The sequence below is a fragment of the Oceanobacillus polygoni genome (genome assembly GCF_008304605.1).
Lineage (GTDB): Bacteria > Bacillota > Bacilli > Bacillales > Amphibacillaceae > Oceanobacillus > Oceanobacillus polygoni.
In genome coordinates this window covers 1-51,775 of record NZ_PIJY01000045.1, presented here as the reverse complement: position 1 = coordinate 51,775, position 51,775 = coordinate 1, and the positions used below count along the sequence as shown (strand labels likewise).

Below are 51,775 nucleotides of genomic sequence, written 5' to 3'. Positions count from 1 at the left end.
TCAAAATGAATTGGAGTCGTCTTTTAAAATAAGTTAATTATCGTGCGGTAATTTATCTACTAGTGTAATCACCGCAATTCGTTTATATCTTTTGCAGCATAAAACACCAAATTTATACTACCTGTGGATTTAATTTCACCTCGATATTTCCCCTTGTCGCCTTCGAGTATGGACATACTTGATGGGCTTTCTCCGCTAAATCTTCCGCTTCCTCCGGATTTACTCCTTCAATTTCAATAGTCAGCGTGACGCCAATTTTAAAACCACCATCGGATTCATCCTTCATAAAGCTTACTTCAGCTATTGTTTCAGAATCAATTTTTAGATCTTGCTTGGATGCAACTAAATTTAATGCTCCATCATAACAAGCTGCATAGCCTGCCGCAAATAATTGCTCTGGATTTGAACCTTTCTTATCGTTATTATTCGATGCAGGGTTAACAAGTTCCAAATCGATTAAACCATCATCCGACTTCACATGACCCTCTCGCCCATTTGTAGCAGTTGCTTTTGCAGTGAAAATTACATCGCTCATTAAAAGTTCACTCCTATTTCCTGTATTTAATAAGACAATTCCTTTTCCAATCACTTGTTAAACATGAATAGGAAATAAACTTTATTTATTAACATTAATCTTCCATTATTACGCAAGAAATGTTGTTTGCGTAAGTGCTGTAATAAATTTATCAACCTGCGGCAACTTACGAATTCCTTCTTGATAGCAAAGCCAAGTATAACGCGCTACATTTTCGCCTTCCAGCACAAGCGGGATATGCGGATATGTATCCATTAATGAAGAGGATACACTTTTTGGTAATACTGCCATACCAAGTCCTTGCTTCATAAATTGCTTACAAGTTTCAATTTGGTCTACGGTCATTGTTTTCAATGGTTTGATTTGATCTTGATGGTGATAAAGCCAGTTATCGACTAGTTCATGCATACTGTCATCACTTTTAAAGGATATAAGTGGCCTTTCTTTTACTTGATTATTGGGGAATGGCTCTGTGTCAAACATATACAGCGGATCATCAAATAAACGAATCGATGTTGTCTCCTTTAACTTTTCCCCTCTAATGATACAAACATGATATTTTTTATGATCTCTTTTTATATCTTCACTAATTCCTGTTACGAGATCAATAGCCACCTTCGGATAAGCAGCAGTGAATTCCCCAAGGATTGCGGGGAGAAATCGTTGACTAATCAACGAGGAACAAGCAATCGACAATGTTCCTTGAATATCTTTACCTGCTTCTGATAGTTTATTTTTTAACGCTCTTTCTCGTTCTATTACTTGTTTCGCATGCTCTAAAATGATTTCACCGCTCGGGGTTGGCATAAGACGCTTTGATGTTCGTATGAAGATCATCTCACCAAAGTACTCCTCGATATATTTTAAACGTTGTGTTACAGCCGGCTGTGAAATAAGAATAACCTTAGCTGTCCCCCTAATTGTTCCAACTTCATTTAATTTTAAAAGTAACTCATAATCATCGATTTTCATCGGAATCCCCCTGATAACTTTTTGTAATTACTATTGATTATATATCAGTATTTTACTTATCGCATCTAGAAGCTTAAAATAAAAGTAAGAATAATCAAAACTATTTAGAGAGTAGGGAAATGATATGGAAGAAAAAAATAAGGTGAAGGAAGTATTCAGCAAAAATAAGGAAGCCTATGTAACGAGCAGTACACATGCTGGTGGTACTGATTTAGAGCTATTAAAGGAATGGTTAGAGCTAAAGCCAAATATGGTAGCATTAGATATTGCAACAGGCGGAGGGCATGTTACAAAGACTATATCACCATACGTAAAAACAGTAATTTCCACAGACATTACAAAGGAAATGCTGGAAAATACAGCTGATTATCTAAGCGATTTAACAAATACGCATTACGTCATTGCTGATGCTGAAAATCTGCCATTTATCGATAATTACTTTGATATCGTTACCTGTCGTATTGCTGCACATCATTTTCCAGATGCGGGTAGATTCATTGATGAGGTACAACGTGTTTTAAAACCTTCCGGGAAATTTCTGTTCATCGATAATATTGCAGCCGAAAATAAGCACTATGATGAATTCGTTAATGCACTTGAAAAGATGCGTGATGATAGCCATGTTCGTTCTCGAAAAATATCCGAATGGAAAACGTTGCTTGAAAAAAATAAGTTAAAGCTGTTAAAAGAAACGGAGCGAAAAAAGCCCCTTCCATATGCTGAATGGGTTCACCGTACACTTGATTCTATCGACGATATTAAGAAAGTATCCCACTACCTTAATAACGCGCCTGAAACGATTCAAAAATATTACCAATTTAAATTTGATGCACAAGGTGATATACAATCCTTTGCAATTGATGAATGGATGGCTTTGTATGAAAAGTAATACGTGAATTAGACTTGTAAAAAATATTTCTTTATTTATATTTTATATAAACTTCGCACTAACCTAATTGCTTAGTATGAGCAACTGTCGCCGTCCGGGATCGCTTCAGGCGGATGCGCACCTTAGGACACGGCTTCAGCCTCTCCGGAAGAAGAGCACTTCCGGAGAGGCTTCAGACACGTGCTGTTCCCGCAGGACAAGGAATGCTTCGTCAGCTGTTACATCGCACGAAGAAAATTGGTTTTTATTTTCGAGGTGTCACCGCCCTACGCTCACCCGGACTGGTTTGAGCAACGTTTTTTATTTTTGATAACGATGTTAATAATAGGTAACGCGCCAATTCTAGCGAAGGAAACACACGAAGACTTCTGCTGGATACGTGTCCAGAGTGAGCCTCTGAAGAACGGAGTTCGAAGAGGCTCAGGGGTCACCCGCGAAAAGCGTATTGTGTTTCCGTAGCGGGGTATACGCACGCTTAATCCATAATTGCAGTAGTCCACAGTTTCTTTCGATCAAGCACTATAAGCTATTACGCCACTCTAATAATTCAGCTTTATTGGTTGTAGTCAGCTTGCCGTCTTCTACAAGTGCTTCTATTAATTCATCAAAGTTTGTTATCGTATCAAAGGTAATTGCTTCAGCTCCAAATTGCTCTGTTGCTTTTTTTAATCCATATGTAAAGATTGCAAAAACAGCTAGTACGTCGGCTCCTTCTGCTTGGAGTGCTTTTGCCGATTCGATGGAGGATCCACCAGTAGAAATTAAATCTTCAATTACAAGTACTTTTTGTCCCTTAGAGATTTTCCCTTCAATTTGGTTCCCCTTGCCATGTCCTTTTGGCTTTGAACGCACATAAACCATTGGAAGGTCTAATTTTTCAGCTAGCCATGCTGCATGAGGGATACCTGCAGTTGCACAGCCTGCAATGACATCTGGTTTTTCATCCATTGCAGCGATTTTTTCGACAAATGCAGTTATGATTTTTTTACGAACAACTGGATAAGACATCGTTAAACGATTGTCGCAGTAAATTGGCGACTTGATGCCTGATGTCCATGTAAAGTAATCATCTGCATTAATTTGTACTGCCTTTATCTCTAATAAATCCCTTGTTAATTCATTCTTTAATACCATGATTCCACTCCTTTACTACCTGCTGATATGCTTTATACGGATTCGTTGCTTGTGTAACACTTCTACCAATGACAATGAAGTCTGAACCATTGTCTTTTGCGAAGCTTGGAGTCGCAATCCGTTTCTGATCATTTTTATCGGATTCAGCCAAACGAATGCCTGGGGTTACGGTTAGAAAAGCATCTCCACAACATGATTTAACTGATTTTGCCTCATGAACAGAGCAAACGACACCATCTGCACCATTGTCTTGAGCAACACTTGCGAAATACGCAGCATTATCTACCACATTGCCAGATATTCGTAATTGTTCATTAAGCGTTTGTTGCTCCATTGAGGTTAAAATGGTAACAGCAATTAGTTTTGGCACTTCTCCTATGCTACCACTTACAAGCCCTTCTTTGGCATAATGAATCATTTCACCACCACCAAGGGCGTGCACATTAATCATATCTATTCCTAAGCTTGCGATATTCTTCATTGCACGCATGACCGTTGTTGGAATATCATGCAATTTTAAATCTAGAAAAATAGCATGATTCTGTTGCTTTAGTTTCTCAATTATCATCGGTCCTTCACGATAGAAAAGCTCCATTCCAACTTTAACAGGCACACCATGCAAGTGATTGGTATCTAGAAATTGCTTTGTTTCTTGCCAGCTTGGGAAATCTAATGCTAAGTAAATTTTCTCATTCATACAGACATAATCCCCTTTCCAATGGCCTCTTCCACCGAATTAAACCCATAGCGTTCTAATGTTTCTGGAAGTGCGTCAATAATTTCTGGACATACATACGGATTGGAAAAATTCGCAGTACCGACAGCAACAGCACTTGCCCCTGCTAACAAAAACTCGAGCACATCTTCTGCATTCGACACGCCACCCATCCCGATAATTGGTATGTCAACATGCTGCTTGACTTCATATATCATACGAATTGCTACTGGTTTTATAGCTGGACCAGATAAGCCACCTGTTTTATTCGCAATCAATGGTTTTCTTGATGGCAAATGGATTTGCATTCCTGTCAACGTATTTATCATCGATAGTCCATCTGCACCTGCTGCTTCTACTGCTTTTGCCATTTCGACTATATTGGTTACATTAGGCGAGAGCTTCACATAAACCGGAAGTTTACTAGCCTTTTTTACAATTTCAGTGACCGCCTGCGCCAAGCTGGGATCTGTTCCAAACTGGATGCCACCTTCTTTTACGTTCGGACATGAGATGTTTAATTCTAGCGCATGTACGAGATTCGTTTCATTAAATGTGCTGGCAACTTTTTCATATTCTTCTAGAGTGCTTCCAGCGATATTGGCTATGATACATGTATCGTAGGCCCCAAGAAATGGAACTTCATTTTCAATGATTTTTTCCACTCCAGGATTTTGCAAACCAATAGCGTTTAACATGCCAGATGCAGTTTCTGCAACACGTGGTGTTGGGTTGCCTAAGCGCCCAGTGCCTGTTGCAGCCTTCATTATAACTGCACCAAGCTTGCCTAAGTCATAAAACGAACTATATTCTCTACCGAAGCCAAAGCATCCAGATGCAGGCATGATTGGATTTTTCAACTCAAGACCGGGTAGGCGTACAGCTAAATTTGTCATAAGGATACCTCCTGTGCATGAAAAACTGGTCCATCACTACAGATTTTCTGATAGCCTTTGCCATCCGCCGAAGGGATAACACATGCCATACATGCTCCAACACCACAACCCATCCGCTCTTCCAAAGAAATTAACCCGGGTTTAGTAGGTAGCTTTGAAGTAATTGCTTTAAGCATCGGAACTGGCCCACAAGAAAAGTAAGAATCAAAATGTCCTGCCTTTTCGATAATATCCGTGACAAATCCTGTTTCTCCATATGAACCATCATTTGTCACAATAAATGTCTTTCCAAGTGCTTGAAATCTCTCTTCATAAAACACATTTTCTTCTGTCTGGAACCCGAGAATAGAAACGATATTACATTTCTTTTCTGCAAGTGTTTTCCCGAGATAATACAATGGAGGGACGCCAATCCCACCACCGATTAAGAGATATGTTGCTCGTGTATTATCAACCTGAAAGCCATTTCCACTTGGACCAAGCGCATCAAAGGTCATCCCAGGTTGGTACGTTGCAAGCTTTTCCGTACCTTTACCTAAAATTTTAAATAAAATTGTAATCGTTTCTTTTTCTTGATCGATATCTGCAATCGATATGGGTCTACGTAACGTGTGTCCCTCAATCGCTGCATGGAGGAACTGCCCTGGAATGGCAGTTTTACTAATATACGTATTTTCAAGAACCATTTCGATTGTATCCAGTGCAATATTCGTTACAGATCTAATTATCATATTTTCCTTTTGTATCATCATCTAATAGCCTCTTTTTCTCCTATTGGTTTTGCGCTAAATGTTGTTGAATCAATCACATTTAAAATGGCATTCGCAGTATCCATATTTGTTAAACAAGCGATACCATGTTCGACTGCCTGCCTACGAATCAAGAAACCATCTGACCTTGGTTTTTTACCTGAATTGAGTGTATTGATTACAAATTGAACCTGCTCATTTTCAATAATCGAAAGTACATTTGGTTCTGCCCGACCAATTTTTTCTACTTCTATAACTGGTAAATTGCCTACCTCTTTGACGTATGCAGCTGTTCCTTTAGTTGCGTATAGCACGAACCCAAGCTGATATAAACGTTCCGCAACTTCTAGCATTTCCGCTTTATCTTTATCTGCCACTGTTAACAGGACACCACCCTCTTGTGGGACGGTAAATCCTGCAGCGATGAGTCCTTTATATAATGCCTTTTCCAGTGTCTTATCATAACCGATTGCTTCTCCTGTCGATTTCATCTCCGGCCCTAAGATTGTATCAACGCTCCTTAGTTTCTCAAAAGAAAACACAGGCAGCTTTACAGATACATTGCTATCCTCCGGTAGAATTCCAGTTTCATAGCCTAGATCCTTCAACTTTATTCCTAATATACATTTCGTTGCAATAGCTGCCATCGTTACACCGGTTATTTTACTTAAGAAAGGAATCGTCCTACTTGCACGTGGGTTCACTTCGAGAATGTAAACATCTTCTCCCCGAATAATAAACTGAATATTTATCAATCCTTTTACCTTAAGAGCTTTTGCAATTTGATCAGCAGCATCCATACATTTTTGTTTAACCGTTTCACTGAGTCGCTGGGGTGGATAAACTGCCATGGAATCCCCAGAATGCACACCAGCCCGTTCAATATGTTCCATAATTCCTGGCACAATCGTTGTTTCTCCGTCGCTAATGGCATCTACCTCCGCTTCAATTCCGGTAAGGTATTTATCGATTAAAATTGGATGCTCTGGATTGATATTATCAGCCTTACTTAGATAGACCATTAATTCATCCTCATCATAAACGATTTCCATTCTACTTCCACCGATAACATAAGAAGGTCTTACAAGTACTGGATAACCGATTCCGCCTGCAACCTTCAGTCCCTGTTCAAGTTTCTGAACAGCTTTACCTGTTGGTCTAAGTAGATTCAATTCATCTAGTAACGTTTCGAATTTATCGCGATCCTCCGCACGGTCAATTGCTTCTAAACTTGTTCCTAAAATGGCAACGCCTCTTCGCTCTAACCCAGCCGCTAAATTAATTGCTGTTTGACCACCAAATTGAACAATAACTCCTTCTGGCTGCTCCAAGTCCACTACATGCATGACATCTTCAAGTGTTAATGGTTCAAAGTAAAGCTTGTCAGAGATACTAAAATCGGTTGAAACCGTTTCTGGGTTATTATTCATAATGATTGCTTCATAGCCCATTTCTTTAATGGCAAGTACGGCATGAACGGTAGCATAATCGAACTCGATTCCTTGACCGATACGAATGGGGCCAGAGCCAAGAACTAGAATTTTTTTCCGATTCGATGCAATCGATTCATTTTCATCCTCATAGGTGCTGTAAAAATATGGCGTCTCTGATTCAAATTCAGCTGCACATGTATCTACCATTTTATATACTGGCTTCACCTTTTCGGTCATTCGATATGTAAAAACCTCATCGACGGACGTATTCCATAGTCTTGCAATTTGTGCGTCAGCTACACCAAGTCGTTTTGCCTTTGCTAAGATTTCTTTAGAAAAACGCCGTGCTTGCAATTCTTGTTCAAATTTTACTAACCTTTCTAGTTTCACAAGAAAGAAACGATCAATCTTAGTTAACTGAAATATTCGTTCTACTGTAATTCCCCTGCGGAATGCTTCAGCGATAACAAAAATACGTTCATCATCTGCTTTTTCCATACGCTGCACGAGGTCTGTTTCGGAGACATCGGTGAGTGATTCCAACCAAAGCTCCTCTGTTCCAAGCTCTAAGGAGCGAATGCCTTTTAATAAGGACTCTTCAAAATTACGACCAATTGCCATCACTTCTCCGGTTGCCTTCATCTGCGTTCCTAACCTGCGATCACCTGATGTAAATTTATCAAATGGGAATCTCGGAAATTTTGTCACTACGTAGTCTAGCGCAGGTTCAAATAGCGCATACGTCGTTCCAGTTATCGGATTGATAATTTCATCCAGTGTATATCCAACAGCAATTTTGGCAGCAACTTTTGCAATGGGATAACCCGTTGCTTTTGAAGCTAATGCTGATGATCTACTAACCCTTGGATTTACCTCAATAATATAGTAATTAAAGCTATCCGGATCAAGCGCCAGCTGCACATTACAACCACCTTCAATGGACAGTGCACGGATAATTTTTAACGAAGCATTTCGGAGCATTTGATACTCACGGTCACTTAGTGTTTGTGATGGTGCAACAACAATCGAGTCACCAGTATGAATACCGACAGGGTCTACATTCTCCATATTACAAACGACGATTGCCTGGTCATTTTTATCTCGCATTACTTCATATTCAATTTCTTTATACCCAGCGATATTTCGTTCGATTAGACATTGATCGGCAGGCGATAATGCTAACCCATTCTTTGTTATCTCTTTTAATTCCAGCTCGTTATAGCACATTCCACCACCAGTACCACCTAGTGTGTATGCAGGGCGAACAATTAATGGATAACCAATTTCTGCGGCAAAATCAAGCGCTTGTTCCACTGTATTGACGATACTACTTTCTGGTACAGGCTCCTTTAATGCGTGCATTAAATCTCTAAACTTCTCACGGTCTTCTGCCTTTTGAATTGCCTCTAGAGTTGTTCCTAATAGTTCAACATTGTACTGAGAGAGAGCACCACTTTGTTCTAATGCCATTGCTAGATTCAGTCCAGTCTGACCGCCAAGTGTTGGTAGTAATGCATCAGGCTGCTCTTTGCGAATGATTTTTGTCAAAAATTCAACAGTTAGTGGCTCCATATAAACTTTGTCAGCTACCGTATGGTCTGTCATGATCGTTGCCGGATTTGAGTTTGCAAGAATAACGCTATATCCTTCCTCCTTCAATGCTTGGCAAGCCTGTGTACCAGAATAATCAAATTCCGCTGCCTGGCCAATCACAATTGGTCCAGAACCAATAACTAGTATTTTTTGGATTGCTGTATTTTTAGGCATATACTTCTTCCCCCCGTTTCACTTGAGCCTGTTCAACCATCTGCAAAAATACATCAAAAAGCTCGTTTGTATCCTCAGGTCCTGGTGACGCTTCTGGGTGATATTGTACGGAAAAAGCAGGATAATTCCTGTGTTGAATACCTTCAACGGAATTGTCATTCAAAGCTACTTGCGTTAGCTCAAGTGCTGTATGTTTCAACGATTCTGCCTTAACTGCATAACTATGATTCTGTGAAGTAAGGTACGTTCTTTTATTCTTTAAATCTTTCACGGGATGATTCGATCCACGATGGCCAAATGTCATCTTCTCTGTATCGGCACCACATGCTAGTGCTAGTAACTGATGACCGAGACAAATACCGAATATCGGAACCTTGCCTAAAATGTCTTTAATCATTTCAATTGCTTCTGGAACATACTTTGGATTTCCTGGACCATTTGTCAGCATCAACCCATCCGGCTTTAACCGTAAAATTTCTTCCGCACTATAATTATATGGGACTACTGTTATATGGCAGTCACGCTTCGTTAATTCTCGTAAGATTCCATGTTTTGCACCGAAATCAATCATGATAATCCGCTTTCCACGTCCAGGAACAACATACGGCTTAACTGTTGATGTCTTTTTCACTTGATCAGTGGGTAGAAGTAGATTTTTCGCTTGGTCAATAAGCGCTTCTGATGAAACATCTACATTTGAAATAATAGCTTTCATGGTTCCATGCTTCCGAATTATTTTGGTCAGCTTTCTTGTGTCCACCCCGGCGATTCCCGGAATACCATGCGCTTTAAGAAATTGGTCTAAGTTCTCCTCCTGCCTAAAGTTAGACGGTGTATCACACACTTCTCTCACAATTAATCCGTTAATAAAAGGAGTTACTGTTTCAAAATCATCCCTGTTAATTCCGTAGTTTCCGACAATTGGATAGGTCATTGTTACGATTTGACCACAATAAGATGGATCCGTTATTACTTCTTGGTAGCCAGTCATTCCTGTGTTGAATACAACTTCTCCGTTTGATTCACAATCACTTCCAAATGCTTCACCAATAAATATCGTTCCGTCTTCAAGAACCAATTGTCTTTTACGCATGAACTGCCTCCTTGTACACTACTTTTCCTTCTACAATGGTTACGACTGGTATACCTTTAACACGCCGGCCATCGAATGGTGTATTCTTTCCCTTTGAATAGAACGTGTCTTTATCGATAACATTTTCTTTTTCAAGGTCAACTACAGTAATATCTGCAACCTTTCCTGTCTCAAGCGTTCCATATGGAAGGTTAAAAACGTCTGCTGGCTTTGCCGTCATCCATTCAACTAGTTGTTGAAGTGAAATCTTCCCTGTTTCTACTAAATGCGTATATAGAAGCGGGAATGCCGTTTCAAGTCCTACGATTCCAAATGGAGCTTTGATAAACCCTTTTGCTTTTTCTTCGGCTGCATGTGGTGCATGATCTGTTGCGATAAAGTCAATCGTCCCATCAAGCAATCCATCGATTAATGCTTGATGATCTTCTTTCGCACGTAGTGGTGGATTCATTTTGAAATTTGTATCTACTTCGCGAATGTCTTCTTCATTTAATAATAAGTGATGTGGTGTTACTTCCGCAGTAACGTTGATACCTGCTCGTTTCGCATCACGGATGACACGAACGGATTCCTTTGTACTTACATGACAGACGTGATAATGACAATTTGCAGCTTCTGCAAGGAGTACGTCTCTAGCAATTTGTACCGATTCACTTAAAGATGGAATTCCTGGAAGGTTTAATCGTTCACTAACCTCTCCATCATGAGCGACACCACCATACACAATTGAATTATCCTCACAGTGAGCGACAATTGCCGCCCCACATGCTGCTGCTTCCTTCATGGCGGAAAGCATTTGGTCAGCAGTTTGAATGCCAACTCCATCATCGGTAAAAGCAAATGCGCCTAATTCCTGTAATTCCTTAATATTCGTCCGTTCTTCTCCCTTTAATCCCTTTGTTATCGCTGCATAAGGGAGAACACGTACTTTCGCATCTGTATTAATTTTTTCCCAAAGTGCTAATAATGCTCCTTGACTATCTGGCACAGGATTTGTATTTGGCATAGCACATACTGTCGTATAACCTCCTCGCGCTGCTGCTTCTGTCCCTGTCAGAATCGTTTCCTTATGTTCCCCACCTGGTTCACGTAAATGAATATGGACATCAATAAATCCTGGCAAAACAAGCTTTCCTTGTAAATCAATTATCTCATCTGCTTCTTCAGAAATAGTAGGTGCAATTTCTTTTATTTGTTTTCCTTCGATTAAAATTTCACATACTTCCAACTCATTAGTAGCTGCTAACTTTTTGGCGTTTTTCAATAAAGTTTTCATTCATAATCCCCCATTCATTTAATACGTGTGACATAATTGCCATTCTTACATAGACACCATTTTCCATTTGTTTAAAAATTCGTGAGCGCCTGCATTCCACTAAATCGGTATCAATCTCTACCCCACGATTAATCGGCGCTGGATGAAGAATAATTGCCTTCTCCTTCATCTTCTTTTCTCTTTCTTTTGTTAATCCATAAAGATCCAAGTAATTGTTTGTTTCATTTTTTTGCACATGTCGCTCATGCTGAATTCGGAGAAGCATCACAACATCGCATATCTCTACTGCCTCATCAATTGATATATATGGAAATTCAAGCTCTGGATCCTCAAAACCAGGAGCAGCGCATAAGTATACTTCTACACCTAGTCTAGCAAGTGCTTTTGCATTGGAGTGAGCAACCCGACTATGCTTGATGTCACCAACGATAACAATCTTCAGTCCTTCGATCCGTCCATATTCCTGATAAATCGTCAATAAGTCGAGCATGCATTGTGTTGGATGCTCTGCCTTCCCTGCCCCTGCATTGATCATTGGTATGGAAATCTTTCCTTCTAGCGCCTCATACCAATTATCATCTGGATGGCGCACAACTAAGAGGTTAGCTCCGATTGCTTCAAATGTCTTTGCTGTATCATAAAGCGACTCGCCTTTTCGTACACTTGATGTATCTTCATGAAAATCAAGCGCTTCAAATCCCATTTTTCTTTGTGCTACAATAAAACTCATTTTTGTTCTCGTACTGGGTTCAAAAAAGAGATTGGCTGTAAACAGTTTGCTAGTCATATCCTTCACTTTCTGGCTACGGTAGCTCTCTGCTTTTTGTAGCATGGAATAAATATCCTTTTCTGTTAGCTGATCAACTGATATAAAATGTCTCATCATATCCTCTCCTTATAGGTGGAAGTTTTTAGGATTTCGGATTGAACTAGAATGCTTTAATGTGGGTTCACGTTTTTACAGTTATCCACAGTGGTTTCATTTAAATTGATTTAATTGCAATAAAAAAACCTCTTTGCAAAAGGCTGCAAAGAGGTACACGTGTAGTGGTGAATACACGCATTTCTTAACACAACCTTTCAAATCTCTCTGGATTTGCTTAAAAGTTGTAGCTATTTATTTTTCATAGATCGAAACATGTTCTGCTTCATCTGTTTCATCAAGTTGAACGACTATAATCTCTTTATCAGAGGTTGGAATATTCTTTCCAACATAATCTGCGCGAATCGGCAATTCTCGGTGACCTCGATCGACAAGTACACCAAGTTGAATTCTTGACGGTCTGCCAATATCCATTACGGCATCCATTGCTGCGCGTACTGTGCGTCCTGTATAGAGGACATCATCAATCAAAATAACATTTTTTCCTGTTAACTCTACATCAATCGTGGCAGATTTAATTTCTGGTTCATTATCTGTTGTCGCTTTTTCCAAATCATCACGGTAAAGTGTAATATCAAGTTCACCAAGTGGAACGTCGATTGCTTCTATTTGCTTAATCTTATCGTGAACTCGTTTAGCAAGTGGAACTCCCCTTGTTTTTATACCTACAAGTACGATATCTTCGCCGCCTTTATTCTTCTCCAATATTTCATGTGACATTCTGGTCAATGCTCTATTGATGGCAGCTGTATCTAATATCTCTGTTTTTTTATTCAATCACCTGCACCCCGTTCCTTTGAAAACTTGACATTCGCAAAGTATTTAGGCGAATGTCTTAGTTGCACTTATGCAGGTAGGAAAGTTTTATACTTTCTTATCTGCCATAAAAAACTAAAAACCCTCTTCTCCTGTAGGAAAAAAGGGTTTTGGACATACGTTACCTAACGAACAAACCGTTCCTTTTCAGCCTCACAGGACTACTATTTAAAGGTCTCAATTATTAATCTTCATTCATTATTACAAACTAATTACCATCTGTCAATACATATTCTTTATCTTTTCCAAGACTTCTTGAAAGACTTTTGGAGCTTCCACTTCAAACTCCATCCATTCATTTGTCCGTGGATGCGTAAAGCCTAATGCCTTCGCATGAAGGGCTTGGCCATCTGCATCTAATGTTTTACGTTGGCCATATTTCGGATCTCCGACAAGCGGAAAGCCGATGTACCTCATATGCACCCTAATTTGATGTGTGCGTCCTGTTTCCAACTGACATTCTACATGTGTATAATCAGGGAAATGCTTGATGACTTTAAAATGCGTCACTGCGGGCTTACCACTATCAACAATTCCCATTTTTTGTCGGTCCTTTGGATCTCTTCCTATTGGTGCATCAATGATACCAGATTCGTGACCGATCTCTCCATGGACAATCGCTTCATATTTACGTTTTACTTCCTTCGTTGCTAGCTGTTCTGATAACTTCACATGTGTATGGTCATTTTTCGCTACGACAAGCAGGCCACTCGTATCCTTATCAATACGATGTACAATGCCTGGTCTTTCTACACTATTAATTCCAGATAAATCCTTACAATGGTGCAAGAGTGCATTTACTAATGTACCAGTCTGATGCCCTGCAGAAGGATGAACAACCATCCCTTTTGGTTTATTAATTACTAATAAATCAGGATCCTCATAAATAATCTCTAATGGAATATCCTCGGCTTGAATATCTAGCTCTTCAACTTCTGGAATAGACCATGTTAACACTTCTCCTGCTTGACATTTATAATTTGCCTTTACTACCGCTTCATTTACGTGCACATGCCCTTTACTAATCCAGCCTTGAATTTGCGAGCGAGACCGTTCTGGGTTAATGGCAGCCAACAGCTTATCAACTCTTGTTTTATTCTGTTCCTCTGTTACTTCATGTTGAAATTGTGTCATTTTTTTGCCTTCCCTTTCTTTCGTTCATCCATAATCGTTGCAATAATGACGATAATCACACCTATAGATAAAGCCGAATCGGCAACATTAAAGATGGGGAAATTATAATTAAAAATATAGAAATCGGCAAAATCAACTACTTCCTGATGGAATAAACGATCAATAAAGTTTCCGATTGCCCCACCAAGAACGAAGCTTAGACCTATTGCAAGTAATGTATCGTTTTTCGCAAACTTTTGCATGTAATATATAATACCGATAACAACAACCGCTGTTACAATATAGAAGAACAGCATTTGTCCTTGTAAAATTCCCCAGGCTGCACCCGAATTTCGATGTGATGTTATATAAAAAAAGTTTTCAATAATCGTTATCCGTTCACCAATTTCCATCGTGCTTACAATTATCCATTTTGTTAGTTGGTCAATCCCAATAATAAAGAGCGCGATGACGTAATACCAAATCATCCTATTTCCCCCGCTTCATCCATATTCGTACGACATGGTAAGTCTTTTTTATAGTATACTTTATTCTTCACTTTTTCAATAATAATAGCCCTCTTATTTCAAGAGGGCTATTATGGATTACACGCTTTTCGGTTATGCGGTATAATGCTCTTTTACTACTGTTGCACAACGCGAGCATAGTTCCGGATGGTCATGGTCCTCGCCAACTGTTTCTGAAGCAACCCAACAACGTTCACATTTTTCACCTGGATGCTTTTCAACAGCCACATCAACAAATTTATATTCTTTTGCAGATGCATTGCTTTCGCTTAAAACAGCTTCCGATACGATTAAGAATTGATGTAAATGTTCCATATTTGTTAAGACTTCATTTGTTTCCTCATCTTTTGGAACAATTGTAATTTTCGCTTCTAACGATTTACCGATAACTTTGTCATTTCGTGCTTCTTCTAATGCTTTCAGTACATCATCACGAACATTCATAAAATGATCCCATCTCGGAGCTAATGCGTCCATTCCAGCAATTTCTCTTGGTTCTGGAATATCTGTCAATTGTACACTCTCTGCTTCTGCCCCTGGAATATATTCCCACACTTCATCTGTTGTATGTGGAATGATTGGTGTCAATAGCTTAACCAATGTTGTCAATACTTCATAGTAGCCAGTTTGAATACTACGACGACGTTTATTATCAGCTGCCTCGATATAGAGAACGTCTTTTGCAAAGTCTAAATAGAACGAGCTTAGATCAACTGCACAGAAATTATGAATCTGATGGAAAATTGGTGCGTACTCATACTTCTCATAGCTTTCACGCACATCAGATAGCAATTGCTGCAAGCGATGTAGCATGTAACGATCCACTTCTTCTAATTCATGTTCCGCTACTGCATCTGTTGCTGGATTAAAATCAGCAAGGTTAGCTAGTAAGAAACGGAACGTGTTACGGATTTTACGATACGCCTCTGATGTTTGCTTCAAAATATCGTTCGAGATACGTACATCTGATTGATAATCTACAGAAGCAACCCATAGACGTAAAATATCAGAACCAAGTTGTTTTTGTACTTTAGAAGGTACAATGACATTTCCTAGTGATTTACTCATTTTTCTTCCATTACCATCAAGTACAAATCCGTGACTAATAATTGTTTTATATGGTGCTTTACCTGTTACTGCCACTGCAGTGGATAGGGATGAGTTGAACCAACCGCGGTATTGGTCACTTCCTTCTAGATAAATATCTGCTGGTCTACGATGATCTTCACGATTCATTAGTACTCCTTCGTGTGATGATCCGGAATCAAACCAAACATCCATGATATCTGTTTCCTTCGTGAATTTACCATTCGGGCTATGCTCAGATGTAAATCCTTCTGGCAGTAAGTCCTCCGCTTCACGCTCAAACCACACGTTTGAGCCGTGTTCTTTAAACAATTCAGAAACATGGTTAACCGTTTCGTCTGTAATAATTGGTGTACCGTCTTCACCATAAAATACAGGAATCGGAACACCCCATGCTCGTTGCCTTGAAATACACCAGTCTTCACGGTCACGTACCATGTTGTAAAGTCTTGTTTCTCCCCAGTTCGGATACCAGTTTACTTCCTTAATTTCAGAAAGAATATCTTGACGGAAGTCTTTGATCGATGCAAACCATTGTGCTGTTGCACGGAAAATTGTCGGCTTTTTCGTACGCCAATCATGTGGATAGGAATGCGTAATAAAGCTCATTTTCAATAGGGAACCTACTTCTTCAAGCTTCTCCGTAACTACTTTATTCGCTGCATCATAGAAGAGACCTTCAAACCCTGGAGCTTCTTCTGTAAATACACCTTTATCATCAACAGGACAAAATGCTTCAATGCCGTATTTTTTCGACACATAGAAGTCATCTTCCCCATGACCAGGTGCTGTATGAACACAACCAGTACCTGCATCAGTTGTTACATGTTCACCAAGCATAACAAGAGAATCGCGATCATAGAATGGATGCCTTGCAACAACACGTTCTGCTTCTTGTCCTTTAAATGATTTTACGACCTTTACGTTTTCCCAGCCTAGTTCTTCAGCAACATCTTCCAGTAAAGCATGTGCAAGTACATACTTTTCACCGTTTGCTTCTACAACGTTGTACTCTAAATCGGGATGCAAACTAATTCCAAGGTTGGCTGGAATGGTCCATGGTGTTGTCGTCCAAATGATGAATTTCTCTCCACCATCGAATAAGTCCTTCCCATCCCGAACTTCAAACGCCACATATATAGAAGCTGAACGCTTATCTTGATACTCAATTTCTGCTTCTGCTAATGCCGATTCAGAAGAAGGAGACCAATAAACCGGTTTTAAGCCTTTGTAGATATAGCCTTTTTTCGCCATTTCTCCAAATACTTTAATTTGTGCTGCTTCATAGTCTTTCGTTAATGTAATATATGGATTATCCCAGTCGCCACGTACACCAAGCTGTTTAAATTGTGTGCGTTGACTGTCCACTTGTCCAAGTGCATATTCTGCACATAGCTGTCTAAATTCAGCTACACTCATTTCTTTTCGTTTTACTTTCTTATTTTTCGTTAAAGCTGTTTCAATTGGCAGTCCATGTGTATCCCAGCCTGGAATATATGGGGCATGGTAACCCGTCATGGATTTATAACGGGTAATAAAGTCTTTCAAAATTTTATTCAATGCATGCCCGATATGAAGATCTCCGTTTGCATAAGGTGGTCCGTCATGTAAAACAAATAACGGTCTTCCTTTTGTACGCTCAAGACTCTTTTCATAGAGATTTGCTTCTTCCCATTGTTCTTGACGTTTTGGTTCTTTATTTGGTAAATTTCCTCGCATTGGAAATTCTGTTTTTGGCATTAATAATGTTTCTTTATAATCCATTATGCTTCCTCCTTATGTTATATAATAACGCTTATGCTTTTGAATCGGCTAGCTCCAGCGCCCAGCGAGACTTCCTTCACCTCCGTACGATAAAGAAGACTTGCCGACTGGCTGTGCCAGAGGCTTAGTCACACTTATACTCCTGCGGTGAAAGTCAACATCTACTCTAGGTAAAAGGATGGCCGATTAAAATCAGGCTACGCCTAACATCGGCATACCCCTAAAGGGGCATGTTTCCTTTATCTCCTGCGTAAGAATGTTCGACAAGTCGAACCACCCCAAAGTACGGGGCGCAGTCCGTACGTCGCTAACCGGGCGCTTGCGCTTTTGAATACAAAAAAGCCTTCTTCATCCCAAAAGGGACGAGAAGACTCGCGGTACCACCCTTATAAATTTAAAATTGATATTTTAAATTCACTCGACATCCGTAACGGGGATAAGCCGTCCATCATTACTAAAGTTCACAATGGATACTCAAGAGTGATTTTCTAAAAGAGTGCTGTACCAGGCTCACACCATCTCCTAGCTCGCTTATCAGCAACGTACTTTTATACTTTCTCTTTCAACGTATTATAATTATAATTGACATATCTTGTATGAATTATATGTAATATTCGTAAGAACGTCAAGAACTATGATTCATTTTCAATCAATTCGAGTTCTTCGCCTAACTCTGTTTTAAATAATTCTTCCCAATCATCCGTACCAAGCATATCCAATTGAGCCTGTACAAGCATACGTAATCTCGTACGGAAAACTTTAGCCTGTTTCTTCAATTCTTCGACATCCATTGATATACGACGTGATTTACTCAACGCTTCATTAATAATACGGTCCGCATTCTTTTCTGCCTCTTTAATAATAAGCTTGGATTCCTTGGTTGCATTTCCTTTCACTTCTTCTGCTGTTTCTTGTGCAACAAGAATAGACTTATTCAGGGTTTCTTCAATATTTGTAAAATGACCAAGTCTTTCATTCAGCTGGTTCACTTTCTCATCCAGCTCTTTCTTTTCTCGAATGACCATTTCATAATCCTTAATCACTTGATCCAAGAACTCGTTTACTTCATCTTCATCATAACCACGGATTTTTCTCGTAAATTCTTTATTATGAATATCTAATGGTGTTAATGGCACAATGGCCACCTCCTCAAGGTATAAATATATTAATCTAAAATCGAAATGTTCCAAAGTTGTATTTAAATCAATTCGACAAAAAAACAGTAAATCCTGCAAGAACTATAAATTATTTTAAAGATGCAATACTAATTTTCCATTTATCCTTTTTTGTCATCCCATTTATAGCAGTTAATTTGCTTCGACCTTTTCCACGTAACGAAATCATGTCGCCCTCTTGCAGTTGAAATTTAGTATCATCAACAACCTTATGATTCACTTTCACCTGCAATTTTTCAATAAAGCTGGAAGCATCTTTTCTAGAAATATGATAGATTTCCTTGATAACAGCATCAAGTCTTAAAGACGAAACTGTTTTGTCTGCTTCTACCCATCTTTCTTGCTTCTCTTTCAATAAAGTAAGCGGCTTTTCTTCAAATGTAACCGTCGCTTTTTTTATTGCAGTCAGATTTGTAGTAACATATGGACTTACTTCGTTTGCCAGTACAATTTGAATGAGGCCGTCTGCCGCATAAATATCTCCTAGCTTCGTACGCTTTATTCCCATTGATAAAAATGCGCCCATCACATCCCTGTGTTCAATGGTTATAAATTTATCTGGGTAAGTTGTCTGCAATAAGGTCAGCTGAAAAGATTCTTCTGTTATTTCTTCATAAAAAGGAGCAATTACCATACGTTTTCGTTCCGTATTTAATCCTCCGCCGTGCTTATCAAGTTTTAATTCAGGATTATTCAAACCGACAAGCATTTCGACTAGCTGTTGTTCACGTGGATCGAGAAAATCTGTCAGCTTTGGCTGAAATGTCTGCTCAACGCGTTCCTTCCATGATAATACTTGATCAATAAAAGGCTGTTCTTCTTTTCTAAAATGCTGGTAAATATCCATCTTGTTACTTCCTTTAACATATTGTTCGTCAAAATCTTCTTAGTATTTTGCCGCTATACGTTCTAAAATAAAAACATTTGGAAAAACTGAAGCAGACCAGCTCGAGCTAAATGAAGAACAAGGATACCAACGATTGGTGAGATATCGATCATACCAATTGGTGGGATAAATTTACGAAATTGCTCTAAGTAAGGCTCACAAATTTTGGTCAACATCTGACCAAAGGATGATTCCCTCGCTCCTGGGAACCATGACATGAAAATATACACAATGAGTGCATATCCATAGAATACAAATGCATAATGTAATATTGTATATAATTCAACCATCCACTACTACCATCCTTTTTCAAATTCATCTTGTTGGGCAAATGCTTCGGATATTGTTCCTGAAACCTCTACATTATCCGGGGTGCATAAAAATGTTTCAGAGCCTAGCTTCTGAATATCACCATTAACAGCGTATACCGTGCCACTTAGAAAATCAACAATACGTTTTGCTTGTTGATGATCAACACGTTGTAAATTAATGACAACAGCTCGTCTGTTCACAATGTTATCTGCAATTTCCTGAGCTTCGTTATATGTTCTTGGCTCACATAATACCACTTTTGATGTAGATTGCTGCATGCTCGTTAAGCTCACAACTTTTTGTGTCTGTTGCTTCGATATTTCTTTGCTTTCCGGGGTGATTTCTTCCTGTTCATATTCGTACTCATACTCGTCATCCATGGTGAAATAATTTTTAATCTTATTCTTAATACTCATTCTCTCACCTCTTCACTAGGTTTGCGATCATTCTCCAACTAATTGGGAGCCGATGCGGATATGCGTTGCACCCTCTTCAATCGCAATTTCATAATCATTGCTCATCCCCATCGAAAGAAATTCACATGGTGCATGATGCAATTGTTTTGCTTTGATACGGTCTCTCAAATAAGCTAAATCCCGAAATACTCTCCGAATCTCCTCTTTGTCTTCAATATGGGGTGCCATTGTCATTAATCCAATCACATGAACTTTTTCATATTTCTCCATTTCCTCAATAAAAGGAATTACTTCTTCAATGCTTAAACCATGCTTGGACGCTTCTCCACTGACATTTACTTGTATAAAGCAATCGACAGGAGCTGATGCCCGTTTATTAATTTCTTTTGCAAGTGAAGACCGGTCTAAAGCGTGAAGCATATCAATTTTGTCAATAATGTCCTTTACTTTTCGTGACTGCAAGGTTCCAATAAAATGCCATGTTACTTTATCACCAATGTGATGATACTTTTCTAAGAACCCCTCATTACGATTTTCGCCAAGATTTTTAACACCTGCTTCAACTGCTTCCTCAGTTCGTTCTATTGTAGCATATTTCGTAACCCCAATAACATTTATTTCGGAAGGCTTGCGGCCACTTTTTTCACATGCTTGTCCTATTTTCTCTTGAATGACTGCCAAATTTGCTGCGACTTCCATAATACGTATAACTCCTCCATCATGTAATCACTCTTGAAATCCAATAAACCCTAACATTCTTCCAGTCTTACCATGGTCTCTTCGATGAGAGAAAAATAATTCATCATCACGATAAGTGCAATAATTTGTTACCTCTATATTATGACGTAATACCCCAGATTGTAAAAGGATATCTACATTTAATTGCTTTAAATCTAATAAAAATCGATTTTTGCCGAGTGAACGTACCGTATTTGCCCTGTCCTCTGTTCGAATCGATTGAATCACCCGCTCATCTACTTCATAATTTTGCTGTGAAATACAAGGGCCAATCGCTACTAATAAGTTGTCCGCTTTCACATCAACCTTTGCAAAAGCTTCAACCATCTTCTCTGCAATTCGGTTAACAGATCCCTTCCAGCCAGCGTGGGCAATTCCAATATATTCCGTAACTGGATCAAAGAAAAATAAGGGTACACAATCTGCAAAGAAAGCTGTACATAATACTCCCTTTTGATTGGTTAAGAGCCCATCAGTACCTTTAATAGAGCTTGTATAAGAGGTTGAGCCTTTCCCCTTATCTTGATCCGTAATATGTGCAATCTCCGTTTGATGTATTTGTTCTCCTGACACCCAGTTTTGCAGCGAAAAGTTCAGCTTATCCGCTAATCGTTCTCGGTTACTTATGACATGCTTCTGCTCATCAGCAACATGGAACCCAAAATTCAATGTAAGATAGGGATACTCGCTTACACCACCGTTTCTAGTAGTAAAGCCTGCGACAAGTCCAGGGTGTTCATTTTGCCACTTTTCTATATTGAGATAAGAGTTTTCTTTCCCTCTAAAGACTTCATTCATTGTAATCCTCCTGAATAAATAGACTTGTCTTATTTTATCATATTTTAGCATACCTTTTTAGTTCAACTTCTAATTATACCGTACCATATAAATTTGGTCCTTGGACATCATTGACGAGAATCACATCGGAACCGATTCGAACAATTTGATCCCAGGAAATCAATAATTCGTCTGCCTTTGCAAACATACCGTTTTTCTTGTCTTTCGCTTCCACGACAATAGCAATAATCTTTCCCGTATTACCGTCAATCTCTAAGTCTGTAATATGCCCGAACCTTCTACCATCATCGATAATTATGATTTCTTTCAACTGTAACTCTGATAATTTAATCATTGTCCTCACCTACCTTATTAAACTATATGCGAACGCATCATTTTCTTTCATCTTTCCACAAAAAAAATCAGGAAAGACAGGTGAGTAACCCGTCTTTCCTGATTTTATATACTTGATTTTAATAAAATTTATTCAAACATTTGCTTATTCATTTGGCTTATTGCCGCTTTTTCTAAACGAGATACTTGAGCTTGAGAAATGCCAATTTCATCGGCAACTTCCATTTGCGTTTTCCCTTGAAAGAATCGTTTATTCAATATCATTTTTTCGCGTTCATTTAATTGATGCATCCCTTCTTTCAATGAAATCTTATCAACCCAAGTTGAATCCTTATCTTTATCATCGCTAATCTGATCGACAACAAATATTGGATCGCCACCATCATTGTAGATTGGTTCGAATAATGATACTGGATCTTGAATTGCGTCAAGAGCAAACACAATATCGGAATGTGGAATTCCCATTTCAGCTGCAATTTCTGCAGGAGTTGGCTCTTTTGATGTCTTACTAATTAACTTTTCTCTCACTTGCAGTGCTTTGTATGCAATATCACGTAAGGATCTAGATACTCGGATTGGATTATTATCTCTAAGGTATCGCCTGATTTCTCCTATAATCATCGGAACAGCATACGTAGAGAACCTTACGTTATGTGATAAATCAAAATTATCGATTGATTTCATTAGTCCAATACAGCCAACCTGAAACAAATCATCTACGTATTCTCCACGATTATTAAATCGTTGTATCACACTTAATACAAGCCTTAAATTTCCATTTACAAGTTCTTCTCTCGCAGAAATATCTCCTTCCTGCTGCATTCTTACAAAGAGCTTTTTCATTTCTTCATTTTTAAGTACAGGTAGTTTTGATGTATCAACACCACATATCTCAACTTTATGTCTAGTCATTCTGTCAACCCTCCCAGTCGGTGATGCTGTTCAAGGACAGTATCTCCCCTGTGGAGGGTTTTTATGCACGTACAGATTTTAGAAAGATTGTAAAATGTTGGTGAAAACCTTATAAAATATGGCTACACCATTTTATTAAATTCTTTTTTCAATCTGCGAATAATCTTTTTTTCTAAACGTGAAATATAGGACTGAGAAATTCCAAGCATATCTGCAACATCCTTCTGTGTCTTTTCCTCTTCACCAATCAATCCAAAGCGCAATTCCATAATTTGCTTTTCACGTGCATTTAATTTAGATAATGCACTTTTTAATAATGTTTTATCCACATTTGATTCGAGATTTTTTGTAATGATATCATCATCCGTACCAAGAACATCGGATAAAAGAAGTTCATTTCCATCCCAATCAATATTTAACGGTTCATCAAACGAAACTTCAGATTTAAGCTTATTATTTCGCCGCAAGTACATTAAAATCTCATTTTCAATACATCGTGACGCATAGGTTGCTAACTTAATTTTCTTTTCTGGGTTGAATGTATTCACAGCTTTTATCAAGCCAATCGTACCAATACTAATTAAGTCCTCAATATTGATTCCTGTATTTTCAAATTTACGCGCAATATAGACGACAAGACGTAGATTTCGTTCAATCAACATAGCTCTTGCTGCCTTATCACCTTTGGGTAGTAAAATTAACAATTCCTGTTCTTCTTGTTTAGAAAGTGGAGGGGGTAATGCTTCACTTCCACCAATATAGTATACTTCAGAAGACTTTAACCCTAATTTTATTAATAATTTATACCAGCGTAATTTCAGCTTGATTTTCCATAGAGCCATACTTCTCCACTCCCTTATGCTGTTTGTATAGTAGCTAATTTAATGATTTGCGGATGCAATAAACAATGATAGCTTTGATCCCTTACTAATACGCCAAACTGAATACCTATTAGTAAATTGCTTGTTATAAGCTTTTGGTTCTCATAATGGATTTCAATATGATCTGGTCGAATTGCTAAGAGAAAACCGCTTTTTCCTTCAACCCCTTGATATGGAATCATTTGAATTTTGTTCTGCCATTTCTCTGGGGTTTGATCGAGTGCTAAATGATGATGCACTTCCTCTAGCTGTTTCCATTCTTCATCAGAAAACCACTGTTTGAGAAACATTTCATCACAGATAACAACCGCTCGTTTCGTCAGTGGATCAATTAGTTGATTACCACTGTCAATAAAACCCTTCGTTATAAATGAATGATTATTCATTTGAATGGTCACTTCGCATAATTGGTCATAACGAATTTTCTCACTCGCATGCTCGTCCATACGATGCTTTGTAAAATACCATACGATTGGGAATCCGACTAAGATAAATATCCAGCTGACTGGATCACCATATCCTTTGTTAAATGTTAAAATTCCATTTCCTGTAATTGCAACAGGATTAGCAAGTAGAAAATATATAGCTGTCAATCCACCTCCAATTGCAAATGAAGTAAAGTAAAATAGTAATAATAATTTCATCATTCGATAAATACCTGTATATCCGAAAGCACATAGGATAATAAAGAGCGAATACAATAATTTTCCCAGTACCCCATTCATGAAGGAGTCTGGAAAAAATAACGTAATTGGTACAATTAGTGAAGCGATAAATGCCCCAAAAATGATTCGTATTTTTCCCGAGGCATCCCTTGCTAAAGCTTTTGTAAGCATTAACAGCATTAAATCGAGAAAAAAATTCAATGCCCAGACGGCATCAAGATAAATGGTCAATTTCTCTCTTCCTTCCTGGCAAATCATTTCGGAATATATATTTTCAAAGGTATTTTCATAGATAATGAAACAGCCTTAAGTTTGAGGAATTACTAACGAGTATAGTAGAGTATCGAAGCAAAGTCTGTCGCTTCTTGTGTGCGTATAAAAGCTAATTTTCACTATTTGTCAATAAGTTTGTCGTGGAGTATTTGACTGTTTTGAGGTCAACGCATGTTCAAACGGATTATAGCTATAGCGATTTTTGCGTTATATGTCAGAGACTTCTAGAATCAATATGCATAAATTAAAAATTATCCTATATAGGAATAACCTAACTCTTTCAGCGGAAATTAACGAAACTCCCTAGATCGAATTCGAAATCAATGTCTAAAATGATTTCGAATTAACATTTTTTTAATCTCTGGGAGTCTGTAAGCAGACTCAAATTTTATTTAGGTGCTTTCATTGTATTTGAAGGACACTGTGATATAATGTGCAATTCTAGTTAGAGCGTATACCCGCTCCGGAAATACACTTCGCTTTCCGTGGCCAGAGGAGTCTGCGTGTATTTCCTTCGCTAGTACTGGCTTGCTGCCTATTGCTAATATAGTTAAACGAAACACTATTGTTGCTCTAACCAGTCTGAGTGAGTGAAGGGCAGTCGACTCCTGCGGGAACAGCACGTGTCCGAAGACCCCGCAGAGTGGTTTTCTCGAGGTGGCTGAGGCCGTGCCCGCGGAAAGCGACTACCCGGAACGATCCCGGACGGTGGGATCTGCTCAAACTTAACAATCAAAAGTTTGTTCGCAGTTTATATTAAGTGTGCAATACTAATATTCAAATATAGTTTATGAAGGTAATGATAAGAATCATTTTACGTAGAAGTTAGCTAGCTAGTTGAGTTAATTAGATTGGAAGTGAAATACTGTAATTAAGGTGAATAGAGCGTTTGAAACATGAAAAGAGCAGATAATCATAGATCATCTGCTCTTTTCCATCTAATTCTTAATTCATATTTATCGATTACGGTTTCGATTTCTTAAAAACGTAGGGATATCCAGCTCGTCATCCTCTTGTCTTACACGAGGTTGTTGTTGCTGGTGCTGCTGTGGCTCGCGCTGCTCTCTTTGAACAGGCTCTTCTCTCGTTGCAGCATGCTGGTTTTGTCCAACCATCGGACGATGCTGTTTTTGCTTCATTTCAGCTTTTGGCTGTACGGTCTCGTCAAACCCTGTTGCAATTACTGTAACAACAATTTCATCATTTAAGTTTTCGTTAATAACGGAACCAAAGATGACATTTACTTCTTTATCTGCTGCTGATGTAACTAAATCTGCAGCTTCTTGAACTTCATAAAGGCTTAAGTTCGTACCGCCAGTAATATTCATTAGAATACCATGTGCACCATCAATGGAAGTCTCCAGTAACGGAGATGAGATTGCTTTTTTCGCAGCTTCTGTTGCACGCGTTTCACCAGTTGCAATACCGATCCCCATAAGTGCAGAACCTTTATCAAACATAATTGTTTTAACGTCAGCAAAGTCAACGTTAATTAGACCTGGCTTCGCAATTAAATCCGAGATACCTTGTACACCTTGTCGTAATACATTATCAGCTTCACGGAATGCTTCAAGCATTGGTGTGTTTTTGTCTACAATTTCAAGTAAGCGATCATTTGGAATAACGATTAATGTATCAACACTTCCTTTAAGTGTATCAATTCCAGAAATTGCTTGGGTAGAGCGTCTTCTTCCTTCAAAAGAGAATGGACGTGTTACAACACCTACAGTTAGTGCTCCAAGATCTTTGGCAACTTGTGCAATTACAGGAGCAGCACCAGTTCCGGTACCACCACCCATTCCAGCAGTTACAAATACCATATCAGCACCTTGCAATACTTCTTCTAGCTGTTCTTTGCTCTCTTCGGCAGCTTTCTTTCCAACTTCCGGATTTGCACCTGCTCCAAGACCACGTGTCAGTTTACCACCTATTTGTATTGTTGTTTCTGCTTTAGACAAATTCAAAGCCTGAGCATCGGTATTTACCGCTATAAATTCTACACCTTCAACTCCATGCTCGATCATTCGGTTTACAGCATTATTCCCACCGCCACCTACACCGATGACTTTAATTGTTGCTAATTCCTCCATATTTGTATCAAACTCTAACATATTTCTTTCCTCCTAATGTGCAAAATTACAAGAATTCCAGAAGCTAATTTCAATGTGATCTCTTTAGAAAACTTGGCGTTCGTCAGGCTTTTAGTCGAATGCCATAGTTGCGCTTATGCAGATATTAAAGTTTTATACTTTCTTACCTGCCAAAAAGTTTCATTACCTTTTTCAATTCACATCAGTTATTCTTAATCAAAGAAATACTTAAATAAATTAGCAAAACTAGAGTCTTTTTTCTTATTTTCTTTCGTTTCTTTTTTGACCTTTGGCTGTTTTTGCGGTCGTTTTGGTTTTGGCTCTGTTGTATCCTCAACTACAGATGGATATAGATCTTTCCCTTGTATTTTCGCATTATGATAAGCGAACTGCAATATTCCAATTCCTGCTGTATATTGCGCTTCTCTAACACCTATGTAATCTGGGATGGCTACGCGAACATTTGAACGGAATAGGTCTTGCGCAAGCTCAAGACTTCCAGGCATTGAACTTGTTCCACCAGTCAGTACATAGCCTCCAGGAAGCTCTTGGTATCCCATTTTTCTAATTTCTCTTTCAACATAAGCATAAATTTCTTCAAGTCTTGCCTCAATCATATCAGAAATTTGTAGCTGATTATAGGTTTCTCTCGTATTGCTTCCGATAATTGAAACTTCAAACGTTTCTTCTTCAGATGCATCATCATAAAAAGCATGTCCATAATTCAGCTTAATGTCTTCGGCCTCTTCAGTAGATGTTCTTAGCCCGATCGACAAATCTTTCGTAATATTGTCTCCACCTAAGCTAATGATACTTGTGGAAACTAGATGATCATTTCCAAAAACAGAAACGGTCGTGCACCCACCACCAACATCAATTAGCGCAACACCCATATTCTTTTCATCTTTTGAAAGTGCAATAGTTCCGGCTGCAAGTGGTTGAAGGCAAATATCGGATACTTGCAAATTAGCACGCTCAACACATTTTAAAATGTTATGCAGGACCGTCTTGGAACATGTAATAATTGTACCTTCCATTTCCAGGCGAACACCAATCATACCGCGTGGATCCGTAATTTCATCCAAACCGTCAACAATAAACTGTTTTGGAATGACATCAATAATTTCGCGTTCTGGTGGTATCGAAATCACTTGTGCTCCATCGATGACTCTTGTTACATCTTCATCACCAATTTCACGGTTTTCACTTTGAACTGCTACTACACCATGACAAGGTTGTAATTGAACGTGGTTTCCGTTTATCCCAACGACGACACTTTCAATCTGCATCCCTACCATACGTTCAGCTTGTTCTACCGCGTTTCGAATCGAATGAACCGTTTGATCAATATCAACAATTGCACCTTTTTTCATACCATTTGATTTAGCGGTCCCAACCCCGATTATATTCAATGAATCGTTTAAAACTTCTCCAATAATGACTTTAATCGCTGTTGTACCTATATCAAGACTTACTAATATTTCACTATTATTCAACAAAAGGCACCTCCAGAATCAGAAACATCCAGTATTACTGTCGTTTCTATGAACTTACTTTTTTATCTAGTGTATAATCTACTATTTTATAGGAAATCAGTAAAAAAATAAAACATATATAGGTTATTCCACAAAAGATGGCAATATCCCTTCTTAACGCTTTAAAAAATCTAAATTTTTCCTACAATATGTGTTCAAAAGGAGGATGAAAAGACCTAAGGCCGGCTAATGTCACAACGCCGACACCAACACGTCTTTTACGTCGAACTACGATGAGTCATTTTCATCGGACATTTCGAACATCCCCCTATGAATATCTTATATATCTTTCGTAGACAGAGCCATTTATATGACTTTCTTACCACAACATTTATTTATTCGACTTCCATAGATTCCTCATCATCAGGAATTCCTTCTATTTCTGTCATATCTTCTTCATCTTCTTGATTAAAAGACTCGAAATAGATGCCTATACCAATATGAATAATCCCTTTTTCCTCAGGATCAAGCTGCGCAACGATTGATGGATAAACTTCCATTTTTTCAGCGAAGTCACGAATCGTTCCTTTTACAATATAACCATCATTCATATAAAGAAGCACGTTATTCTTATTCTCTTCAGAAGGGACCCAATGGACTTCCGAAATAATTTTCATGATGCTACTAGGCAGTTCCTTTAGCTCCTCAGCCATTCTATGCAGATATGTATCATCATCAAACCCATAAATTAGCGGAGCATCACCGTTTAACGTATCATTCGTAACATTTAGAATTTCGCCATTCCCTAATACAGGATTATACGCTGTCTCGTTGCGAATATATCCAACAATCTGTTGTTCTGTCACCTGAATCTCAATTGTCCATGGTAGCTTTCTACTAACAGTAGCAGATTCTAAGATAGGGTTTTTATTTATTAATTGCACAATTTCCGATCGATTAATTGTCCATATATTTGTATCTGTCGTTAAATTACTACTCTCAATAATCTCTTCATCACTCACATACGTATTTCCATTCACGTCAATCGTTTTAATATGGCTCAATGGTGATTGCAAATAGACGATAATTGATATTAAGAAAAAAAAGATAGAAAGATAAAATATAAGACGTCGGTTCGCTTTTTTCTTACGTGCTTGTTTCAATTTCGGAATTCGATCCTCAATCGAAACAATATTCTTTTTACTCATCCCCATTTCTTCCTTTATACATGTATTTACGATAGCAAAAGAATAAACGGCAAGTTTCGAAGCCGTTTCTATCTGTTTACATGAATTATATCATAAAACGTAGTGGAAGATGTAGTGTACTTACCATACTTTATCAAGTTTTTCCAGTTACAGGGCTGTGAATTTTTGCCAATCACGGAAATAGCACGATGTTCACCTCAAATCTTTGAATAAATACTAATATTTAACAATATTCCAACCGAACATAAGGTTAATGTTAATGATGATCCTCCATAGCTGAGAAATGGTAACGTAATTCCTGTAACTGGAATTAGTCCGATTACCACACTTATATTAATCATCGCTTGTACTGCAAGCATTCCTGCAATTCCCAGTGCTAAAAATCGTCCAAAAAGGTCTGGGGCTTCAAGTGAGATTTTAATTCCTCGCCATAAAAGCAGGAAAAATAAAATAATGATTATAGTTCCACCAATAAATCCAAGCTCTTCACCTAATATAGCAAAAATAAAATCCGTTTGCGGCTCCGGTAAATAAAAATACTTCTGCAAGCTATTCCCTAATCCTAGCCCCATTAATCCTCCTGGTCCAATCGCATATAAAGACTGGATAATTTGGAAGCCATCGCCTAGTGGGTCTTCCCAAGGATTAAGAAAAGCAGTAATTCGGCTGATCCGATATGGTGCAGATGCAATCAAGCCTACAAAACCGAGTAGTCCTATTGCAGCAAGGCCAAAAAAATGCGTCAATCTTGCTCCAGCAGCAAAAATCATAATCATACATGTAAGTACAAGAACCATCCCTGTTCCAAGATCTGGCTGCAGCATAATTAATCCAAAAGCAGTAAAAACAAGTAAAATACATGGAAGAAATCCTTTTTTGAAAGAAGTTATATACTTTTGATTTGCAGATAGAATGGCGGCGAGAAAAATGATTAGTCCAAGTTTCATAAATTCGGATGGTTGAATACTAAATGCACCGACACCAATCCAGCTTTGTGCTCCCCCGCGTACCATACCGATTCCTGGTATTAATACAAGCAATAATAATGTAAAGCATAGCAGGAGTATGATATTAGCGTATTTTTTCCATGTATAATACGGAATAACCATGAAAAAAAACATTGCAACTACTCCTGCTCCTGCAAAAAGCAGCTGCCTTTTTAAATAGTAAAAGGAGTCATTAAATTTGTAATCAGACCAAATATAAGAAGAACTATACACCATGACAATCCCAACAACTAATAAAGTAACGATAATAAAAAGCAAAGGAAGATCCGGTTTTCTTTGCTCTTTTAAAAGTTTATTCAACAACAAAACACCCCTTTTCCAATTTTGGACCAGGGGCATTTGCAGTATGCTATATATCGTTTTTCTGATTAAGAAACTATAGGTATAGATGACTTACTTCCGTTCAGCAACCGAACCATCTTTGTATTTGCCCCTATACTAGCTTATGCACGGCTTGTACAAACATGTCTCCTCTTTCTTCAAACGTTCGATATTGATCCCAGCTCGCACACGCTGGTGACAAAAGAATAATTTCATTTTCCTCTGAAATCGAATAAGCTGCTTTCACGGCATCTTCGACATTCTCAGATTCAACCACTTTTTTAATACCAACCTCAGCCGCTAGCTGCTTTAGCTTGCTCGCAGTCTGCCCGAATACAACCATTGCCCGAACATGTTTCAAGTGTGGCTGCAACTCGGTAAATGCATTCCCGCGATCAAGTCCACCTGCTAAAAGAATCGTTGGCTGCTTAAATGAATCTAAGGCTTTTTGGGTCGCCAGTATATTTGTTGCTTTTGAATCATTGTAAAATAGTCGTCCATTGACATTTTCAACAAATTGTAAACGATGCTCTACACCTGAAAATGTCGTTAATACCTGACAAATACCTTCATTCGTAGCACCATTTAACTTTGCAGCAGCTATTGCAGCTAAGATATTCTGTAAATTATGCTCTCCGACTAATACAATTTTGCTCAATTCAATAATTTTTTCATTCTTGAAATAGGCATACTTGTCATCAATCCAAGCACCTGTTTCAAGTTTTTGCTGAACTGAAAAAGGAACAAGCTTTGCACGTGCATCCTTTACTTCTTCTGCAATAGCTTTATCCTCCGCATTATAAATAAGGTAATCATCTTCCGTCTGGTTTCTAAAAATATTAAACTTTGCCTGTTTATAATTGCCCAACGTCTTATGATAATCCAAATGTGCTTCAAATATATTTAATAAGATGGCAGTTGTTGGTCTAAATTTTTCAGTTCCTTGTAATTGAAAAGATGATAACTCAAGGACAAGCGCTTCATCCTCTTTCATCGACTGCACAGCTTCTGTAGCTACAATACCAATATTTCCAGCCACTTTAACTGGGCGATCACTTTTTTTGAGCATATCGGTTACCAAGGTAGTGGTCGTTGTTTTTCCATTCGAACCTGTCACCCCAATAATTGGACCGTCAAATAAATAATAGGCTAATTCAATTTCCGTAATAATCGGAATGTCTCGTTGCATCGCTTCAGCAACAATCGGGTTATCATAGGATATACCAGGATTTTTCACAACGATATCCATTCCATCTAAAATGGAAATAGGATGGGAGCCTATTACAACTTCAGCACCCATCTCTTTCAGTCGTATAACAACCTCATCCTGCTCTGTTGCTTGTTTATCATTCACACGAATTGTTTTATTATTTGCAAGTAGCGCTTCAGCAGCTGCTGTTCCACTTCGCGCAAGACCTAAAACAACGATGTTAGAATAAGGGAAATCTATCAATTTTCTCATTATAAGCCCACCTCAATATAAATGCCGAGTGCGGCGAATAAAAGTCCTACAAGCCAAAATGTTGTTACTACCCGCCATTCTGACCAACCAAGCAATTCATAATGATGATGTAATGGACTCATTTTAAATACACGTTTTCCCGTTGTTTTAAATGAAATAACCTGAATAATAACGGAAAGTGTTTCAATTACGAAGACGCCGCCAATAATGACTAACAGAATTTCCATTTTCAGCAAAATGGAAATAGCTGCAATTGCTCCTCCAAGTGCGAGTGAACCTGTATCTCCCATAAACACCTTTGCCGGATGTGCATTAAAGACAAGAAATCCGAGTAATGCTCCAACGACAGCCAAGGCGAACACAGCTACTTCATTTTGTCCGGTACCATACCAAGCAAGAATTGCAAATGCTCCAAATGCAATCGCGGCTGTACCAGCTAATAAACCATCTAACCCATCCGTTAAATTTACAGCGTTGGAAGCACCAACAAGCATAAATATAATTAACAGCGCATAGCCCCAACCGAGTTCCCATTGAATATCGGTTCCGGGTATTTGAACTGCGGTTGAGAATCCGTGATTTCGTAAAATAAAGTAAAATACAAGTGCAATTACTATTTGCCCAAGTAACTTTTGCAGTGATGTTAATCCAAGATTTCGTTTCATTGCTACTTTAATGAAATCATCAAGAAATCCAAGTAACCCATATCCAAAGATAACAAAAACTAGTAACCATAACTCATAGCCAATGCCAGATTCGGTTACTCTTGCTGCCATTATAATCGATGTGATAATAACACTAAATATAATCATGATACCGCCCATTGTAGGGGTACCTGTTTTTTTCAAATGTGATTTTGGTCCTTCTTCTCTAATGCTTTGCCCAAACTTTAATCTTCTTAAAAATGGTATAAATATTGGAGATAAAAGAACGGTAATGAGAAATGCAATCGCTAATGTGATTAATAAAACAGTTAAATTCACTTTTTTTCCTCCTCATACATAACCGTCCAAATAGATTGGATGAATCAATACGTTTCATTTATTTTTTTAGGTTGTGCTTTTTGTATAATGTTTTTTGCTTATTAATTGCTATTCGTAGTAATAGCTTCGATCATTTCTTCAAATTTTAACCCTCGTGATGCTTTAAACAATAATAATGAATGTTTCGTTAAATAAGGGGCAAGTGCTTGAACTAAATCTTCCTTCGAAGCAAAATGCGTGCATACTAATGTATGGCTCTTCGTTTGAAGCGCTGTTTGAATCCACTTCGCATGGTTTCCATACGTAAAGAGCACAGTAATAGGAGCTTCAATTACTTCGGCAACCGATTCATGAAATTCTCTTGCACGATCTCCTAGCTCAAGGATATCGCCAAGCACTAACACCTTCTGTTGGAATCCGCTCATTTGCTTCACTACTTCAATCGCTGCCTTCATTGAAGTTGCTGATGCATTATAAGCATCATTGATGATCGATACATCATTTATCCCTTTTAGCAGTTCAAATCGCATTCCCGTTAGCTCAAGATTACGCAAAGCTTGCTTGCTTTTCTCTGTAGGGATGTTTAAGAGCTTTCCTAAGGCTAGCGCAAATGATGCATTTTTTGCATGGTGCTTGCCTAATAATGGGACTTGATAAGACATTCCATCGGAAAGCGTAAATTCGGTTTCCAATGTATGTATCTTAACCTGTGAAATTGTATAATCATTTTTTTCATCGAAGCCACAACTAATTAGTTTCTGATTTATGTTTTTCTCGCGGAGTAACGGTTCGTCACCGTCAATAATTAGTACTCCACTCTCGTCCAAACCATGTATTATCTCCAGCTTCGCCTTAGCAATCCCCTCACGTGATCCTAAGAATTCAATATGAGACTCACCGATATTTGTAATTATTGCAACATCCGGTCTCGCAATACGTGTTAATAGATCAATTTCATGGAAGTTACTCATACCCATTTCCACTATTAACACTTCGGTATTTCTATCCATTGATAAAATTGTCAATGGTAAGCCAATATGATTATTGAAATTTCCCTTTGTAGCATGCGTTCGATATGTCGTTTTCACAACAGCTGAGATCAAATCTTTCGTTGTTGTTTTACCATTAGACCCTGTTACCCCGATTACAATCGGGTTAACCTCTGCCCTATATGCAGATGACAAATCCTGAAGTGCTCTCAAGGTGTCCTTTACAAAATAAACAGGAAAGTCTGGCAAGATGCCATCTGGTAATTGCTTGCTTTCATCCCAAATAATAGCAGATGCTCCATTTTCAATTGCTTGTTGTACAAAATCATGTCCATCAAAATTTTCTCCAACAATCGGAACAAATAAGAGACCTTCATCCTTCGTTCTGCTATCTGTCGTTACTTGTTTTATTGCTATATTATCCTGTACCTTCCCTTGATTGGAAGGGAATTGTTTAGCCAACCAATTTGTAGTAAATAACATCATTATTTCTCCTTACTGCGGATCGCTTTTCTCGCTACTTCTCGATCATCAAAATCATATTTTGTATGTCCTATGATTTGATATGTTTCATGCCCTTTTCCTGCAATAAGAATAATATCATCTGAAGTAGCATGCCCGATAGCTTGAGAAATCGCAGTTTTCCGATCAATGATCACGTCATAACTACTACTTTCACCTAACCCAGCTGTCATATCGTCTAAAATCAACTGTGGATCCTCTGTTCTAGGATTGTCAGATGTAAAAATCGCGTGGTCTGCATATTTTACGGCAATCGATGCCATAAGTGGACGTTTCGTACGATCTCGATCCCCACCACATCCAACGACAACATATACATTATTTTTTGCAAACTCTCTTGCAGTTTGCAGCACATTTTCTAACGAGTCTGGTGTATGTGCGTAATCAACAATGACAGCATAATTTTGTCCTTCTACAACTGGCTCAAAGCGTCCATTTACGCCTTCAATCTGCTCAAGTGCGGTTTTTATCTCCGTTAATGGTACATTAGCAGCAATTGCCGCTGTACTTGCAGCAAGCATGTTATACACATTAAACATACCAATTAACCGACTTGAGATTTCAATATCTCCAACCGGTGAAGTTAATGTAAATGACGTTCCTGCAGCGCCAAGTTGAATGCCTTTAGCCATAACGGTAGCTTGATTATGACAACCATAGGTCATAACATGTTGTGCAGTACTCCGTTTTAACAAGTCACTCGCCTCGTCATCTGCGTTCAAAACTGCAAATTTCCGCCCTTGTTCATCATAGCTGTTTCCAAGCTGTGCAAACAATAGGCTCTTAGCCCGAAGATAATCTTGTAGATTGGAATGATAATCCAGGTGATCCTGGGATAAATTCGTGAAAATGGCAATATCATAGTCACAGCCGTACACTCTCCCCATATCCAATGCATGCGAAGAAACTTCCATGATAGCCTGATCTACATCTTCGTCAAGCATCTTATGGAATGTCCGTTGTAGGCTAAGTGCATCTGGAGTTGTATTCGAAATCGGATACGTATCCTCTCCGATTTTTAGCTGAATTGTTCCAATAACACCCGTTTTTTTCGTCTGTTGTTTGAAAATCTCATCCAATAAGTACGTAACCGTAGTTTTCCCATTCGTACCAGTTACACCAATTAATGGTAGTTTTGATGTTGGGTAATTAAAAAACTTACTTGCAAGGACAGATAGTGCTCGATTTGTATCATCTACCGTAATAACTGGAACAGAAGCTTCAACTTGCTTTTCAACAATGACCGCAACCGCTCCCTGTTTTACTGCGTCGTCAATATAATCATGACCATCAACCGTAAATCCAGAAATACAAACAAAAACACATCCTGGTTTTACTTCCCGTGAGTCCATTTCAATAGCATTAATTTCTACTCCATCAATCGTCGTTGATGTTTTATAAAAAGGTAATACGTGTAATAATTCATTTAAATTCATCGCAAACATCCTATCTATTTTATATCCAACATATGTATTCTACACAATTGCATTTTTTAAGAGGGTGCATTACCACCCTCTTTTATTCAGTTGTTACGTTTTAGAAGTATTCTCTGATATTAACTTCCCTTATTATAGCAAATTTCCATCGAATTAACGATTATTTTCATCAGATAAATAAATTCTCACTGTAGACCCTGGTTCCAGCTTTGTTCCTGGTTTTGGAGCCTGATCGGTAATATAATCACCGTCTCCGTTTGTTTCAATAGATAATTCAAGTAAATATTCGGCTAGCTCCTGTTTCGTTTGACCAATCATATCTGGAACCTCCACTTTTGGTTGCTCTGGCCATAAATAGTCTTTTTCTAAACCGTCTTCACTTGGCTTCACGTCCATTGCTCTTAAACTATCCCCGATAATCGTTCCTACTATTGGCGCAGCAACGACACCACCAAACTGAATGGTGTTTTTCGGATTATCTACTGCTAAATAGACAACAATCTCCGGATCATCTGCTGGTGCAAATCCAATAAACGATACAATATAGTTATTTTCTAGATAGCCACCATTTGGACCTACCTTCTGTGCAGTACCCGTTTTTCCACCAACTCGATATCCATCCACATATGCAGGTCGTCCAGTCCCTTGGGCAACCACACTCTCTAGCGCATGGCGAACCTCATCAGAGGTACTACTTGATATGACACGTTGCTTCATATTCGGCTCTACTTTTTCAACGGTTTCTCCTGTAATCGGATCTATCCATTCTTCTGCAATATATGGTTCATATAAATAGCCACCATTAATCGCCGCAGCAACTGCCATCACCTGTTGTATAGGTGTTACAGAAACCCCTTGTCCGAATGAAGTGGTGGCTAATTCAACCGGACCAACATTTTCAGGATTAAAGAGAATTCCATTGCCTTCTCCTTGTAAGTCAATTCCCGTTTTCTTGCCAAATCCAAACGCATCAATATACGAAAACAACTTTTCTGTTCCAAGAAGTTGACCGAGATTAACGAATCCCGGGTTACACGAATTTTGGACAACTTCCAGATAGCTTTGATGTCCATGACCTCCACTTTTCCAGCAACGGATTTTTGCTCCACCTACCGTTATATGTCCAGTATCATGATAGGTGTCTTTTTCAAGGTCGACCACTTTCTCCTCTAATGCTGCAGCAAGTGTAATTATTTTAAATGTTGACCCAGGTTCATAGGTACTCCAAATTGGCAAATTCCTGCCAAATATCGACGCATCTACATCCTGATAATTTTCCGGTTGAAAATTTGGCCGTGTTGTCATACCGAGAACACCACCTGTTTTCGGATTAACAGCAATTGCCAACGCTCCATCTGGATTATATTTTAATACAGCTGCATCTAGTTCTCGTTCCATGATTGCTTGTACTTTGGAATTAATCGTTGTTTTTAAATTTAAACCATCCGTTGGAGGTGTATAAACATCTGCCAAATTATCTAGCCTTCGTCCCTTCGCATCCGAATAGAAAGAAAGGCTTCCGGGGTCCCCGGCAAGCTTATCCTCATACGAAAGCTCCAGTCCCATCAGCCCTTGATTATCAATCCCAGTAAAACCGAGCACATGAGATAAATCATCGCCATATGGGTAATGACGTTTTGAATCCTTCGCCAAATAGATACCTTTCAAATTCAATTCACGTATTGCTATTTCCTGCTCTCCAGAAATTTTAATTCCCTCTGGCCGAAAACTAACACTTGATTCATTTTTTGTTAATCGTTCTAAAATCCTTTCCTTTGACACATCCAAGATTGTTGCTAATTTCCCTGCAGCATCTTCTGGATCCTCTATTTGTCTTGGAATCGCAATTACGGAAGGCGCAGTAACATTCTCAGCTAAAATGTCTCCTTCCGCATCCAATATATGGCCACGTTCCGCTTGAAAACTAATATCTCGTGTCCAAAGATCATGGGCTTGTCCTGTTAGCCGCTCCCCCATTACAAATTGAACATACCCTAATCGAACAATAATAATCGCTAATAAAAGGAGTCCCAAAAGAAAAACAGTGACGATTCGCTTTTTTACTGTAATAGTGGATACACGTTTCATTCTCCATCCCCTTTTCCCAGGCTGGTTTGTAATCACTATATGAGTAAAAAAAACTGAATAGAACACTGTTTATCTTCATAACGGTTATTCGAAGACTGAATTTACCCCTCTTCAGACGAGGAATCGTCCGTTGTTTCCTCATCGTTATCATTTGTTTCTTCATCGGCCTCTTCGTTCGGAGGTAATAATTCAATTCCTAAATAGTCATTCTCTTTAAGGGGGGTTCCCTCAGGTATGTTCTGTGTCACTACATAACCACTGCCGAATGTCTCTGTTTTTAATTGCATTAATTCTGCTAATTTCATTACATCTCTCAGAGACCAACCGATAATATCTGGCATTACAGGCTCGTTTGTAACTAGAATAACTCGCTCACTTGGAAAGACTGTCTCACCCTCATCAACACTTGCGGAAACAATTGTTTCTCCATCCCCTATCAAGGAAACCTCTAGACCATTATCCTGCAATTCCGCAACTATTTCTGATGGATTCTCCCCAACTACTTTAGGAACGGTTAGTTGTTGAACGACATCTTTTTCCTCATTACTTGGATCGATATTTAAGTAGTGCAGACTATTTTCCATTACATTCTTAAATATAAACGAAACTGGAGCAGACCTAGCTTCCGTTGGTTCTAACTCAGGCTGCTGTACAGAAACATACATCATTAATTGTGGATCTTCAATTGGCGCCATACCAAGGAATGAAAAGACATAATTTTCTCTTCCCGTTAAATAACCAGGACCATCAGGGTTTGGTATTTCAGCTGTACCACTTTTTCCGCCAACTGTATAATCTTCTAGTTGGTATGGTTTTCCGGTTCCATTCTCCCCATTAACGACAGATTCTAGTAATTCTAGCACTTGCTGTGATGTTTCTTCTGATATTGGCTCACCGACCACTGTTGGCTCCTTCTGTTCTATCGTTTCTCCGGTAGATGAGTCAACAATTTTATCGATAACATAAGGCTGTAGCATTTTTCCACCATTTGCAATCGCTGTTGCTGCTTTCATCTGTTGAATTGGTGTTGTTGTACTACCTTGACCAAAAGCAGTTGTAATCTTTTCCAATGGCCAATTATACAAAATATGTCCACTTACTTCTCCAGGCAAATCAATACCTGTTTCTTCGCCAAAACCGAACGCGTGTAAGTACTCTAAAAATGTATCTGCACCTAGCTTTTCCCATGCAAGCTTTGCTGCTGCAACATTGGAAGACCGTTGAAAACCTTCGTCATAAGAAATTGATCCCCAGCCTTTCCCACCATTGTGGTCATTAATCTTACTAATCTTTTCATTTGGCTGATAGTTTCCTGATTTAAATTCTTCTGAACCATTATAAACCCCTTCTTCAATCGCAGCGGCCCACGTAAACATTTTAACTGTAGACCCAGGTTCAAATGGTGTTGAAATAACATCGTTATACCAGTTCTCAACATTTGATGGATTGTTAGGATCATAGCTTGGACGACTGCTCATCGCCAACACTTTTCCTGTTTTAGGATCCATAACAATTGCAGTCATTTTCTTAGGGTTGTATTGTTCCTCTACCTGAGACAATGCATCCTCCATTAACGTTTGGATTTTTTGGTCAATTGTTAAATACACATCGTCTCCATCCTCAGGAAGGTGAATAATCTCCTTGGGGTCCAATAACTTTTTATTGTATCTATCCCGCTGATAAGAAATGTAACCTTGTTTTCCACTTAAGAGGTCGTTCATTTCGTTTTCCATACCGGCAATCCCAACTATTTCATCCCTTATGCCCTCATCCGTTTCTACTTCGGTTTCTCTAGCAAAGCCAATGATATGGGATGCAAACATTCCATTCGGATAATACCTTAAGGCTTCTTCTTCAAATTGAATACCAGGAATATTTAATTCTTCAATCTCATCTTTTTTCTTTTGTGGAATTTCTTTGCCAATTTTCCCGAATTCTACTTGGAACCTATTATTCTCAATCCCTCTTACTAATGGATCCAATATATCGCTAGCTTCAACGTCTAAAAGAGGCGCCAATACTTCTGCAGTTTTTTGTGGATCTTCTACATGCAGCGGCCCCTCTGATTTCTCAGAATACGTTTCATCAATAATTGCATACATTCGATAAGTCGGTCTATCATATGCAAGTATCATTCCATTGTTATCAAAAATTTTTCCTCTTTCAGCACTTAGCGTAAATGATGAGGTCCGCTTCTGCTCGGCCCATTCATCCAATGAGACACCATTTATTTCGCCTGTAGCCTGGATATACATAAACCTTCCAGTTAAAACCAAGAAAACAGCGACAAAGATAATGATGAATACTCCTGCCATCAAATGCGTTGTCTTGTTTTTATTCATATGTCGAGCCCCTTGCTTAGTTGTTAAACGTCTGCGCTTGTTTTACTTCCGCATTTTGGATTTTCAATCCATTTTTGTCAGCAATCTCGATAATTCGTTCCGGTCTTGACAATTCCTTCATTTCAAACGTGAGACCTTCATTCGTTACCTGTTGCGTATTCACGGTTTGTTCAAGCTGCTGAAGTTCCCTATTTATTGTATCAGTTGTCGAGGAATATGACACCATATAAATACCGGAAATAACGAGGCAGGTACCAATAAATGAGTAAATAACCTTTTCACCTTTGGTTATCCATCCATTATTTTTTACTTTAACGGAAACTTTTTTTTCTGTATTCGGAGTATGTTGTGGATTGATTTGTTGCCAATTGCGAGCTTGATTAGCACTCATTATTTTTTCCACCCTTCTTCATAAGTAAATTCATTTCTCCATGCATTTGTTTTCTCAACAACACGTAACTTTGCGGAACGCGATCTGCGATTTTCATCCAATTCCATGTCTTTTGGAATGACCGGTTTTCTTGTAATTAATTTAAATGGCGCTTGATGTTCTATTGGAATAACTGGTAAATTTCTTGGTGTATCCTTTTCCGTACTCCATTTTTTAAATGCTTGTTTACAAAGTCTATCTTCAAGCGAATGGAATGTAATAACGGCAATTCTCCCTCCAACATCGACCATTCTCGCCGCTTGATGAAGTGCATCGTTAAATGCTGCTAGTTCATCATTCACAGCAATACGCAATGCTTGGAAAATTCGCTTTGCTGGATGTCCCCCTTTACGTCTTGCAGGTGCGGGGATACCTTCTTTAATAATTTCTACCAATTGGTGCGTTGTTTTTATTTCCTCTTTCTCTCGATGTGCTTCAATTTTCCTTGCGATTTGCTTGGAAAATTTCTCTTCACCATAATTAAAAAAGATTGAAACCAATTGGTTGTAAGGCCATGTGTTGACTATCTCATAAGCAGTTAGCTCTTCTGTCTGATTCATGCGCATATCCAGCTCGGCATCGTGTTGATAGCTGAATCCTCTTTCTCCTCTATCTAGCTGCGGCGAGGAAACACCAAGATCAAATAAAATTCCATCCACATGCGTTATTTGTCGTGTTGTCAATTCTCTTTCCAATCCTCGGAAATTGGAGTGAATAAATAAAATTTTATCCTCATATGCTTTTAACCTTGACTTTGCAGCTTCTAACGCATCGATGTCCTGGTCAAAAGCGATAAGCAACCCATTCTCACTCAGTCTCTGAGCGATTTCTAACGAGTGGCCACCACCGCCTACCGTACAATCTACATATGTACCGTTCGGATTAATCGCCAACCCTTTTATCGTTTCATTTTTTAATACACTATAATGTTCAAACATACTTACACCCACTTTATTGATTTACGACTAAGGTCGTTCTGTGAAAAAGCTTTTCCAAGAAGATTAAAGATCAAAATCCATTAGATTTTCAGCAATCTCTCCAAAGGATTCCTCAGATTCTGTAACATATTCTTCCCAGCTGTCACTTGCCCAGAACTCTACTCGGTTTGATACACCGATAACGTTACAATCCTTTTCTAGGTTTGCATACTTGCGAAGAGTTTGAGGAATATTTATTCTTCCCTGCTTGTCGACTTCACATTCAACAGCACCGGAAAAGAAAAAACGTGTAAACGCTCTGGCATCCTTTTTAGTAAGTGGGAGTTTCTTTAATTTTTCTTCTAAAATTTTCCATTCTTCCATAGGGTATGCGAATAGACACTTATCCAGTCCGCGTGTTACCACGAAGCTAGCTCCGAGGTCTTCACGAAACTTGGAAGGGACAATAATTCTACCTTTTGTATCAATGCTATGTAGGTATTCGCCCATGAACATCTAGTCCGCCCCACTTTCATATTTTTTATATTACCACATCCCTCCACTATCCTCCACTTTATTTATTAAAAAATATTCTCCCAAGGCTAAAATAGGTCTTTTTTACCATAATAAAACAATGAGAAAAAGCTGCCATATCAACGATTGACAGCTTTTTCTCATTGTTTTATAAAATGGTGGGGGATAGTGGTGATGCTTTCCCAAAACCAATTAAATATAGATAATATAATGACCCTTTTCAAAAGCGTAAGGTCGACTTGTTAGCTCTGAAATGATCTCCACTCCATAAGTATTGATCCATGGCAAGGGATTCCAAACCCGCTCCTGTAATCCACCATGTGGATGGAGCGCTATTTGTATTTCATCAAAAGCCTTTAATTCCTTTTCATATTTTTCTTCTAAGACTTTCTTGATTCGTTCCGTTAGAAAATCAATATCACGATTTAAATACGCTAGATTCTTTTCACTTAAATCACCGAGGTCAGCTCGAATGCTCTTTGCTAATTTCCTTAATGGCTGATGTGCGGTTTCAATTACTTCCTTCATTTGAACAGACAATTCTTCAACTGGAGGATTACTTTTTGATTGTAACCATGTCTCTTTAAAGGTACCGACACCTTTATTGAGTGCATCAGCAATATCGATTTCAAATCGTTCTAATGCTTTCTTCACTTTGTCTTCAACGACTGTGAATGATAAGCGTGGTACCACTGGTGGCATCTTGATTTCCAATGCGTGAAATGCAGGTTGTAATGCAGCCCAATACCCTATTTCACCTGGGCCACCAACAAATGCTAACGTCGGAAATAGCAGTTCCTGCATCAATGGACGAGTTACCACATTATTGCTTAATAGCTCTGGGTGATTTTCAGCAATTGAGATTAATTCATTTGTCTGAAAGCACACTTCATTCTGTTTCCCTATCCATTCTTCCTCATCGTTTCTAAAAAGGAGAATTCGTTCATGTTCTTGATGATAAAACAGATGCCCATCTGTTTTACTGACCTCTAAGGAAATAGTATATCCATCTTTTGCAAGTCGTTCAGAAGCTTCATGTACACCTTCACTGATTTCCTTATGATGGGTTATCATTTTTTTGAAATGCTCTGTTTCTAGCTGCCTAACCTTTTCACTACCGGAATCTAGGAGAACAAGTCCCTCTCCCTTAAATAGATGAAAGATTATCCGAGCAAAAAAATCAGCATATGTGTCCGATAACTCGATAGTGTCATGAATTGAGTCATAAATACGTTTCGTAAACTGGGTTTCTTGCAACTGTTCAAACAATTCATCCACCCATTCAACAGCAGCTTGCCGATTGATGGATATATCTGATACAGAACGTTTCTCCATTAAACGGTGACGGATTTTATATTTTTTCATTTGGGAAGCATCCGGTAAATAAACATGGTTAATTTCGTCAAAGTCATGATCTTCACCAGCAATCCAGAAAACAGGAATTACCGGAACCCCTAACTTCTCTTCCTGTTGCCGGGCAAGTTGAATAATGGAGATAATTTTATTTATTGTGTACACGGGTCCTGTTAAGAGACCTGCTTGTTGTCCTCCAATAACTACAACACTATCCGTTTCTTTTAACCTTTCAATATTATTCAAAGTTGACGCTGGTGCGTCCCATTCCTTATTTATTGTGTATAATGCATCTGTTAACTGTTTACGATCAAACGTACGTTCATGTAGATCGTCGACTCGCTGACTGTAATTATCGTATGGTAGATAATCAAAGAAATCCATAATAGTACCTGTATTATTACGGTAATCCGTTATCAGCTGACTTTGAGTCTTCAGTTGTATAGGGTTGATTCGCATGGATTCCGTTCTCCTTCTATATATCATTATGTACAAATTGTATTGTACATAAAAACTACTTCTATTTCATCTAATCTGTTTATACTTATTAATTTATCCTACTAATCGTTGAATGACACCTATGAGCGCAAGCAATATGTACAAAGTGAAATACAACAAAAAAGCGAATCGCCAAATGATTTTTATCGCCTTTCGAAAAACGACCTCCGTATGGTTTTTCCACTGGAATATAATCACACTGGCTAGGGCGATGAGAAATAAAACAATCATCCACCCCGAAAAGCTGCTTCCCACAATTAGATTAAGCATGATAGAAACTGCGACAATATATAAAATCGTTGTCCAATTCACGGCTTGATGCAGCGCTCGTAATTTGTTTCGATGTTTTTTTATCGAGATTACATAAATGAGTGTCGTCGCAATCAATGGAAGTGTAATAAAAAACGCAACACTATAAATAAAAAAATCAAGCATATGCTATCTGTTTTCCCCTTTTCTAGTATCCTTAATTATTTCTGCCTTTCCTCACGATAAACTTATTTTTTTATTGTACCAGATAAGCGCATGAGATGGCTTAAAATTTTCTAGTTATTTTACGATTATCCCTACATGGATTTACAACTTATTTAAAAATTATCACTTTTGTATTATACTGTATTTATAAACATACTTTACTTACACGAAGTAAACGCTTCATTAGGGGTTCAGGTAACAGTGTGAAGTATATAGGTGCTAACTTTAGATAGGGGGAGTAAGTTAATGGAACAAGTAAAGGTTGAAAATCTTTTAGTCAATTATAAGACACTTGAGAAATTCAAACGTTTTAAAGAATATGGGAATCAAGAATTAACGATGATGGAAGATTTACAAAATAACATCATTGAAAATGATAGTAAGTCTCCCTTTTACGGGATTTACTATGGTAATAATCTAATTGCAAGAATGAGCCTATATGAGGTTAATAAAAAATACGATTATTACTTCTCGCCACAACAGGACTATTTAACACTATGGAAGCTTGAGGTTCTACCAGATTACCAAGGTAGAGGATATGGCAAGTTAATGGTTGATTTCGCAAAAGACTTTAACCTACCGATTAAAACAAGCCCACGGATTAATTCTCATGGATTCTGGGAAAAAATGGGATTTGTAAAAGCACATTATGAAATGGAAAGAGACTTAGGAGAAAATCCACTTATCTGGCTTCCTGAAGGTGTACATGAAAAAGAAGTTATTAATAACTAATGAAAAGAAAGACATGAATGGGATATCTCAATTCATGTCTTTTTCACTACCTAAGAACAAGCACGTGGACAATTTTATAAATGTACTATTATGCCGTGGATTTACATATTCCTTTTTACCTTGAATTAACTATGCTTACTTTCTCTAACCCAAGTCCATAGCTTATTCATTTCCTGCCACGCGTTATCATAACGTGATAATTGATTTTTTAGCCTTTCGTTTTCTTGCTCTACATCTTGGAGTTTCTGTTGATATTCTTTGTCTAACTCCATTTTTCCAGCTTCTTCAAAATTAGTTTTCATTTTTTCGAGTAAAAGTATAGCAGATTCTATCGTATACCGTTCTTCGGATTCATTATTATTAGAACTAGGCGTCGCTTTCCTTAACCCGCTTTTTCGTTCTTCTTTAGCCAACTGAATGGCATTTTGATATTGTTTCCGAATAGTAGCATTCCAGCGAAATCCACACGCTGCTGATGTCCGAGAAAGCTGCGATGCAACTTCCTTAAATGCTTCCAGTTGAGTCCTACCTTCCCGAATAAAACGCAATACCGTTTCAGCAAGGATAATATCCTCATCCTTCGTCCATGCATCCTGCCTTGTATCGTTCATAACACCCCTCCTAACACGTTTGCTATCAATGTATGCAAAAAATAGGGGTACTAGAATAGGATTCTTACTTCCTCACGAAAATTTTTCAGGAATGCACATTGTTTCACCAAAATCCACTAGACCAACTCCGGCCAAAAAAATTGTAGTCTTTTATACAAAGAAATAAAATGTGAACACACTTCAAGGCTTTTTTTCAAATATGTACAATAATCGTTGTTTAGAACGGCTTCTACATCGCATTTCTTTCAAAAATAAAAAACAGACCACTTTAAATTGTGATCTGTTTCTTGTACATCCTGATATTAGTTGCTCACTACTTCTTTTCCATCATAGTGTCCGCAAGATTTACAAACATGGTGCGGCTTTGTTAATTCACCACAATTAGAACATTCTACCATGCCAGGTACGTGTAATTTTTTATGAGTACGACGTTGATTTTTAACTTTTTTAGACGTTCTTTGTTTAGGTACTGCCATGACTTACACCTCCTTCAAATGAAAGTAAAACTTGAATGTTAGAGGATGTTCAAAAAGTCCGGTAAAATGGCACTTCGAGAGCAGTAGACCTTCGACTAAGTACCGACACGTTCTGTGTCGAACGTCGAAGTCACCACTACACACGAGAAGCTCGTTGGCTCTCGGTCCTTTTTATCCACCTTGAGAACACGCATTGAATTCTTATTTTTCTTTCTTATTATTTTTAAGCAAAGACTCCAATTTCTTCAAACGGGGATCTATTGTCTTTTCTGTTTTCACTTCTGAAATAAATTCCCAACCATTCCCTTTAGAAGGAGCTCCTTCTTCCGGATTTGTCTCTTTGGAAAATACACGAAATGGGACTTCCAATAAAATATTTTCCTTGATAATCGGAGTTACGTCAAGCACTTCGCCATCTATTAGATGGATTTCATGTTCTTCTTCATCATATTCATCATAAGAAGAAGTTGAAAACACTTCATTTGCTTTAACTGTAAATGGATATGGAACATCAACCAATGTTCTAGCACATGGTAATACCATTTCCCCTTCAATCAGAAAAGAGAAAAAGAATTGATTTCCATGAATGTCAGCTTTCCCATGAACACGAACGGGCTTAATTTTACGTATATCATTGTTCATTGTTTCAAGTTCGGAAACATCCACAATCTCATCAAATTCAAATGGCTTATTGACAGCAATTTTTCTTATCTGACTTAATGTAAATTTCAATATTATCACCTCTAGGCAACAAGAGTTATTTTAAAAGAAAATCTAGCTTTTGTCAACATTTTTTCTTTACACGTATTATGTATTCTTCCCGTTAACAATTTTACTAACCATTATAGCATGGAAGATGCGGTAATGACCATATTTTGTTACAATATAAACCATTAACCCTATGGGAGTTGAGGAAATGAATGTATGTGGTCTAATTGTCGAATACAATCCATTCCATAATGGGCATGTCTATCATTTGGAGGAAGCTAAAAAAACAGCTGCTGCCGACTGTGTAGTTGCTGTCATGAGTGGCTCATTTTTGCAGCGTGGCGAACCTGCTATCATCGATAAATTTCATCGCGCAAGAGCTGCACTTCACACAGGCATCGATGTTGTACTTGAACTCCCTTACGTATATGCAGTGCAGCATAGTGATATTTTTGCTACTGGAGCTGTTAAAACACTTTCTGCATTCGGTGTGAATAGCATCTGCTTCGGGAGTGAATCAGGATCAATAAATAGCTTTATATCAAGCTATCATACGTTTAAAGAGAATTCATCAACCTATGATCATATACTTAAACATTATTTAGATGCTGGAAGTTCCTTTCCGGAAGCTAGTACATTTGCTTATAAAGAAATAGGGCTTACAGATACAAGTATGGATTTATCAAAGCCAAATAATATTCTTGGGTACAGCTATGTGAAAGCAATTATGGAAAACAACCTACCAATTACACCATTAACGATAAAACGGAAAGCGAATGCCTTTCATGATGAAACAATAACTGGAACGATCGCTAGTGCAACTAGTATTCGTAAAGAACTAATGAAACAACATGCATTGGTACCTAACATTACCGATAGTCTTCCAACAGAAACTGTCCACCAATTACAACAATATAAGCGTACAGCTACTTATTGGCATGATTGGGAAAAATACTTCCCGCTTTTACACTACCGAGTGATGACTATGTCAAAAGATGAGCTTGCAAATATACATGGTGTTGATGAAGGGATTGAATACAGAATTAAAACTGCAGCTAGAACGGCTAATTCCTTCCAATCCTGGGTTGAAGCTATTAAAACCAAACGTTACACATGGACAAGAATCCAGCGAATATTTGTCCATATATTAACGAATACAAAAAAAGCTGATGTAGAGAGGATTTTTGAAGCTTCGTCCGTACCATACGTTCGTGTACTCGGTCTAACCAACAACGGAAGAAACTATTTAAATCAACAAAAGAAACAAATAAATGTTCCAATCCTATCAAGCTTAGGCAGGAATCAACACGATATATTATCTATCGAGGAAAAAGCAACAAATGCCTATTATAGCATTCTGCCACCACGAAGCAGACAAATGCTGTTTAAACAGGAATTACAAGCACCGATCATACTATAACAAAGCATCTTCACTTACGATGATTGTCCAGTATTAGGTTGCTAGCTGTAAAAAAATAGATCTTTTCCAAGATCTATTTTTTACAGCTATTTTTATTATCTACAGAACTCATTTCATACTCAACTTATTCTTTTAGTTCCTCTAAAAAACGTAATGCATCGTCAAATGTATCTACAGGGATAACCTGCATATCGGTGCCGATTTCTTCCGCTGTTTTCTTCGCAAGTTCATAATTAGAATCTGCTGCTCCTTTTTCATTTGGTGCAAAGAAAATATCGATTCCTTCTTTATCTGCAGCGACTATTTTCTTATCAATTCCACCGATTCGAAGTACATTTCCATCATAATCGATTTCTCCAGTACCAGCAATCTCATAACCTTTTGTAATATCTTCTTCTGTTAATTGATCGTAAATTTCCAAAGTGAACATTAATCCCGCACTTGGGCCACCTATGTTTCCACTAGAAAACTGAATTTCTCGGTCAACTGTTACATTACGATCTGTAACAAGACTAATTCCGATGCCCACTCGATTGTCTAAGCTACTAAATTCCTCAAGCGTAATCTCTGCTTCCTTCGTCTCATCCTCACGAACAAATTCGATTAGAACAGTATCTCCAGCTTCTTTATTATCCACATACTGAATTAAATCCGCTGATTCTCGAATTTCATGACCATCAATTCCAATAATCCGGTCCCCTGTTTCAAGCTTTCCTTCTGCCGGCATACCATCAACAACAGAAACAACATAGACACCTCGATATTCAATGGTTATATCTTCACCTGCAGCTTCATAGGCTACTACTGTCGCAGCTTCCTGTGAGCTCTCCATCACTTGCAGCTGAGCATGCATATAATCATCTTGTGAAATCCCTTCTGGGAACACTTGATCCAATGGCAAGATATCATGATAGGCGAATAGTTTAGCCAACACATACTGAATTGGCGTTGCTTGAAGGCCACTTACTGTTACAAGGTGCATGTCTCCTTCACTTTCAAAACTATCTGCAACCTCCACAATAGGGTTTAGGGCATTCGCTCCACCGGGTTTTTGAATATAATATGGTAATTGATATGTACCAAGAAAGTAAACGAGAGCAATTATGATAATAAAAAATAGTACATTTCTTTTTGTCATTCTCATCGCAACTTATGGCCCCTTTCTTCCTTCCAAACATTTCTTTAACATGTCTATGGAATATTTATCTGTTGTATGAGCGTATATTGTACAGATCGTACTTTTTCGAATCACGTTTAGTACAAGCTAGAATAATTCTACTACTAACGAAATAAGTTGTACAGAGCTAGGTTCATTTCGTAGGAGGCTTTCGATTGGGACAATTACTTAAAACCTTCATTTATTCAAGTCTTTCCATTTTTTTAACGATTTCTTTAATCCGCTTTCCTGATCAGGCATTAGAAGCCGGCATTCGCGGATTAAATATGTGGTGGGAAGTAGTATTTCCTTCCCTGCTCCCATTTTTTATTACGGCTGAATTATTGCTTGCATTTGGGGTTGTAAACTTTTTTGGAATATTGTTTGAACCAATCATGCGACCATTATTCAACGTTCCAGGCTCTGGAAGTTTCGGGTGGATGATGGGAATGGCCAGCGGCTATCCTACAGGGGCAAAGATAACAGCGCGTTTACGGGAAGAGAAGCAGCTGTCGAAAATTGAAGCGGAACGACTCGTTTCATTTACCAATAATTCCAGTCCATTATTTATTTTCGGAGCAATCTCTGCTGGATTTTTCCATGATTTAAAGCTGGGAGCACTTTTAGCAGTCTGTCATTATACAAGTAATGCAATGGTTGGTTTTTGCATGCGGTTCTATGGAAGAAAGGAAGAAGCAACAAAGCGTAGGAAAAAAACAAGCATGCAGAAAGTTTCACTAATAAAAGCTTTTCGAGAAATGCACGAATCACGTGTAAAAGCGAATAAACCACTAGGGGAAATTCTTGGGGATGCTGTGTTAAATTCCATTAAAACTTTAGTCATGGTTGGTGGATTCATCATTCTTTTTTCAGTTCTAATAAAACTGTTATTTTTAGTTGGTATTTCATCTGCTATCGCTACAATTTGGGAACAGCTTTTAATTCTTATCGATTTCCCTACGGATTTGGCGCTTCCAATTTTTTCAGGTTTATTTGAAATTACAATTGGGGCAAGTATGATCTCTCAGACGATGACAGATACCTTACTACAGCAAGCAATTATTATCAGCTTTATTCTCGGTTTTAATGGTCTTTCGATTCACGCACAAGTAGCTAGTATTCTTTCAAAAACAGATATTCGTTATTTCCCATATTTTTTTGCTAGGATTTTACATGGTTGTTTTGCTGTTATATTAACCATTATTCTATACAAACCGCTATATTTGGACAGGCAGACAATTGATATGAATGAAATACCTGTTTCCCATTTCGATTTAACAGGGAATTTGTGGGGAATGATTCTTTATTATTTAAAAGATGTTGGACCGATTGTTACGATTGCTTGTTTAGCACTCTCTGCGCTTATTCTTTATAGGAGAAGTTTTAAATAAACTCAAAAGGATAAAAAACCAGCTCCCGTAGACTGAACTGGCCCAGTAAAACGGGATAAGAAAAAACACCTACGCTGCCATAGTCCTAAATTCAACAGGACTGTGGCAGTTTAAT

Annotated in this window: 47 protein-coding genes and 1 other annotated feature; of the genes, 4 read left to right on the top strand and 43 right to left on the bottom strand. The window is 38.2% G+C overall.

What is annotated here, in order from left to right; translation table 11 throughout:
• Positions 1 to 112: 112 nt before the first annotated feature.
• Complete coding sequence (locus F1560_RS19150) at positions 113 to 535, bottom strand: organic hydroperoxide resistance protein (protein WP_149476234.1); 423 nt, start codon at positions 533 to 535, stop codon at positions 113 to 115.
• Positions 536 to 643: 108 nt separating this feature from the next.
• Positions 644 to 1,507 carry a LysR family transcriptional regulator gene (locus F1560_RS19145; protein ID WP_149476233.1) on the bottom strand — a complete coding sequence of 288 codons (864 nt, stop codon included), beginning with the start codon at positions 1,505 to 1,507 and terminating at the stop codon, positions 644 to 646.
• 124 nt (positions 1,508 to 1,631) lie between these two features.
• Between F1560_RS19145 and F1560_RS19140 the strand changes: the two genes are divergently transcribed.
• On the top strand, positions 1,632 to 2,396 hold the full coding sequence (locus F1560_RS19140) for a class I SAM-dependent methyltransferase (protein ID WP_149476232.1): 765 nt from the start codon (positions 1,632 to 1,634) through the stop codon (positions 2,394 to 2,396).
• 519 nt (positions 2,397 to 2,915) lie between these two features.
• On the opposite strand, the gene pyrE is transcribed toward F1560_RS19140, so the two are convergent.
• From pyrE to F1560_RS18955, 37 genes are all read right to left on the bottom strand, one after another.
• The gene (gene pyrE / locus F1560_RS19135; RefSeq protein ID WP_149476231.1) at positions 2,916 to 3,530 is read right to left on the bottom strand and encodes an orotate phosphoribosyltransferase; all 615 of its coding nucleotides are present in this window, start codon (positions 3,528 to 3,530) and stop codon (positions 2,916 to 2,918) included.
• Positions 3,514 to 4,227, bottom strand: a complete 714-nt coding sequence (gene pyrF / locus F1560_RS19130; protein WP_149476230.1) for an orotidine-5'-phosphate decarboxylase — start codon at positions 4,225 to 4,227, stop codon at positions 3,514 to 3,516. The genes pyrE and pyrF overlap by 17 nt, the downstream gene beginning before the upstream one ends.
• A complete protein-coding gene (locus tag F1560_RS19125) occupies positions 4,224 to 5,141 on the bottom strand; it encodes a dihydroorotate dehydrogenase (RefSeq protein WP_149476229.1) in 918 nt (305 codons plus the stop codon). Before F1560_RS19125 ends, pyrF begins: the two co-directional genes overlap by 4 nt.
• Entirely contained in the window at positions 5,138 to 5,893 is a 756-nt protein-coding gene (locus F1560_RS19120; protein WP_338112797.1) for a dihydroorotate dehydrogenase electron transfer subunit, read from the bottom strand. The genes F1560_RS19125 and F1560_RS19120 overlap by 4 nt, the downstream gene beginning before the upstream one ends.
• Positions 5,890 to 9,090 (bottom strand): carbamoyl-phosphate synthase large subunit, encoded by a 3,201-nt coding sequence (gene carB, locus F1560_RS19115; RefSeq protein WP_149476228.1) that lies wholly within the window; start codon positions 9,088 to 9,090, stop codon positions 5,890 to 5,892. The genes F1560_RS19120 and carB overlap by 4 nt, the downstream gene beginning before the upstream one ends.
• Positions 9,083 to 10,183 (bottom strand): carbamoyl phosphate synthase small subunit, encoded by a 1,101-nt coding sequence (locus F1560_RS19110; protein WP_149476227.1) that lies wholly within the window; start codon positions 10,181 to 10,183, stop codon positions 9,083 to 9,085. Before F1560_RS19110 ends, carB begins: the two co-directional genes overlap by 8 nt.
• A complete protein-coding gene (locus tag F1560_RS19105) occupies positions 10,176 to 11,459 on the bottom strand; it encodes a dihydroorotase (protein WP_149476226.1) in 1,284 nt (427 codons plus the stop codon). The genes F1560_RS19110 and F1560_RS19105 overlap by 8 nt, the downstream gene beginning before the upstream one ends.
• Positions 11,416 to 12,342 carry an aspartate carbamoyltransferase catalytic subunit gene (locus F1560_RS19100; protein ID WP_149476225.1) on the bottom strand — a complete coding sequence of 309 codons (927 nt, stop codon included), beginning with the start codon at positions 12,340 to 12,342 and terminating at the stop codon, positions 11,416 to 11,418. The genes F1560_RS19105 and F1560_RS19100 overlap by 44 nt, the downstream gene beginning before the upstream one ends.
• Positions 12,343 to 12,576: 234 nt before the next feature.
• Positions 12,577 to 13,119: a bifunctional pyr operon transcriptional regulator/uracil phosphoribosyltransferase PyrR gene (gene pyrR, locus F1560_RS19095; RefSeq protein WP_118888956.1), complete on the bottom strand. Its 543-nt coding sequence runs from the start codon at positions 13,117 to 13,119 to the stop codon at positions 12,577 to 12,579.
• A 261-nt stretch (positions 13,120 to 13,380) separates the two neighbouring features.
• On the bottom strand, positions 13,381 to 14,292 hold the full coding sequence (locus F1560_RS19090; RefSeq protein ID WP_149476224.1) for an RluA family pseudouridine synthase: 912 nt from the start codon (positions 14,290 to 14,292) through the stop codon (positions 13,381 to 13,383).
• Positions 14,289 to 14,759, bottom strand: a complete 471-nt coding sequence (lspA, locus tag F1560_RS19085; RefSeq protein WP_149476223.1) for a signal peptidase II — start codon at positions 14,757 to 14,759, stop codon at positions 14,289 to 14,291. The genes F1560_RS19090 and lspA overlap by 4 nt, the downstream gene beginning before the upstream one ends.
• 132 nt (positions 14,760 to 14,891) lie before the next feature.
• Entirely contained in the window at positions 14,892 to 17,648 is a 2,757-nt protein-coding gene (ileS, locus tag F1560_RS19080; RefSeq protein WP_149476222.1) for an isoleucine--tRNA ligase, read from the bottom strand.
• Between the two features lie 355 nt (positions 17,649 to 18,003).
• Positions 18,004 to 18,223 (bottom strand) — a binding site (T-box leader).
• A gap of 57 nt (positions 18,224 to 18,280) precedes the next feature.
• Positions 18,281 to 18,784: a DivIVA domain-containing protein gene (locus F1560_RS19075; RefSeq protein WP_149476221.1), complete on the bottom strand. Its 504-nt coding sequence runs from the start codon at positions 18,782 to 18,784 to the stop codon at positions 18,281 to 18,283.
• A 109-nt stretch (positions 18,785 to 18,893) separates the two neighbouring features.
• Positions 18,894 to 19,670, bottom strand: a complete 777-nt coding sequence (locus F1560_RS19070) for a YlmH family RNA-binding protein (RefSeq protein ID WP_149476220.1) — start codon at positions 19,668 to 19,670, stop codon at positions 18,894 to 18,896.
• A 62-nt stretch (positions 19,671 to 19,732) separates the two neighbouring features.
• Positions 19,733 to 19,999, bottom strand: coding sequence for a YggT family protein (locus F1560_RS19065; RefSeq protein WP_095308514.1), 267 nt, complete (start codon positions 19,997 to 19,999; stop codon positions 19,733 to 19,735).
• Positions 20,000 to 20,005: 6 nt separating this feature from the next.
• Positions 20,006 to 20,437: a cell division protein SepF gene (locus F1560_RS19060; RefSeq protein WP_149476219.1), complete on the bottom strand. Its 432-nt coding sequence runs from the start codon at positions 20,435 to 20,437 to the stop codon at positions 20,006 to 20,008.
• A 27-nt stretch (positions 20,438 to 20,464) separates the two neighbouring features.
• Positions 20,465 to 21,136: a YggS family pyridoxal phosphate-dependent enzyme gene (locus F1560_RS19055; RefSeq protein ID WP_187773780.1), complete on the bottom strand. Its 672-nt coding sequence runs from the start codon at positions 21,134 to 21,136 to the stop codon at positions 20,465 to 20,467.
• Between the two features lie 27 nt (positions 21,137 to 21,163).
• A complete protein-coding gene (pgeF, locus tag F1560_RS19050) occupies positions 21,164 to 21,973 on the bottom strand; it encodes a peptidoglycan editing factor PgeF (RefSeq protein WP_149476217.1) in 810 nt (269 codons plus the stop codon).
• Between the two features lie 73 nt (positions 21,974 to 22,046).
• Positions 22,047 to 22,307, bottom strand: a complete 261-nt coding sequence (locus F1560_RS19045; protein WP_149476216.1) for a YlmC/YmxH family sporulation protein — start codon at positions 22,305 to 22,307, stop codon at positions 22,047 to 22,049.
• Between the two features lie 128 nt (positions 22,308 to 22,435).
• Positions 22,436 to 23,218 (bottom strand): RNA polymerase sporulation sigma factor SigG, encoded by a 783-nt coding sequence (gene sigG, locus F1560_RS19040; protein WP_095308508.1) that lies wholly within the window; start codon positions 23,216 to 23,218, stop codon positions 22,436 to 22,438.
• A 122-nt stretch (positions 23,219 to 23,340) separates the two neighbouring features.
• On the bottom strand, positions 23,341 to 24,060 hold the full coding sequence (gene sigE / locus F1560_RS19035) for an RNA polymerase sporulation sigma factor SigE (RefSeq protein WP_149476215.1): 720 nt from the start codon (positions 24,058 to 24,060) through the stop codon (positions 23,341 to 23,343).
• A 14-nt stretch (positions 24,061 to 24,074) separates the two neighbouring features.
• Positions 24,075 to 24,995, bottom strand: coding sequence for a sigma-E processing peptidase SpoIIGA (gene spoIIGA / locus F1560_RS19030; protein WP_149476214.1), 921 nt, complete (start codon positions 24,993 to 24,995; stop codon positions 24,075 to 24,077).
• 998 nt (positions 24,996 to 25,993) lie between these two features.
• On the bottom strand, positions 25,994 to 27,148 hold the full coding sequence (gene ftsZ / locus F1560_RS19025) for a cell division protein FtsZ (protein ID WP_149476213.1): 1,155 nt from the start codon (positions 27,146 to 27,148) through the stop codon (positions 25,994 to 25,996).
• A 191-nt stretch (positions 27,149 to 27,339) separates the two neighbouring features.
• Entirely contained in the window at positions 27,340 to 28,623 is a 1,284-nt protein-coding gene (gene ftsA, locus F1560_RS19020) for a cell division protein FtsA (RefSeq protein ID WP_149476212.1), read from the bottom strand.
• Positions 28,624 to 28,997: 374 nt separating this feature from the next.
• Complete coding sequence (locus F1560_RS19015; protein ID WP_149476211.1) at positions 28,998 to 29,810, bottom strand: cell division protein FtsQ/DivIB; 813 nt, start codon at positions 29,808 to 29,810, stop codon at positions 28,998 to 29,000.
• 197 nt (positions 29,811 to 30,007) lie between these two features.
• Positions 30,008 to 31,120: a stage V sporulation protein E gene (gene spoVE / locus F1560_RS19010; protein ID WP_420874433.1), complete on the bottom strand. Its 1,113-nt coding sequence runs from the start codon at positions 31,118 to 31,120 to the stop codon at positions 30,008 to 30,010.
• 130 nt (positions 31,121 to 31,250) lie between these two features.
• Positions 31,251 to 32,600, bottom strand: a complete 1,350-nt coding sequence (gene murD, locus F1560_RS19005; protein WP_149476209.1) for a UDP-N-acetylmuramoyl-L-alanine--D-glutamate ligase — start codon at positions 32,598 to 32,600, stop codon at positions 31,251 to 31,253.
• Complete coding sequence (mraY, locus tag F1560_RS19000) at positions 32,600 to 33,583, bottom strand: phospho-N-acetylmuramoyl-pentapeptide-transferase (protein ID WP_149476208.1); 984 nt, start codon at positions 33,581 to 33,583, stop codon at positions 32,600 to 32,602. The genes murD and mraY overlap by 1 nt, the downstream gene beginning before the upstream one ends.
• Positions 33,584 to 33,684: 101 nt before the next feature.
• Positions 33,685 to 35,055, bottom strand: a complete 1,371-nt coding sequence (locus F1560_RS18995) for a UDP-N-acetylmuramoyl-tripeptide--D-alanyl-D-alanine ligase (RefSeq protein WP_149476207.1) — start codon at positions 35,053 to 35,055, stop codon at positions 33,685 to 33,687.
• 2 nt (positions 35,056 to 35,057) lie between these two features.
• On the bottom strand, positions 35,058 to 36,530 hold the full coding sequence (locus tag F1560_RS18990) for a UDP-N-acetylmuramoyl-L-alanyl-D-glutamate--2,6-diaminopimelate ligase (protein WP_149476206.1): 1,473 nt from the start codon (positions 36,528 to 36,530) through the stop codon (positions 35,058 to 35,060).
• Between the two features lie 153 nt (positions 36,531 to 36,683).
• The gene (locus tag F1560_RS18985; protein WP_149476205.1) at positions 36,684 to 38,618 is read right to left on the bottom strand and encodes a stage V sporulation protein D; all 1,935 of its coding nucleotides are present in this window, start codon (positions 38,616 to 38,618) and stop codon (positions 36,684 to 36,686) included.
• Positions 38,619 to 38,719: 101 nt separating this feature from the next.
• Positions 38,720 to 40,960, bottom strand: a complete 2,241-nt coding sequence (locus tag F1560_RS18980) for a penicillin-binding protein (RefSeq protein WP_149476204.1) — start codon at positions 40,958 to 40,960, stop codon at positions 38,720 to 38,722.
• A 16-nt stretch (positions 40,961 to 40,976) separates the two neighbouring features.
• On the bottom strand, positions 40,977 to 41,351 hold the full coding sequence (gene ftsL / locus F1560_RS18975; RefSeq protein ID WP_149476203.1) for a cell division protein FtsL: 375 nt from the start codon (positions 41,349 to 41,351) through the stop codon (positions 40,977 to 40,979).
• Positions 41,351 to 42,328 carry a 16S rRNA (cytosine(1402)-N(4))-methyltransferase RsmH gene (gene rsmH, locus F1560_RS18970; RefSeq protein ID WP_187773779.1) on the bottom strand — a complete coding sequence of 326 codons (978 nt, stop codon included), beginning with the start codon at positions 42,326 to 42,328 and terminating at the stop codon, positions 41,351 to 41,353. The genes ftsL and rsmH overlap by 1 nt, the downstream gene beginning before the upstream one ends.
• Before the next feature lie 63 nt (positions 42,329 to 42,391).
• Positions 42,392 to 42,823: a division/cell wall cluster transcriptional repressor MraZ gene (mraZ, locus tag F1560_RS18965; RefSeq protein ID WP_149476201.1), complete on the bottom strand. Its 432-nt coding sequence runs from the start codon at positions 42,821 to 42,823 to the stop codon at positions 42,392 to 42,394.
• 210 nt (positions 42,824 to 43,033) lie between these two features.
• On the bottom strand, positions 43,034 to 44,653 hold the full coding sequence (gene bshC / locus F1560_RS18960; RefSeq protein ID WP_149476200.1) for a bacillithiol biosynthesis cysteine-adding enzyme BshC: 1,620 nt from the start codon (positions 44,651 to 44,653) through the stop codon (positions 43,034 to 43,036).
• A gap of 93 nt (positions 44,654 to 44,746) precedes the next feature.
• Complete coding sequence (locus tag F1560_RS18955; protein WP_149476199.1) at positions 44,747 to 45,127, bottom strand: DUF3397 domain-containing protein; 381 nt, start codon at positions 45,125 to 45,127, stop codon at positions 44,747 to 44,749.
• Between the two features lie 285 nt (positions 45,128 to 45,412).
• Here F1560_RS18955 and F1560_RS18950 point away from each other — a divergent pair, with 285 nt between their 5' ends.
• A complete protein-coding gene (locus F1560_RS18950; RefSeq protein WP_149476198.1) occupies positions 45,413 to 45,898 on the top strand; it encodes an N-acetyltransferase in 486 nt (161 codons plus the stop codon).
• A gap of 125 nt (positions 45,899 to 46,023) precedes the next feature.
• Here F1560_RS18950 and F1560_RS18945 read toward each other — a convergent pair whose 3' ends face one another.
• The 3 genes from F1560_RS18945 to F1560_RS18935 form a co-directional block, all read right to left on the bottom strand.
• The gene (locus F1560_RS18945; protein ID WP_149476197.1) at positions 46,024 to 46,509 is read right to left on the bottom strand and encodes an RsfA family transcriptional regulator; all 486 of its coding nucleotides are present in this window, start codon (positions 46,507 to 46,509) and stop codon (positions 46,024 to 46,026) included.
• Between the two features lie 302 nt (positions 46,510 to 46,811).
• Positions 46,812 to 46,985, bottom strand: a complete 174-nt coding sequence (gene rpmF / locus F1560_RS18940; protein WP_095308485.1) for a 50S ribosomal protein L32 — start codon at positions 46,983 to 46,985, stop codon at positions 46,812 to 46,814.
• A gap of 201 nt (positions 46,986 to 47,186) precedes the next feature.
• The gene (locus tag F1560_RS18935; RefSeq protein ID WP_149476196.1) at positions 47,187 to 47,717 is read right to left on the bottom strand and encodes a YceD family protein; all 531 of its coding nucleotides are present in this window, start codon (positions 47,715 to 47,717) and stop codon (positions 47,187 to 47,189) included.
• Between the two features lie 184 nt (positions 47,718 to 47,901).
• On the opposite strand from F1560_RS18935, the gene F1560_RS18930 reads away from it, so the two are divergent.
• Complete coding sequence (locus tag F1560_RS18930; protein WP_149476195.1) at positions 47,902 to 49,113, top strand: nucleotidyltransferase; 1,212 nt, start codon at positions 47,902 to 47,904, stop codon at positions 49,111 to 49,113.
• A 124-nt stretch (positions 49,114 to 49,237) separates the two neighbouring features.
• Here F1560_RS18930 and F1560_RS18925 read toward each other — a convergent pair whose 3' ends face one another.
• Complete coding sequence (locus F1560_RS18925) at positions 49,238 to 50,257, bottom strand: SepM family pheromone-processing serine protease (RefSeq protein WP_149476194.1); 1,020 nt, start codon at positions 50,255 to 50,257, stop codon at positions 49,238 to 49,240.
• A 188-nt stretch (positions 50,258 to 50,445) separates the two neighbouring features.
• Here F1560_RS18925 and ylbJ point away from each other — a divergent pair, with 188 nt between their 5' ends.
• Positions 50,446 to 51,660, top strand: coding sequence for a sporulation integral membrane protein YlbJ (gene ylbJ, locus F1560_RS18920; RefSeq protein ID WP_149476193.1), 1,215 nt, complete (start codon positions 50,446 to 50,448; stop codon positions 51,658 to 51,660).
• The last annotated feature ends 115 nt before the right edge of the window (positions 51,661 to 51,775 follow it).

Coding starts and splice junctions, on each gene's coding strand:
- F1560_RS19150 (WP_149476234.1), bottom strand. CDS start 535: ATGAGCGATGTAATTTTCACTGCAAAAGCAACTGCTACAAATGGGCGA.
- F1560_RS19145 (WP_149476233.1), bottom strand. CDS start 1,507: ATGAAAATCGATGATTATGAGTTACTTTTAAAATTAAATGAAGTTGGA.
- F1560_RS19140 (WP_149476232.1), top strand. CDS start 1,632: ATGGAAGAAAAAAATAAGGTGAAGGAAGTATTCAGCAAAAATAAGGAA.
- pyrE (WP_149476231.1), bottom strand. CDS start 3,530: ATGGTATTAAAGAATGAATTAACAAGGGATTTATTAGAGATAAAGGCA.
- pyrF (WP_149476230.1), bottom strand. CDS start 4,227: ATGAATGAGAAAATTTACTTAGCATTAGATTTCCCAAGCTGGCAAGAA.
- F1560_RS19125 (WP_149476229.1), bottom strand. CDS start 5,141: ATGACAAATTTAGCTGTACGCCTACCCGGTCTTGAGTTGAAAAATCCA.
- F1560_RS19120 (WP_338112797.1), bottom strand. CDS start 5,893: ATGATGATACAAAAGGAAAATATGATAATTAGATCTGTAACGAATATT.
- carB (WP_149476228.1), bottom strand. CDS start 9,090: ATGCCTAAAAATACAGCAATCCAAAAAATACTAGTTATTGGTTCTGGA.
- F1560_RS19110 (WP_149476227.1), bottom strand. CDS start 10,183: ATGCGTAAAAGACAATTGGTTCTTGAAGACGGAACGATATTTATTGGT.
- F1560_RS19105 (WP_149476226.1), bottom strand. CDS start 11,459: ATGAAAACTTTATTGAAAAACGCCAAAAAGTTAGCAGCTACTAATGAG.
- F1560_RS19100 (WP_149476225.1), bottom strand. CDS start 12,342: ATGAGACATTTTATATCAGTTGATCAGCTAACAGAAAAGGATATTTAT.
- F1560_RS19090 (WP_149476224.1), bottom strand. CDS start 14,292: ATGACACAATTTCAACATGAAGTAACAGAGGAACAGAATAAAACAAGA.
- lspA (WP_149476223.1), bottom strand. CDS start 14,759: ATGATTTGGTATTACGTCATCGCGCTCTTTATTATTGGGATTGACCAA.
- ileS (WP_149476222.1), bottom strand. CDS start 17,648: ATGGATTATAAAGAAACATTATTAATGCCAAAAACAGAATTTCCAATG.
- F1560_RS19070 (WP_149476220.1), bottom strand. CDS start 19,670: ATGGATATTTACCAGCATTTTAGAAAAGAAGAACAGCCTTTTATTGAT.
- F1560_RS19065 (WP_095308514.1), bottom strand. CDS start 19,999: ATGGTTGAATTATATACAATATTACATTATGCATTTGTATTCTATGGA.
- F1560_RS19060 (WP_149476219.1), bottom strand. CDS start 20,437: ATGAGTATTAAGAATAAGATTAAAAATTATTTCACCATGGATGACGAG.
- F1560_RS19055 (WP_187773780.1), bottom strand. CDS start 21,136: ATGGAAGTCGCAGCAAATTTGGCAGTCATTCAAGAGAAAATAGGACAA.
- pgeF (WP_149476217.1), bottom strand. CDS start 21,973: ATGAATGAAGTCTTTAGAGGGAAAGAAAACTCTTATCTCAATATAGAA.
- F1560_RS19045 (WP_149476216.1), bottom strand. CDS start 22,307: ATGATTAAATTATCAGAGTTACAGTTGAAAGAAATCATAATTATCGAT.
- sigG (WP_095308508.1), bottom strand. CDS start 23,218: ATGACTAGACATAAAGTTGAGATATGTGGTGTTGATACATCAAAACTA.
- sigE (WP_149476215.1), bottom strand. CDS start 24,060: ATGGCTCTATGGAAAATCAAGCTGAAATTACGCTGGTATAAATTATTA.
- ftsZ (WP_149476213.1), bottom strand. CDS start 27,148: ATGTTAGAGTTTGATACAAATATGGAGGAATTAGCAACAATTAAAGTC.
- F1560_RS19015 (WP_149476211.1), bottom strand. CDS start 29,810: ATGAGTAAAAAGAATATTGTTTCGATTGAGGATCGAATTCCGAAATTG.
- murD (WP_149476209.1), bottom strand. CDS start 32,600: ATGAGAAAATTGATAGATTTCCCTTATTCTAACATCGTTGTTTTAGGT.
- F1560_RS18995 (WP_149476207.1), bottom strand. CDS start 35,055: ATGTTATTTACTACAAATTGGTTGGCTAAACAATTCCCTTCCAATCAA.
- F1560_RS18990 (WP_149476206.1), bottom strand. CDS start 36,530: ATGAATTTAAATGAATTATTACACGTATTACCTTTTTATAAAACATCA.
- F1560_RS18985 (WP_149476205.1), bottom strand. CDS start 38,618: ATGAAACGTGTATCCACTATTACAGTAAAAAAGCGAATCGTCACTGTT.
- F1560_RS18980 (WP_149476204.1), bottom strand. CDS start 40,960: ATGAATAAAAACAAGACAACGCATTTGATGGCAGGAGTATTCATCATT.
- ftsL (WP_149476203.1), bottom strand. CDS start 41,351: ATGAGTGCTAATCAAGCTCGCAATTGGCAACAAATCAATCCACAACAT.
- rsmH (WP_187773779.1), bottom strand. CDS start 42,328: ATGTTTGAACATTATAGTGTATTAAAAAATGAAACGATAAAAGGGTTG.
- mraZ (WP_149476201.1), bottom strand. CDS start 42,823: ATGTTCATGGGCGAATACCTACATAGCATTGATACAAAAGGTAGAATT.
- bshC (WP_149476200.1), bottom strand. CDS start 44,653: ATGCGAATCAACCCTATACAACTGAAGACTCAAAGTCAGCTGATAACG.
- F1560_RS18955 (WP_149476199.1), bottom strand. CDS start 45,127: ATGCTTGATTTTTTTATTTATAGTGTTGCGTTTTTTATTACACTTCCA.
- F1560_RS18950 (WP_149476198.1), top strand. CDS start 45,413: ATGGAACAAGTAAAGGTTGAAAATCTTTTAGTCAATTATAAGACACTT.
- F1560_RS18945 (WP_149476197.1), bottom strand. CDS start 46,509: ATGAACGATACAAGGCAGGATGCATGGACGAAGGATGAGGATATTATC.
- rpmF (WP_095308485.1), bottom strand. CDS start 46,985: ATGGCAGTACCTAAACAAAGAACGTCTAAAAAAGTTAAAAATCAACGT.
- F1560_RS18930 (WP_149476195.1), top strand. CDS start 47,902: ATGAATGTATGTGGTCTAATTGTCGAATACAATCCATTCCATAATGGG.
- F1560_RS18925 (WP_149476194.1), bottom strand. CDS start 50,257: ATGAGAATGACAAAAAGAAATGTACTATTTTTTATTATCATAATTGCT.